Genomic DNA, 57671 nt, shown 5'->3' on the forward strand with positions numbered 1-57671 from the left:
TAGGTGTGTATTTGGTAGTCCAGACGATATTCGCGCGAGAAGAATTCGGTCGTGTAACGATATTCCGGCGGCTCACCGTAGGCGGCCGATTGCTCGTACAGTGCCACCACATCGCCCCCGGCACAGAGGGCTTTATCACCACTGCCATCTATCCATACGGCGGCCACTGCATCGTCATCAGCCCATTGATCTAACTGGACTGAGAGCAGATCAATCATCTGCAGGTTGAGCGCATTGAGCGCCTTAGGCAGGTTGAGGGTCGCGATCGCCAGTGCGCCGCGCCGAGAGAACAACACCGGGGAGTCCTGATCCATTGCTATCTGTCTTATTGCTCTTGTACTAATTAGCGTCGCAGTTAAGCACATATCAGATTCAACGTCAGCCACACGCGAGTACAGCGGCGACAGCCACAGGGGTGCAGTTGCACTTTTTACGCAAACTGATAAGTTGCGCGCAAAATCTGAGCGATTGCAACACCCAGTTACGGAACCCCAAATGGCTGAATACGTATACACCATGAACCGGGTGGGCAAAGTAGTGCCCCCCAAACGCGAAATTCTGAAGGACATCTCCCTTTCCTTCTTCCCCGGCGCCAAAATCGGCGTACTGGGCCTGAACGGTGCCGGTAAATCCACCTTATTGCGCATTATGGCCGGGGTCGACCAGGACTTTAACGGTGAAGCCCGCGCCATGCCGGGCATTAAAGTCGGCTATCTGCCCCAGGAACCGCAACTCGACGCCAGCAAGACCGTGCGCGGCAACGTGGAAGACGGCGTGAGGGAAGCCATCGACGCCCTCGCCGGCCTGGAACAGGTCTATGCCGATTACGCCGAGCCCGACGCAGACTTCGATGCCCTGGCGAAGAAACAGCAGCAATTCGAAGACATCATCCAGGCCTGGGACGCCCACAACCTGGAACACCGCCTGGAAGTCGCCGCAGACGCCCTGCGCCTGCCGCCATGGGACGCCGACGTCAACAATCTGTCCGGTGGTGAAAAACGCCGTGTGGCTCTGTGCCGCCTGCTGCTGTCACGCCCAGATATGCTGCTGCTCGACGAGCCTACCAACCACCTGGATGCGGAATCCGTATTCTGGCTGGAGCGCTTCTTGCACGACTTCACCGGCACCGTAGTGGCCATCACCCACGACCGCTACTTCCTCGACAATGTTGCCGGCTGGATTCTGGAACTAGACCGCGGCCACGGTATCCCCTGGGAAGGCAACTACACCACCTGGCTGGAACAGAAAGAAAAGCGCCTGGAGCAAGAGCAGCGCGGCGAACAGGCCCGCGCCAAAGCTATGCAGAAGGAGCTCGAGTGGGCCCGCCAAAACCCCAAGGGCCGCCAGTCCAAGAACAAAGCGCGCCTGTCCCGTTTGGAAGAAATGCAATCACAGGACTTCCAGGCCCGCAACGAGACCAACGAAATCTACATTCCGCCCGGTGAGCGCCTCGGCGACAATGTGATTGAGTTTAAAGAAGTAAGCAAAGGGTTCGGCGAACGCCTGTTGATCGACAACCTGTCTTTCCGTGTACCTAAGGGCGCGATTGTCGGTATCGTCGGCGGTAACGGTGCCGGTAAGTCCACCCTGTTCCGTATGATCAGCGGCACCGAGCAACCGGACTCCGGTGAAATCAAGATCGGTGAAACCGTCAAGGTCGCCTACGTTGAGCAGGGCCGTGAGAACCTGGATGACAGCAAGACCGTCTGGGAGGCCATTTCAGACGGCCACGATATGCTCAAGATCAACAACTACGAAGTGGGCTCACGCAACTATGTAGGGCGCTTTAACTTCAAGGGCAGTGACCAGCAGAAGCGCGTAGGCGAACTCTCCGGCGGTGAACGCGGACGCCTGCACCTGGCCTACACCCTCAAGCAGGGCGCCAACGTACTGCTGTTGGACGAGCCCTCCAACGACCTGGATATCGAAACCCTGCGCGCCCTGGAAGAAGCCCTGCTCAACTTCCCTGGCTGTGCCCTGGTGATCTCGCACGATCGCTGGTTCCTGGACCGCGTTGCCACTCATATCCTCGCCTATGAGGGTGAGAGTGAAGCGGTCTTCTTCGAGGGCAACTACACCGAGTACCACGAAGACTTCGTTCAGCGCAAAGGCGAAGATGCCGCCCCGCATCGGATGCATTATAAGAAGCTGAAGACCTAAGAATAAAAAAGCCCGCGAAATGCGGGCTTTTTTACTAGTACAAAGCTCGATCGTTGATAGAATCAAATTAGCAAACTACTGATTAATAATAACTAATCTATGTAGCCACTTGAAAAAAGCATTTCCAATTAATGCCTTTAAACAATCATTGCTACCTTCCTATCACACTTACGAACCTTAATTAATCACAAAGAAATTAATCTTCGTCTGGCAATGCGATACCAGCTTCTGGGCCTGCACAAATATCAGTTTCGGTGTTCATTTTGCATCTCCTTTGAAATAATTTGAAAACCGCTCTCAACCAAAAAATAGTTAAGAACATCGTATAGCTTAACCCGCTTTCCACCTTTCACACCATAATTAACCAAAGATTATGGGTGAGCGATCACAAATAAACTATTCGATTTTTTTTGTACACAATGGAACGATTGTCTTAAATTGCCCGGATCCAAGGCCGCAAAACTCTCATCTAGCACTAACAACTCAGCATTCTGCAGAAGTGCTCTAGCAATAAACAAGCGACTCATTTCTCCGTGAGACAATCTCCACCCCATTTCTCCCACTGTTTGTAATATGCCTGCAGGCATTTTTTCAAGTAATGAAGTCAGCCCTAGCTCGTCACAAATTTTATAGGCTCTTCTTATACTTTCAGGCTTAGGAGGCCAGTCATCACCCATCAATAAATTAAATAAGAAAGAATCACCTAGTACGTGATTCTCATGAAATTGAGGTGCCGATGCAACTTGTCTACGCCAATATTGCACGCCCGTGCTGGGTCTATCGTACCCATTAATAAGCAAAAGTCCCTCTCTTTGCTTTTGGATACCTGTTATCACATTCGCGAAAGTAGATTTTCCCGAACCCGAAGCCCCTTGCAATATTATGCGATCGCCTGGATAAATACTTAGATTACAGTTTTTTAAAGCCGCCCTGTCTTGATTAGGGTAGCTAAAACTTAAGTCACTGATATAACATAAAGGTTGCTTAGATCGTTTCATATCCCCTGGCACTTTATCAGCTCCAGGAAGCTTGCAAGCCCCCGATTTTGATGGAGCCTCCAAGGAAAAGAGTTCACAGACTTTTTCCCATGCTACAAGAGCACTGAGCCCACTGGAGAATCCGCTTATACATTTCAGCACTGCACGATAACCGAGTAGCATCCCCCCCAAAGCCGCAGCGATTTGACCACTCTCAGCGTTACCAATGACAAAAATTGGCGCAAGGCCCACTATTCCCAGCAGCAGCCAAATACGTGGCAATACTGCAGTTAGATGAGTCAAATTGCTATCCATAGCATTCGAGCTACGTAAATACTCTTCCAGCTCCTGATCTTCGCCCCGATGCCAATCCACTGGCTCTTGTTGTGCCAATCGGGTTCGGTGGCCAAGCATTTTCTCAATTAGACAGTGAGTCATACTCAAGCGTTGACGGCTCCAATGTCGACGAGCCTGGTATTGGCTACGTCCTAGAGCGAAGGCTATGAGTAAAAAAATGGTCAAAACCCCTAACAATAGCGGGGCTCCGATACTTAGCAGTAGCACTATGGAAGCCATTACCAACTCTACACCGCCAAGAAGTAGCAAAAAACTCGCCTGCAGAGCGTTGGTTTCTATGTTTTCTGCATCGTATACACGCCCAAGTATCTGCCCAGACCCCATATGACGCACCTTGCCTGGATCTATTCGCAAAGCGCTGGCGAGCAAGCGCTGCTTAAGCAGGGCACCGGTTTCCAGCGAGATTGAGCCTTGTAAACGGGCAGTAAAGAGCGAAAGGGGGATCTGTGTTATCAGCAAAAGCACCCAGGCAATTAGCCAACCGCTATCAACATAACCGTCAAGAACAGCACGACCTATCAACCACCAACTGGCAATGAATAAGACCATTTGCAGCGTGTGGCAAGCAATCATGCTTAAAAAGCGCAAATGTTGATGACGCTGGCGTAGCTGCTGCCAGAAAGGACGATGGGCCGGTTGACGCAATAGCCAGCAATCATCAATTTGTAACCCTGCCAAATTTACCAACAATAATGCTTCGACAGCTTTCTCACGCCGTCGCCCAGCTATATTGGTACTATCAAGTAGAGTTGTAATACGCTCGCGCTGGGGTGCCTCCTGTGCGCTTATCAGCGCACTGATTACTTGTCTTGGACGCAGCTTTATAACTTTTTGGGATGGTGAAAGAATATGTAACAAGCGACGATCACTGCCGCATAAAGCAACGAAATATTCATCAGCTCCAAAGCGCAAACGCACCAAGGCCGGTGCAGCCCGCACCAGCATCTGCTCCAACTCGCCATATTTACAACTAACTTGCTCAATTTTTAAATCCAGAGCTTCTGCCTGTAACTGCAGACGGGTATCTATATCTTTATGTACTTCCGTGTTGGAGTAGTAGTCAGTGGCTGCTGGCTCTAGGCCAGTACGCAGAGCCAGGGACTTTAGGGCACTATCTAATTGAGCCGTGGGCCAACAAAGGTGAGGTAGCTTACTAAGGGAACCTTCAGATTTCACAAGCTACCTCTTGAGACCGCGCCATACCACTAATTTGCGACCGCTCTCTTATTTCAGGTTGAACCTCGGTGATTCGCCCTTCCTCCATATAAAGGTGGCGCCAATCTGTGCTCTGCCAACACTCCTGCCAAAGATTCTTTTCCGCGGCAAGAAGTTGGGCATATCTGGACTGAGTTTGCGCTTCCAGGTTTGTGGGTCTGTCATCCTCAATTATTTGCCCATCTTCCACCACTAATACGCGGGGAAAATCTCTAGTTTCAGAGATATCGTGAGTGATACAAATTAGCGTGGTATCTTTCCACAACTGCCGCACGCGATTGAGCAAGCGCTGGCGCTGCCCACGGTCAAGCCCGCGAAATGGCTCATCTAAAATGACACAGATTGGAGACTCTCGACCCAGAGCGCGACCTAACCGCACACGTTGCCCCTCCCCTCCACTGACAAGCGCACCACTTTCCCCTAAGTTGCTCTGTAAGCCATCGGGCAGGGAAGCCACTAAATTCAAAAGATCGGCCTGCTGTAATATTGGGTACAAGGAAGTAGAGGAATTGTTGCCGTAATGTAAGTTATCCAGCAAGCTGCTATTCCAAAGTTGGATCGCAGGGTCAACCCAAGCACAACGTCGGCGAAAGCGGGACTGCAATTCACACTGCAGCTCTTCGCCATTGAGCAAAAGTCTACCAGTCGCGGGTTTATACCAGCCCAACAATAAACCGACCAAGCTCGATTTGCCCGCACCGGATGAGCCAACAATTGCGATATGCTCTCCGGGAGCAATATCCAGATTAATATTCTTGAGAATGCTTTGGCCACTGGCTTTAACGCTGACATCGTCAAAGCGAAAAGACGCAGCTCCTTTTAAGGGCTGCCCCTTTTTATTACTAGACGTCTCTTCACCGTCATCAACTGTGGCCGCCTGAAGCGGCTCCAAAGCCCTCAACAGGGTATTTCGCTGGCGAGGGTAGCTCCGCATTAGTTGCGCGATATCTTCCCCCAGTAGTGGCAGCGCCAGTACCCAGTAAATTAATAGGAGCAGATCGGGGCTTGCCCCGCGGACCCGGACACAATAACTCACCAGCGCACAGGTAAGAATCCCGTTAACAATCAATTGTACGGCTTGACTATTCAGCTGGAATCGCAAAGATGAGTAACCGGCTTTAATCCACTCGGTTAATAAGCTTTCGTGTTCACGACGAACGGATTCCCCAGCACCATGTGTGCGTATTGGAATGACTCCCAGCAGCGCATCCATATAAAACCTAGCCAAGGCGCCAGCGTGAGTTTGCACACGCATGTTATGATCACTGAGTACAGGCAAGAACAGCAGTGGAATAACTACTTGCAACCCAGCCATTAATAACACCAAGGGTGCGGCAGCGGGCGCAATCCAAATAATGCCAGCCGCTGTAGCGAGTAATGACAAGCCCTTGAAGAGTATTCCACCTCCCAGCAATGGTAGTTCTCTTAGAGCAACTATTCGATGACTTCTCTCTGCGGTATCCGAGGTGGGACGGCTTTGAAAAAAATGGTCGGGTATTTTCGGAAGGGAAGAGAGAAAACGTATGCGAAAGCGGTTTTCCAGGTGTCTACCAATCCTTAATTGCAGCTTGGTCATCGGCAATTGCACGAGTATAAGGCTTAACATAAACCCCAATAACAAAATGACCGCACTCAATCTCTGTACCTCGGTGGCCAGTTCCGTGTGAATATCGATCAAACCACGAAACAGTAATGCTTCAACCATCACACCGAGTACTGCGGCCAACATTGCTATTAGAACCATGCTTGGAGCAAGTAGACCATCCTCACGCAAAAACCCCCATAATTGCTGGAATGGGTTTATCGGTTGTGCTTGCAAAGCTTTGCTTAAGGCCTCGGACTTAGGCTTGACTTCAACCTCCTCCCGCAACCCTTTCACGCTGACAATTACGGCTCCACTAAACTCCAACAACTCTGGCTCTAACTCAACTGTATTCGCTTCGTCAGTGCCAGGAGGGCGGGAAGGTTGCACACACCAATAGCTCTGCGGCACCAGGTCATAAGCGTTGCTAAAATCTTCTGTTAGGTTCCCCGTCAGCCTTTGCAATAACGCACTGGTTTCTGCCCCTCGTCGCACCGCACCTGAGTCAACGAGTGCTGCCAACATTCTTACACTGGCATCTAGGAAAGCCAGGGAGAGCCAATCTTCTCCCTTCAGGGCCCGCTCACACGCGGCTTCGCTGATAGATTTTGAAATTCTTAACTGCCCTATCCGCTCTCGCAGGGGATCGATAAAATCTTTTCCGCCAGCCCAACTTCGCCACCCTTGTGGTGGAACGCGCATAGTATGGATATGCAGCTCATCGAGAAAACGTCGTGCACTGGGCCAACGCCTTCCCGAGGCTGGGTCCATAACCTGTATAATTCCACGATGATTGCGCCAAGCCACAACAAAGTGTGTGTTGCCGTTGGGCAATCGCACTACCACCAATCCCGGTAGGTAACCTGCTGAATCTAACAATAAGTGATCTTTGGGCACGACCATCTGTGCCGCATCCAACCCCAGCTCAACCGCAACTTTTTCCAGGGTGTTAATAGATGTGCCGTCCACATCGGTTTGGCAGGCATCACGTAAATGGCCGTAATGCACATTCACCCCAAAGCCTTCAAGCAAGCACTTAAGAGACGCCGGGCCACAATCCATATTGGAAGTTTGCACGACTTCGGGAACCAGCCAGCAGGTTTTTCCCTTCACTTCTGGGTCTCCAACAAATTTGCGCTACTATTTACGCTTCTATCTGCTTGCCCTGATAACAAGTCGCCAGCTCTCTGCAGTAGCAACTGATAGGGTGTCTTTACTCCGGTGGCAATCTCTACCCTTGCTGGTAGGTCATGCAATAGGGGTAATTTTGGGGGGATCTCTCCCTGTAAAGATAACTCAACGAGGATTTTTCCTTTTTGCACCGCGCTGGCCACCCGCTCTACTCGAGCCTGTAACTGGCCATAACGCGCCCAGGAAAACCCATCCAGTTTTACCCGCGCACTCTGTCCCGAACGGATATGTCCAAGAGCGAGAGCGGGAGGGAAAAACGCCTGCACGCTGATATTACCCTCGGCTTGTAATGTGGCAACTTGTTGCCCCGCGAGCAAAACCTCTCCTTCCCGAATATCTGCCAGCGAAGCAAGCTTACCCGAGATAGGCGCTCGCAGACGCTGCTCATCTACAGCCAGAGTGCTCTGCTGCATACGAGTATCCACTTCAGCCAGCTGTCTCTGGGTGTCTGCTCGACGCTGCCCCAATTCACTCACTGATAACTGGTACTCATTAGCCAATTGCTCCTGGCGATCATTGGCTGCACTTATTGCTGCTTCCGATGCTAGGGTGGCCATGGCCATTTGCTGATAGGTACGCTTTGCCGCAAGATAATCAAGCTCAGAGCTTTGCTGTTTTTCCAGTAGACGCTCATAGCGCTCTGCCACATCCGCCTGAATTTGCTGATTACTCATCTGAAGCTTGTGCTGCTCTTGAAGTAGCCTCAGTTGATCCCTTAAAGCTTTATCGTCTTCAGCAAACTTTCTAGCCAGCAAGTCCTCTTCACGATCTAATGCCAGTAACTGATCTGAAAGACGCTGCAATACTCGGCTATCGCCATCCAGATCCAGAGCAAATGCCTTGGTATCCAGCTCTATTATTAAGTCCCCCTGATCTAGGGTATCGCCCAGAGAAGCTGCAATAGCAATGACCCTTCCGGCCCGGTGAGTACTGACATGAACTGTATTCTGTTCTTGCTCAAGCCTGGCCTGGTCACTAATGCTGAAAACCGTGATCTCCTTAAATAGGAACCATATCCCCCAGCCCATCATAAGGAATACACCCAAGGTGCTTATCAACCCAAGAGAGTTGATTGAATCGGATTTAATCGCGCGAGATGTTTGAATAAACGGTGTTGGCAATACAATTCACCCAGTCCGTACCAATTAAGGCGAGTAAAATAATTTATTCTGTTTTTGCGAAGCAAGCATGGGCTATGATCCGCGGGGCCAAATCTAATTCTCTGGTATCGGATAGTCAAATTCGAGAAAATTTTGTTTGCCTGGACGGAGTCACAAACTTCTCAAACACCTCGTATTAACTCAAGTACGCCAGGAAATACTGAACAAAAGCAATTGAGTGAAGGATCAGATCCTCATTAGATAAAGACTGTTCACTTGGAAGTGGGCAGAAACGCTATATTGATAAGAGTCCCTGAAGTTTTCTACGGATCCAGTATGCTTTGCTAGGTATAGAGACAATATGAATACCGTCAAATGACTAAAACGTTTGTCCTTGTACACGGTTTGTTTCATGGCGGCTGGTGCTGGTCGAAGGTCCGACAGAGGCTCATGAGGGCAGGTCACATTGTCTTTAGCCCAACGCAAACAGGCCTGGGAGAACGTCGACACCTTCTTTCCCCAAGAGTGGGCATCGAAACTTTTATTGACGATATAGTCAATTTGATAATATGGGAGGAATTACAAGAAATATCGCTAGTAGGGCACAGTTTTGGTGGTATTACGGTCTCCGCTGTAGCCGATAGATTAAGAGATCGCATTCGGCATCTAGTTTTCCTGGATGCCGCTATCGCTCAGGATGGCCACTGTTTCTATGAGCAGTTACCAGAGCAAAATAGGGCCCAACGTCTGGCTAATAGCCAGCTCGTTAAGGGAACCCGATGCTTTATGCCAACATCCGCCTCAAGTTTTGATATAACTAACCTGAATGACATCGCCTGGGTAGAACGCCACCTTACTCCCCACCCAGTGAAAACCTATTTAGACCCTGTAAAGATGTCAAAGCCTGCAGGAACAGGATTAGACTGCTCCTATATAGTCTGCAGTAAACCGATACATCCCTCATTTTCATTGAGTCGACACTGGGCAAAAACCCAAGAAAAGTGGGAAATTAAATACATAACGACGGGACACAGCGCCCCCATTACTGACCCAGGTATTGTCACTGATATCTTGATAAACCTAGCTTAGCCACTCGCTTCTTAGCAGAACTCAACAACCATGGGAAAGAAATAGGGAAATTGCTTAAATTATTTTGCTATATCTCGCCCTAAACAATGATATTTATCTTTACCACTCCATTAATTTACAAAACCAATACTCATTCTCGGGAAACTATCAACCTATTAACTAACAGCTACACTCTATGTAGACAAGCTGTGTGAAGAAGAAAAAGTTTCTTCTAATAGGTCCACCAGGAATCCCACGTATGTCCAGCTGCAAAATATTTGTAGAGTCTTCAAAACCAGTTCCAGAATCAGCAACAAGAATATTTGGTGAAATATTGACGAACAATTTGGAAACACAAGAAACAAAATTACCAGTTGCTGTAATCGAATCCAAGCAGGTTATACCATCGGGTTGCTATATTGAAATTCTCTGTAGCAAAACACCTCACCGGACCCACAAGATATTGCAAAGTATGGCCATTGAATTGGACGAGACGGCCAGAAGGTTATTTCAAATTGAAGAGCCTGTCGGAGTAAGAATTCAAATGGTAGATGAAGATTTTTTATTAGGTGTGAACTAAGATAGGAAATGGAAATTACTGAAATTAGAAAAAAGGAAGTCCTCTCTTTAGAGAAGACCTCCTGCAATCACATATCAATTTATAATAATTTTTCAGCTAGAACCTTGCACTTGCTCCAAATCGGAAATACCGAGGAGTTTGATACTCTTGATTCACACCCCAACTTGGATCCAATACACCAGGACTTGATTCAGCAAACTCATAAACTTCTGTCTCAGCATCCGCATCAAGAAGGTTAAACACCTCAGCCCTAAGCTCTACATCAGCCAAGCCAATGCGGGTACTATAGACAAGGGATAAATCTATCTGATTGACCCAACTCGTTCGCCCTCTACTGCCACGAGTTGTCTTGATTAGATTTCCATTTGAATCAGTCACATAATAAGTATCTCCATAGGCCGGGGTTCCATTAGGATGACCAGCACCAAAGGAGTTAATTGGACGCCCAGATTGCAAAAGGAAATTTGCCCCCAATAAAAGGTTTTCCATCACCTGATAGTTCCCATAAATCTTTACTTTATGAGTCCGATCATTTGGCAAATATCCGTTGGCTCCATCCATCAACTCGGGGAAATCAAAATCTTGGGTAATCCCAGCATCGTCCTGAGCATTGTCTGACTTAACGTACCCTTCACTATTCCCCTTACTTTGAGACCAGGTATAACTCGCATTTAACCCCCAAATACCATCAAAGGCGCGCTTCGCAGATAACTCTAACTCCCTATAAGTCCTTTTGGCTTCGGGATAATTAAGCAATTCAGCTGAAAATGTGGTCATTTCCAGCTCACCAGTTCCATAGCGATCATAGGGTATAGTGATATCACTTCCTGGATTTGCAAGCACATAACCATGGCCATCACCAGTGTGCTCATATCCCAAAGCATCTACCGCATGGTCAATACTCACATCATCAATATGCGATTTTAAATCACGATAGGTAGCTTTAATTCCTAATGTCCAGTCATCAGCAAAAAGCCTCTCATAACCAAGAATAAACTCATCCTGATACATAGGCTTGAGGTCTTTGTCTGATAGCTGAGCACTATCCGGCACATTACCACCTGAAGTTACCCTTGCAGGTCCAACTTCTTCAGATGTAGGAACCCCATCGGCACCTACATTTGTAGGCGCGTATGTCTTCGGATCGTATCCACCATCAAAAATGAAATATCTTTCAAATCCCAATTCACCGCCAGATAAGCGTACATTGGTATTGGAAGCGATAGGCATAAAGTAACGGCCCCAATTACCAAATACCCTAGACTCGCCATCACCAGCTGGGTCCCAAGAGAAACTTAATCTTGGTGCCCATTGATCATCAATTTCAATAAATGTATCCCCTTCTCCATTAAGATTGGAGAAAGTTTCATTACGAATTCCTGCACTTAAGGTAAGTGTATCGGTAATATCCCAGGTATCTTCGATATAAAAAGCTTTTGACTCAACTTCAAAGTCCCCTTCCACATCGCCAACCCGATAAGAGACTATATGAACAAGAGAGCCATCACCATTTACATCATCAACCACCGTGCCATTGGGGAGCTCTTTACCAGGTTTATATGAATCATAAGTGTAAAACACTCCCCCATCTTCCCTAAAACCTGTTCCAGAATAAGTTTCTTTGGAGGAAGAGGAGTTAGTTTCCTGATCATAGCCGAAGCGTATTGTGTGATCATTAATCACCCACTCAAAATCGATACGATCAGCTACCCTTTCATCACCTCCAGTTTGAACCCTAGAGCTAGCTTGACAACCAGGTCTGTCATCCGTATTTCCAGGTAAGGCACCGGCACTAAAGTCCCTTACGTAAGGGCACTCCATATCTGTCGTACTAATTGTGGTCAATGAATATTCATTCTGGCCATGGAGCATAGACACACTAAAATTATCTGTTATCTGGCCATCATAGCGAACAAGCCAGTTATCTCCGCCACGTTTATCCCACTTAGTGCCCGTATACTCTTTTTTATCTCTATTAAAATAATCGTAATCAAATTGATCATTTTCCCTGGTGCGCTTATCAGAGAATTGCATATAAGAAAGAATATGGTTATCGGTTATGTTCCAGGTTAAATTAGCCCCCCAAAAATCATCATCAATATCTCTCTCATTGTATCTTCCCGGGCTCCCTTTCGTGTTGAATTCCTCGGCTGTTTCCTGCTGTTCGTAAAGGACATAGTAAAATAATTTATCCGGAATGATAGGGCCACTAACATAATAATCAGTTGTATACTTGGACAACTCATTTTCAGAATTTAGGTCGTAGAGAGTTCCATCGGCTGAGAGGGAGTCTGGAGCTTCTGCACGCAGGGCTGCCGGCTCATAATAGGCAACAACACCATACTCAAATTCGTTAGTGCCCTTCTTGGTAACAGCATTGAATACTCCCCCCAAAGAACGGCCAAACTCAGCACTATACCCCCCAGTTTTTATTTGAAACTGATCATAAAATTCAAAGGGAACCGATGACCCACCCAACCCATTGCGGAAATTAGTGACATTGAGACCATCAATGTAATAGGCGTTTTCTCCTACTGAAGCCCCTCCAAATGATATCAACTCTTTCTCTTCGCCAAACCCAGAGTCACCCAAAACGGTACCCGGAGCCAATAAAGCAACCGATTCAATATTACGTGCTACCGGTAACATCTCTATATCTGACAAGCCAATATTCAGTGCCGATTCTGCCGTGCCAGTGCGAATCTGGGGAATGGCCTCCCCCACTACAACTACCTCCTCCAGATCTCCCAATGTCAAAGGTATATCCAACTTAGTGGAGCTACCTATTGAAACCGCAACGGCTTCAACTATCGCTGGCTGGTAGCCATCCTTCTGAACAGTCACTCTGTAAATGCCAGTAGGCAAATTCACTCGGAAGTCACTATCCCCACCTGTGGACATAGTCCTTCTAAAGCCATTTTTTTCGTTTTCTATAATAATTGTAGCGCCGCTCAGATCATTACCACTGCTACTGATAACTGTCCCATCAATCGACCCATTCACGTTACCTGCTGCCAGCGCTTGCCCCCCAATAACCGGCAAGCTTATAGATGCAGCCAGAAGCACCCGCTTGAAGTTCTTCATAAAGCCATCCTTTTGATTATCAATAAATTTATAATTTATTAGTTACAAGCTTTATTAAAACCGATGATCGTCCCCCAGCGACCTCATTATCAACATGAACAAAATAGTGATTCAACCAACTAGAAAAGCCATATTATTCCTCTTCAAACAGCCAACACAACAATCTTGAAACCTCACTCAAGTGGGAAAATAAAAATAACGCCAGAAAATAAATTCCAGCAGCTACAACAAAAAAATAAACCGACAAATTAACAAATGAGCAACCAAAGCGGCGTCAAAAAACATCAAAAAGCTTCCAGAGCCACCAAGACAGGAATAAAGAAATAAAATTGGCGGGCAATAAATTAAAATCCCAAGGACTAGCCAAAAGGCAAAAAGTTTCCATTAAAACTTCAAGAAATATTGCCCATTTATTCTGTCAAATTTAATAATGGAGAAAAAAGAAGTGGAGGAACAAAGGATAAACACTAAAAACCAGGCAACAAGCCAACGGGGCAGCATTAGCTACCCCTTGAAAATTCTATTTACGTAAAAACTCTAACATCCACTTGGCAACCATATTCTCGTGAATATCGTTTTGAAGGGAGGCCTGCCCCTTTTCCACTACATCAGAACCAAACACCTCTCGGCGCAATTCCATCAGGCTATTGGAATAAGGCTTGGTAAATTCAGGGTGGGCCTGGAAGGTGAGCATATGATCATCAACCTGGAGCATCGCCATTGGGCAGAAATCATTAGAAGCCAGCACCCGGCCGCCGGGAGGTAGAGTATCCACTTGGTCCTGATGGGTAACCAGCAGGTTAAAGCTATTCGTAGGCTCCGACATCCAGGAGGGTGTTTCCTGCATTTCATAAGAATGTACCCCCAATCCCCAGCCCTTATCAGATTTGCGGGCCCTTCCACCCAGTGCCTGAGCGATCAACTGGTGGCCAAAGCAGATTCCAATGGTAGGTTTTTTCTGGTCGTGTAGCTTCCGCACGAAGTCCATTAGGGGTGGTATCCACTCCTTATCGTCATAGACACCGGTTTTACTGCCAGTAATCAAATAGGCATCCACTTCATCAATCTGGGCTGGGTACTGTCCGTGCTGTACCTCATAGGTAGAGAACTCCAGTGTGGGGTCCTGGCTGCGCAATAGGTCTGCGAACATCTCCGGGTATTCACCGTATTCGCCCACCAGTTCCTTGCGCACATCGTCGGTTTTTAAAACTCCAATCTTCATTATTTCACCCCTCGGTTGACTGCTGAGTTTTCGGATTATGGCATATTAAGAAATTCTGGGCGGCATGCGTGAGGCTCAAACAGACCACCTAAAACACCACCCCCTGAGTTTCGATTAGTTGTGCAGGGGTATCCCCTCGTTTCAATAGCCTGCCAAGATAACCCTCTTCTAAACAGGGTTTTACCGACCCACTAACCAATATCATTCCAGCGCCGGCATTCTTACCTAAAGGACTTTTGTGTATCATCGCGCCCTTAGCACATTTTTCAGCCAATTATTGGGCTAACGGGTATCCCAGAGGCAATTAGGGCTACTCGCCAACGAAATTGAGGACACACAATGACCACAACGACCTCCCCCAGCAACCAGCAGGAAAGCCCGCCGGGACGCAAAACAGCCTTTACCCGCTTCCTGGATGTGGTGGAGTGGCTAGGCAATCTGCTCCCCCACCCCATCACCCTCTTTGCGCTCTTTGCTGTGGGTGTGGTGATACTTAGCGGTATAGCCTCCTACTTTGGCCTGTCTGTGGCAGACCCACGCCCGGTTGGTGCGGCAGGACGCGATCCCGATGGGGTGATTGAGGTCTTCAACCTAATGAGTGGCGATGGCCTTCGAATGATCGTCACCAGCCTGGTGAAAAACTTTACCGGATTCGCGCCGCTGGGTACCGTTCTCGTAGCCCTGCTTGGGGTAGGTATTGCCGAGCATTCCGGCCTGCTGAGTGCCGCCGTTCGCGGTCTGGTGCTGCAGGCCTCCAAGCGCTCAGTCACCGTGATCGTGGTATTCGCCGGTATCATCTCCAACACCGCCTCTGAACTCGGCTATGTGGTACTGATCCCTCTTGCCGCTATGATCTTCCACTCCCTGGGCCGCCACCCTCTCGCCGGGTTGGCAGCGGCCTTTGCCGGTGTTTCCGGCGGCTACAGTGCCAACTTGCTGCTGGGCACAGTGGACCCGCTCCTATCGGGGATTACTGAATCCGCTGCGCATATGATCGACCCTACCTATAGCGTTGGGCCGGAAGTGAACTGGTTCTTTATGATCGTCAGTACCTTCCTGATCACCATTGTTGGCAGTTGGGTCACCATGGCCATCGTTGAACCCAAGTTGGGTAAGTACGACCCCAATGAGGCCTCCGTCGACCTGAGCCAGGACAAACTTGGTACGCTTACCGACGATGAAAAACGCGGCCTTAAGTACGCTGGCCTTGCGGTTCTGGCGGTATCCGCTGTTTTTGCCCTATCGGTGGTGCCCGAGTGGGGTGTGCTGCGCAACCCAGAAACTGGTCTGGTAGCCGGTTCTCCATTCCTGAAAGGTATTGTGTCTCTAATCCTTGTGTTCTTTGCGATCCCTGGCTTTGTCTACGGCAAGGTGGTGGGCACCATGAAGAATGACCGTGATGTCATTGATGCCATGGCCAAAAGTATGAACAGCATGGGGATGTACATCGTACTGGTGTTTTTCGCTGCGCAGTTCGTCGCCTTCTTCAAGGTGACCAATCTGGGGACTATTTTCGCCGTACTGGGCGCCGATGCCCTGCAGAGTATCGGCCTGACAGGCCCACTGCTGTTCCTGTTCTTTATCATGATGTGCGGGTTTGTGAACCTGATGCTGGGCAGTGCCTCGGCACAGTGGGCCGTTACCGCTCCAATCTTTGTGCCGATGTTGATGCTGCTGGGCTATGCGCCTGAAGTGATCCAGGCCGCTTATCGAATTGGCGACTCAGTGACGAATGTCATTACGCCGATGATGAGCTACTTCGGTCTGATCATCACCTTCGCCGCACGCTATAAGAAAGACCTGGGGATGGGGACATTGATCGCCACAATGATTCCCTACTCCATCTTCTTCTTTGTTGGCTGGACTGCCCTGTTCTATATCTGGGTATTTGCCCTGGGCCTCCCCGTTGGGCCCGGTGCAGCAACCTATTACGGTGGCTAAAGCCCCGATTTTTAAAAAGGCCCGCTTTTAGCGGGCCTTTTTAATTATGAAAGAAATGTGCAAATTAAAGCGCCTCACTGGGAGAGAAAGCTCAACAGCGCTTCAACAAAATCACTATAATCTTGCGCTCAATTGGTACCACCGAGCCAATACCGCATTTTTTTGTCAGTCCTGACTAAAAAACTAATATTCCCGGTGACGCAGTCGTCATAAAACAAAAAGAGCTTAAAAGAAATAAAAGGGGATAAATTACCCCAAAAGGCTCAATAAAAAGATTTATTTTCCGCTAGGCAGTATTCGAGAAGCACCCTGAAGTTATCAATGGCCTTTAAAACATCTAAATAAAACGAGTAACATTACTTCGTAATAACATTTTGCGGAGATCGATACGCGGATTATCGCCAGCATAGACCTGCCCTGATCTAACTATCATTTATTTTTTCCGCTCAGGACGAGCACCGTGGTTGTGCCCTACCTTACCTTCTTTGAGAAGGTAAAGATTGCTATTGCCCTCCATTACAGACATTACAGGACGTCAATTCAGAGCAGGCCCTGGCCGAAGACTGTCCTCTAATTCAGTCGCTATAAAACCCCACTTGATAAATACCATGGGCCGTAAGGCTCTTTTTTATCCCTGGGTTCCGCCCTTATTCGATCTATTCCGACGGATTAACCCCTTCACCCTGGGAAATGTATAACAGCAATTTTTTCCCAGGGAATTCACAGGATTTATAAAAATTGACTCAACAAATAAGAACGACCCTGTTAACAGGCTTTTACGAGTTGGTGAGCCAATTAAAAGCTAGCCCTGAAGCCCTGCTAATCAGCTCACGTATCAACCCCCACCAGGTGGAAAGCCTGGATGGGTATCTGGCGCTTGATCAGGTCGCCGAACTGGTACATAAGACCGCTAGCCAATTGAACTGTGCTGACTTTGGCCTGCGCCTCGCTCACAGCCAAGGTGCCGCCGCACTGGGTTCCCTTGGGGCGGCAGTATTGCAGTCCCTTACCCTCGGAGAGTTTCTGAACGCTGCGATAAAACAGCTGGGTAACTCACCCTATAATCTGCGGGTTGAACTCACCAAAAAAGGCAAGCATACGCACCTGGACTTTCTTTGTGTCGATGACCTCGAAGCCCAGCTCGCCGAGGACTCCCCCCTCGCCCAGCAACAGTGCCGGGAATTTTTGCTCGGCGTATCACTCGTCGCCCTCCAGCACCTGTGCGGCAGCAACTTTCAACTGGAAAGCGTCCATCTAAAAGCCGAGCGGCCGTTACACAGCCATTACGAAAACTTTTTTGGGGTTCCGGTGCGCTTTGGCAAGGAAACAGATGCGTTCATCCTAAATAGTAGCTCCCTGCTACAGCCCACCGAGAAGTGCAATCCAAGCCTGCGCCCACTGTTGAAAACCTACATCGAAGAGCTTCTGCAGCAGGGAGAATCCAGTTTAATAGAGCAGGTGCAGCAGCTAATCTACTGCCTGATGCCATTAAAGCGCTGCAGCCTGCAAGAGGTGGCCAACCAGTTGGGTATGCACAAACGCACCTTACAACGGCGGCTGCGGGACCGTGACTTGGTATTTGAAGATCTGTTAGATCGCATTCGCCGGGAGCGCGCCGAATACTATTTAAGCGGTAAACAGCCGCCCATGTCCCAGATTTCCGATATGCTGGGCTATCGCGAACAGAGCTCTTTCAACCGCGCCTGTTATCGTTGGTTTGGCACCACTCCGATGCGCGTCAGACGCCAGCTAATGGCGCAACTGGCTGCCCGAGAAGCGGCACAAGAGTTGGCGGAAGTCGAATAAGTAGAGCCACTATGGAGCTTTGGCTGTATATACTCTGAGACAGCCAAAGCCTTTATCCAGCATCTCTACTCACCATCACCTTTTTTACTAACCATCACCTGTCCACCGGCTCCATCCTATCCAACCCAGCCTAGCCCGTCATAGTCACGACTTTGATTATGGTTATTGCGAAGGCAAATTCACCACTCTATGCCCCTGCGGGCGGCAACTCCGGTATTGAACGCGTGTTTTTCCGCACGCATTTCACTCACAGTATCGGCAATATCTTTCAGGTACTGTTTGGCCCCTCGCCCGGTAATAATGACCGATTGCTCCCTGGGACGCTGTTGTATCGCCTGTAACACTTCTTCTTTGTCCAACCAACGGTAATTCAGGGCGTAGGTAAGTTCATCCAAAACCACCAGATAAACCCGTTCATCCCGCAACGCTTCCCGCGCCTTCTCCCAAAGTGCCATCGCCGCGGCTTTATCGGCCTCAAAGTCCTGAGTTTCCCAGGTAAAATCCGTACCCATTTGGTGCCATTGCAGCGGGTGGGCAGCCCCCATTAGCAGGTTCTTTTCTCCACACTCCCAGGTCCCCTTAATGAACTGAGTCACCACGGTGGAATAGCCAAAGCCCAGGGCTCGAGTGACGGTACCCATAGCCGCAGTAGTTTTCCCCTTGCCATCTCCGGTATAGAGAATCACGATACCGCGCTCATCCAGGGCTTTGGAAACTGCCTCATCCACAATTTTTTTACGGTTCTGCATTCGCGCCTTATGGCGACTATTTTTATCTTGTGATTCTGAGCTCATAAAAACCATCGAATACTAAAATAATAGGAAGGGAACTGATAAAGCCACTTACATTCATTTTTAATCAGCCAGTGCCAAAAATTCAGAAATAAAATTCCAAATCAGGTCGTCCTGCCAAAGGACATTATGACCACCGGAAAAAACAGCCAAACGTGCATTGGGTATCTGCTGGAATAGGGCCTGCTGATTTTTAAAAGGAGCAACACTATCATAGCGTCCCGCGCAGATCAGTGTCTCCACTTCCAATTCCGGTAAGCGCGAGAAGGTATCATGACCCTTTCTCGCTTGGAGTTGTCGCGAACGGCATAGGACACCCTCAGGCTTCTTCGCGGCCAGTTCACAGACTTGTCGATAATAACGGCTTAAAGAAGCATGAAGCGCGGATTCTGAGTTTATTCCGCCGGCAGTTTGTAAACGCCGGTCCCCTGCTGTCACCCACAAATTTACTTTTTCCTCGAGGCTCATTGCCTCGATATCGTAATTATGAAATGGAAATGAAGCGCCTCCATGACCTCCAGAGCTGGTGACCAATAAAATAAGTTTTTCCACCATCTGTGGATACTGTAAGGCAAACTCCTGGGCAACCATACCGCCAAATGACTCACCCAATAAAAAAGCCTCCCTCCAGCCGAGATGATCCATCAGGCGTTTAAGGTCCAGAGCATAATCGGCCATATTGGGGGAGTCGAGCGGCGAATTAGACTGGCCGATGCCACGGGGGTCGAAGGTTAGTATTTCAAACTGGTTTGCCAGCGGGGAATCAAAAATCGTCGGAGCTACTCTGAGGTCACTGAGAGTGCCGGGGTGAAATACCAGACGGGGACCATTTCCGCGAATTTCGAAATGCAATTCCACGCCATTATTACTAAATACCGCCACAAAATAGCTCCCAGAAAAAACCAGACGCTGCAATAGTAGCTGCCGGGAAGAGAAACACCGGAATTGAGTCGTTGAATTGTCAAAAGAGAGTGAACAGAGAGATAGCCCAAAGGGCCATCTCTCGAAAGGTTTTTACAGGCTAAATTCTATACCCGCATAAACTGCCGCGCCTGCAGTGTAATAACCCGCAACTTCGCGATAGTTCCGGTCCAGCACATTTTCACCGCGTAGATTAACCCGCATATTGGGGGAGACCCGATAGACAGCATTAAGATCAACCTTGCTGTAGTTTTCCAAGGCAATCCTGGTATAACCATCAATACGATCCTCAACCCGCTGCCAGTTACCACTCAGAGTCAACTTATCTCCCAGCCATTGTTGGCTTAGGCCGAAGTTAAATACTCTCTGAGGAACTCCGCCACGCTGAGCGCCCGTGAAGTCCTCTGAGTTCAGCCAAGTGCCAGTTATAGACCAATCCAGGCTGCCATTAAGGTTGCCACCCAAGGACAGCTCCACCCCCTCAGATTGACTCTCACCGTTATCCTGTTCAAAAGACCAGGTTATGTAATTATAAAAAATAGCATCGTTGATCTCCTGGTCGAAGTAGGTCAGTTCAGCCTGTAATAATTGTGCCCACTGGTATTCCAGGCCCAACTCATAACCACGACTGGTTTCAGCTCCCAAAGAAGCGTTCGTAGTATATTCGTACGGACTCGGAGCACGGTAACCAGTTCCAAAATTCGCGCGATATTTAAGCTGATGATCTTCACCTAGAGAAACCGGTAGGGCTGCAGAGACACGCCAGCTATTGTGGTTCTCAACCTCCAAACTATCCCGGCGATACCCCAATGTATAAAATACCTTTTCAGCAAAGTCACTGTGCCATTCAGTAAATAAACCTGTGCTTTCCAGCACCTCATCACCTGAAGTGACTCCAGCAAACTGTGTAGCATATTTCTGCTGTTCATACTCTCCGCCCCACAGCAGTTTTCCGCTGCTCAAAGTATGGCTGCCGATATAATTTGCCTCACGAATTTCACCGCTAGTTATAAAGGGAAAGGCCCCAGGGCTGAGTCCCTCTTCTCGATCAATCTCCTGCTGAGAAAGGCTTACTCTATGATTCCAGTTAGCAAACTGGTAATTACTACTAAAGATGTAAAATTCCTGGTCGAAACGACTCAGGCAATCATTAGGAAAATCCGAAAAACAGTTGTCATACTCGGTCTCAGTATCCACCTTGCGGTACTGACCCTCGAGAGATAGGTTCTCATTGACTTGGTAACCAAGGCGTGCACTGGCGGTAAGATTATCGTAACCATCTTCCTCACCAGAAGTATCATTTTCGGTCGCATTAAAACCATCGGTGGAATAGTCAGAAACATTCAAGTCATAGTACCAGGACTCAATGCTTCCCCCCAGATTCGCATTGGCGCTCTGGCTTCCGTAACGGCCCGCCTCTACAGAGGCGCTGGCGTTAACGCTCTCAGTGGACCTCTTGCTGATAATATTAATCACGCCACCGGCGCCAGCACCGTAAAGCATGCCCTGGGGACCACGCAGGACTTCGATACGCTCAATATCGCTGGCCTGCAAGTGCTGCAATTGGGTACTTACCTGCAAACCCGTCGGGTCGGCAATATTCACCCCATCCAGTAACACCAGGGTGCGGAAGTTACTTTCACCGCGGATAAATAAGGAACTGACCTTGCCAGCACCGCCGCTATTGCTGACAGCCACACCCGGCAGAGTGCGCATCACATCCAATAGGCTGGTGTAACCCAAGCGCTCGATATCGGCAGCATTAAGAATTGAAACAGAGACGCCCAGCTGGCTCTTGGGCAGATCCAGGCGGCTGGCGGTCACGGTGATTTCTTCCAGGTCCGCAGCCACAGACAATAGCGGTTGCGCCGCAGCAAAGACGGCAGCGGCTAATAAAGTTTTTTTCATTGTGGTTCCCCAATCTCGAACAGAAAAACGGATTGAGGGAGGGTGAGTACAATCGGTGCGCAACCCAGGCGGGCACACTGACCAGACAAAGCCCTCCGCTTTATCCTCGAGGCCGGATATAAAAACTCCGGCTTAGTGCCGAGGGCCGGTATCGGGCTTGTCATTTTTCAACGAAAAATGATTTACCGTTGCGGGGGCAGCGCCGGACTCTGTGTACACATCACCGGACTTCCCGTTTACCCCAGCCAAGTGACATTGCACTGCTGGGCACCCAAAGCGGCGGCAAGTATAACAGCGTGGCCGACGCTTCCCCAGCGAAAGTAAGACGTTATATCCACGGGATAATTTTCAATAAAAATCTGTTTTTCAAACGCCTCTCAGCCTCTTGCTCGCTTGCACACTTCTTTACCAAAAATCCACATTGCTTACGCATTCCTGAACTATGTTGGCTTGCAAGTGCTGGTTAAAAAATATCCCTGAGAAAGGAGTACCGGCCACCGGTGTCACCACAATCTGCACATTTGGGTGCAGGCAAACCCCATCCGCCCCCAAGGAGCACACCATGCATAAAGTCATTTTACCTATCGCCCTATTGGCCTTGATTTCCACCGCTACGGCACAACCGCGCAAACCCCCTCAGGAGGCTTTTGATGCCTGTAACGGCAAGTCTGAGGGTGATGCCTGCACTGTGGAAACCCCGCGCGGTACTTTAGAGGGAACTTGCCGTAAACCCCCTCAGGAAGAACAAATACTGTGTGTACCGACAAAAATGGAAGGCCGTGGACCTCGCAAAGATAAAGAAAAGGATTCGCAGTAAATTTTGCGGCCTCCCGGGGGCCGCGCAGTTTGGAAATGTCGTATGAAGAAGTGGTTTTTATTCAGCCTCGCCTGTGTTGCCCCCGCGGCCCTGGGCCATCTGCCACAAACTGCCGTTGAGGCCTGCCAGGGCCTCTCTACTGGCAGCAGTTGCACCATCAATCACAGCGCAGGACAGTGCTTCAGCTTATCTGAACAGCAAAGCCTGGTCTGTGTGCCAGACCAATTAGATATTGCCAGGGCCCCTATTCAGGATCGCGCTAATGGCAGACCACCGGCGCGCAAGCACCGGGTGGTACAGTCAGAAGGACTGCAATATAAAGTCCCCGCCGACCGTGACCCGATCACCTCGAGCCGTATTAAAGTCACTATTGAGGGCCCTTGGCGGGTGATTGAGGCCAACGGTATTTCCATACACAAAACCGGCGCCTTCCCCAACTCCGGTAATCCCCACGAAATAGAGATCCAGCGTTACAAATACCGAGTGCCTGCAAACCCCAAAGTGGCAAAAAAATCCACGCCGGTAACTCTGCAAAATTTTGGCATTGGCATTAACGGCGTGCCTTTTGATCCCAGCGCGGCGGAATGGTATTTGGGCAACCGCGGTATCTGGCGCTACGAGGCACTCTCCGGTGCCGTGCCTCTGGGTGTGGACGACAATTATGCCCATGTTCAACCGAACGGCGCCTACCACTACCACGGCCTGCCCACTGGACTGCTAACACGATTGCATGTAACGCCACAGCAGCATTCACCATTGATTGGTTGGGCCGCAGATGGTTTTCCCATTTACGCATTGTATGGCTATGAAGATGGCATGAGTGGGGAATCTAGTATCGTAAAAATGCATTCCAGCTATCGGGTAAAATCTGGACCTCGACCAAAAGGCAGTAAGCAACCTGGCGGCTATTACGACGGCACCTTTGTGGCGGACTACGAATATGTTGAAGGGGCGGGCTCCCTCGATGAGTGCAATGGCCGCTTTGTGCGCACCCCGGAATTCCCCCAGGGCACCTATGCCTATTTCCTCACCGAAGAGTGGCCAATAATTCCGCGCTGCTACAAAGGCACACCGTCCGAAGACTTCCGCCGCGGACCCGCAATGGGGCGGCCGCAGCCCCCGCGCCGGCGATTTGGTTGAGATGAATAACTCTAGCCGCTGGATTTCCGCAACAAATCCAGCGGCACAAAATCGGCGATACCATCGCGCCAGCGGAATTCGCAACTCACTCCGTAAGCTTCGCCAATCAGCGCCGGGGTCAGCACCTCCTGCGGTATTCCCTGTGCCAGCATTTCACCATCCAGCATCAAGAGAATCCGATCACAAAATCGTGCCGCCAGGCTGAGATCGTGCAGTGCCAACACCACGGTTTTGCCACTGTCGGCCAGACTGCGGAAGTTCTGCATCAGCTGAAGCTGATGACGAATATCCAGCGCCGCGGTGGGCTCATCGGCAATCAGCAACGGCGCCCGCCCCACTAACAGGCGGGCCAATTGCACACGGCGCAGCTCGCCACCGGATAATTGAGTGACCGGGCGCTGGGCAAATTCCTGCGCATCCACCAATAACAACGCCTGTTGAATTCTCTGCTCGCGATCCGGCAGACGCCCCCAAGGTAGTAATCCCAGCGCCACCATATCCGCCGCACTGAGAGACCAGGCCGGAGTTTCCGACTGCGGCAGGAAAGCCCCCAGCCGCGCGCGCTGGGCCGCCTTCATCTGCCCAGAGGCCAGACCATTTAACTCTACGCGCCCGCTACTGGGATTTTGAACTCCTGACAGACACTGCAACAGACTGCTCTTACCAGCCCCATTGGGCCCCACCACAGCGGTTAGCTCAAAGGGCTTAAATGCACAATGGATTCCACGCAGGACACTCTTGCGCCCACGCTCTAGCCCCAGCTCAATGCAAGCGGCCTCGATCGTTTGCTCAGCCGCAATACTCACAACCACTGCCCCCTACGCGCCGTCAGAATTAGCCAAAAGAAAAAAGGTGCACCGATAAAGGCGGTGACCGCACCAATGCGCAGCTCCTGAGCGCCGACAAAATTAATCACCAGGATATCTGCCAGCAGCAACAGCAACGCCCCAGCTAAAGCACTGATCCAAAGTAAGCGGGCGGGGTCCTGGCGCACCAGAGGGCGCACCAGGTGCGGCACCACCAATCCGACAAAACCGATGGTGCCAGCTACTGCCACAGCACCACCCACGGCACTGGCAATACCCAGCAGAATAAGAAAGGGATAGGCACGACTCTGGAAACCCAAGGAAGCTGCGCTGTCTTCACCCAAGGCCAGCGCGCGCAAATAATTGCGTGTGAAAAACAGGCACAGCACCCCCACCGCCAAAAAGGGCAATGCCAAAAACAGCTGGTCCCAGCCGCGATTGGCCAGCGAGCCCATCAACCAGAACACCACTTCCTGCATGGCGAACATGCTCGGCGCATAGTTAAGCGCCAGCGCAATCAGTGCCGATAGGAAAGCGTTAATAGCCACACCCGCCAACACCAGCCGCCCGGCACTGGCGCCCCGCCCCGCCAACAGCCACACCGCCGCCGCCGCGCTAAAAGCACCGCCGATAGCCAGAGCCTGCAGCAGCCAACCGGACTTCCAGGCGGCGCCATAATAGAGAAACAGTACCGCCGCCAAAGCCGCACCGCTGGAAACACCGAGCAGCGCCGGCTCCGCCAGGGGATTGCGCAACATCCCCTGCATGGCCGCGCCGCCCATTCCCAGGGCAGCGCCCACCAATATCGCCAACAGGGCGCGGGGCAGCCGCAACTGCCACAGGATCACCGCATCGCTGCTCTGGCCACTCCAGCCCTCGGCCAGCGCACTGGAAAGATCCACCGAAACCGGGCCGCTGCCCAGTGCCCCGAGCAGGGCCAGCGGCAGAGCCGCCAGCAATAGAAAAACCGCGTTTTTATTGTGCTTTAACAAGGGCTTCCCTCTTATCCATCAGCTGTTGCAGCGTATCCACTATTGCCAATACTGGGCACAGGCTCAGTTGTTTCGGTAGGGTATAGGTGCGACCGCTATCGATATAGCGCTGTAGTACCGGATGGCGCGCCGCCAGGTAAGCCAGGGCAAAATGCTGTTCACTGCCATAGAAGACCAGCAGGTCCGGTTGCAGGGCGATTACTTCTTCCAGACTGATACGAGCCAGCCCCTGAGCGCTGGCGAGATTGTCAAAACCCGCGCGCTGCAGCAGCTGATGCTCCAGCATGCCGCTGCCATAAGTGATGTTATTGGCGGAGAGAATCACCGCGCTGGCGCGCTGTTTTGCGGCGGGCTGATCGAGTAGTTGCGCCAGCGCGCGTTTTTGCTGTTGCAGCGGAGAGAGCGGACCCAGTACGGCTTCTAAAGCATCGAGCTGTTGTTGCAGCTGCTCCAGGTTGTAGGCATCGGGAATGGTTACCACATTCACACCCAGAGACTGCAGCCGCTCCGCCGCACGCTGGGCACCGTACTGCCCGGCGAGCACCAGATCCGGCTTTAATGGCAGCAGCTCCTCGGCGCGGGCGCGGTTAAGTTGTACGTGTTCGGGAATCGGCAGGGAGCGATACTGTTCGGCAGCGGAGAGCCAAGTCAGGGAGGCAATATCCGCAGGTTGTGCCCAGTTCAGCAGCACCTGATCCAGACACAGGTTCAACGAAGCAATGCGCTCATAGGCCTGGACTTTCGCGGCCAGAATGAACACTGCACCGAGTAATAGTTGCCAGCAGAGAAGATGACGCCTGGACGTACGGGTACTCATCCGACTCAGCTCATGTCGATCACGGCAAGGGCTTCCGCCAGGGTTTTTACCGAGTGCATTTCCATACCCTCGATATCGTTTTTCAAGCGGTTGGCGGCGGGCACTATCGCCTTGCGGAAACCGTGCTTGGCCGCTTCGCGCAGGCGCTCCTGGCCCGAGGGCACCGGGCGGATCTCACCGGAAAGTCCCACCTCACCGAATACCACCAGATCCCGCGGCAACACCCGATTGCGAAAGCTGGAAACAACCGCCAGTAAAAGGGTCAGGTCGGCACTGGTTTCCATTACTTTGACGCCGCCCACCACATTGATAAACACATCCTGGTCGCCGACCAAGACGCCGCCATGGCGGTGCAACACCGCCAGCAGCATATTCAGGCGGTTCTGATCGAGGCCCACCGCCACCCGGCGCGGATTACCGAGGCTGCTGTCATCCACTAGAGCCTGCAGTTCGACCAGCAGCGGCCGGGTGCCCTCCCACACGGAAGTCACCACTGATCCCGCAGCGATCTCTTCAGCACGCTGCAGGAAAATAGCGGAGGGGTTGGAGACTTCTTTCAGGCCCTGCTCGGTCATGGCAAACACCCCCAGTTCATTGACCGCTCCAAAGCGGTTTTTATGGGCGCGCAGGGTGCGGAAGCGGGAGTCGTGAGTACCTTCAAGCAGAATGGAGCAGTCAATAATATGTTCCAGCACCTTGGGGCCGGCCAAACTGCCGTCTTTGGTGACATGGCCCACCAAAATCAGCGCAGTACCAGTCTGCTTGGCAAAGCGGGTCAGGTAAGCAGCACTCTCACGCACCTGGGCCACGGAGCCCGGAGCGGACTGCACATCGCTCATATGCATCACCTGGATGGAGTCCACTACCATCACGCGTGGATTCACCTCTTTAGCCGCCAGGCAGATGCGCTCTACATCGGTTTCACTGAGGAGCTGCAGGGAATCGGTGGGTAGGCCCAGGCGTTTGGCGCGCATAGCCACCTGCTGCAGGGATTCCTCACCGGTGATATACAGCGCTGGCATGGTAGTAGCCAGGTGGCACAGAGTCTGTAGCAATACCGTGGATTTACCGGCCCCAGGATGACCGCCGATCAACACCACCGAGCCCGGCACCAAGCCGCCCCCCAGCACCCGGTCGAGTTCCGAGGCGGAAGTGGGAATACGTGGCAGCTCGCTCAGGTCGATTTCCGAGAGCTTCTGCACCTTGCCAGCACCGGCGGCGCCGGCATAGCCACTCTGGGCATCGGTGAAATTGGCCGCGCGGCTGTCTTTGTGCTCCGGCCCCAAACGCACTTCAGAGAGACTGTTCCAAGCACCGCAAGCACTGCACTGCCCCGCCCACTTTGTGTAGTCAGCGCCACATTCATTACATACATAGGCAGTTTTGCGTTTAGCAGCCAAGGTTATTCCCCCAAAGCGTCACCCAGTCAAATTGGCGCACAGTTTACCCCTTATCTCCCTTCAGCGGGCAGCGCTTAACAGACAGATATGACTCTCCTTTACCCAAGTGGTGTATTGGCACTTTTTCCCACTTTCTCCGGGGTCTGCGCGATTGATCTAGATCAATTCTCCGTATTTTCACCGGGCTACTATCCGGCGCGTCTCGCCTCCTCCTAGGGGCAGAGTCACTACAACATCACTGACTACTCAAAACAGGAAGTAAATATGTCGTCTATTTCTCTTCGCGGTGCGCTTCTCGCACTCGTCATGGCCTCGACGTCCGCCCTGGCTGCAGATCACGAAGTTAAGATGCTGAACCAGGGCAAGGACGGCATGATGACTTTCGAACCCGCGTTCCTGAACGTTGCAGTGGGCGATACTGTCACCTTCCTGCCCACCGATATGGCTCACAACAGCCGCTCCGTACTCTCCCCGGCCGATGGCGACAGCTGGAATGGCAGCATGGGCGAGAAAGTCAGCGTGACCTTGAATAAGGAAGGCGTTTACCTGTACCAGTGCGATCCGCACCTGCCCTTGGGCATGGTCGGTGTCATTCAGGTGGGCCAGGCCGGCAATCTGGAAGATGCCAAGAAACACGCTCAAGGAATGAGTGAACGTATCGCCGTCAACAAGGAGCGCCTCAGCCAGTACCTTGACCTAATTAAATAAGAGGGGCCGCGGCGTGGACATTTTATTTGAGCAAGGCCCTCACCTGGTTGCGCGTTTCTGCGATCTGGTAAAAGAACAGAATGGCAGCGATGGAGTGCAGGCCAACCAGTTTGTGATTCGCCGCGGCACCCAGGGTGCGCTGATTGATCCCGGCGGTGATCTCACCTACACCCCCCTAACCATCGAACTCAGCCGCCACCTAAACCTGAACGATCTGGAATATATCCTGGCCTCGCACCAGGACCCGGACATCATTGCCTCACTGCCGCGCTGGATGCTGCACTCGCGCTGCAAGGTGGCAGTATCCAAACTGTGGTCGCGCTTCCTGCCCCACCTGGTCTCCGGCTTTGTCGCCTCGCGCGCCGGTAGTGAACGTTGGCAGGACCGTATTATTCCCATCAGTGACAAGGGCGCGGTGCTGCCTTTTGCCGACAGCGAAATCTGGGCCCTGCCTGCACACTTTATGCACTCCTGCGGCAATTTCAGTTTCTACGACCCGGTTAGCCGCATTCTGTTTTCCGGTGACGTGGGCGCTTCTCTCGGTGGTGAAGAGGGCGAAGTCAACGACTTCGATTCCCATATTCCATCCATGGAAGGTTTCCACCAGCGCTATATGGGGGGCAACTGGGCCTGTCGCCTGTGGGTGAAAATGGTGCGAGAACTAAATCCGGCCATGATTGTGCCCCAGCACGGCGGTTTTTTTGCCTCTGAGAAAGTTAAAGAAGGCTTCCTGAGCTGGTTGGAGAGGTTGGAGTGTGGACCCGATCTGCTGCGACATCAGGACTATCGCTTGCCGCTGAGGAAACCCTAAAGACCTGTCTAAAGGGCAGTTTTTAGAAACGATAACCCTATAGGCTCCGAGTCAATACCGGCGTAAAACCAACGGAGAGCGGGACGCTCTCCATCACCCTCCTCCAACCTCTCGCGGTGCTTGCGCCCCCTGCTGCCCACACATACACTGACCGACACACTGCTCCAGGCCTACTTTATGTACACCGCCTACCTTCGCACCTTATTGCTGATACTGCTGCTGGCCTTTGCCGGCCTGGCATCGGCCGTGCCCTGTGCGGAACCTGCAGATATGCTGAGCCTGGAGAGCAGCGAACAAGGTCACTGCGACGCGGATAAGGCCGATGATTGCCACAGTGAACACCGCGGCGACTGTGGTATCGAATGCGGTTGCTGCCCGGGATTGAGCAATAGCCTCGCCCTAATCTCCGCCAATATCCCGAGTTTTTCGCGGCCTATTTCCCTGGCAACTACTTACTCAATATTTAAACCTTCCCCCGACCCGGAAAGCGCCCTGCGGCCTCCTATTGCCATCTGAGCCTCGGCTCCAGCAGTAAATTTCGCCAATAAATCTTTTTTGCCCACCACTAGCTGCACCTATGCTGCGCTGGCGATGTGGTGGATCAGTTGATATGAATGACAGGAGTAATTCCATGTACCGATCTTTTTTAATCGCGATTGCCGCGCTTATTACCACATTAGCCCTCAGTGCCTGCGCCGAACCCACCGAGCCCAAAGAATCTCAAGCGCAGCACCTGACTACCTATAAATCCGCTACCTGTGGTTGCTGCAAAGTTTGGGTGGACCACGCTCGGAGCAGCGGCTTCGAAGTAGTGGCAAAGGATGTCGATGACCTCAACGGCGTCAAAAAACAGCACGGAATCGAACCCCGCTACCAGTCTTGCCACACCAGTGTGTCCAGGGAAGGCTATGTTTTCGAAGGGCATGTACCAGCCAAGCTGATTCAGCAATTTTTGCAAAGTCCGCCTAAAGGTGCGCTGGGGCTGGCTGTACCCGGTATGCCTCTAGGAAGCCCTGGCATGGAGATGGGCGATCGCTTTACCCCCTACCAGGTAATGCAGTTAAACAAGGACGGCAGCAGTGTGGTTTATGCAGAAATCAACGCAGCCGGAGAACAGTTCTGAGGACTGTCGATGACAAAACCTCCGCGGTGCGGCTCGGTTTCGCGCCGCACCTTTGTAACCGGAATCGGCGCCGGCATGGCCCTGCTGGGCCTGCCCGGCTTCCCTAACCCCGCCAGGGCGCGAGTACCCCCTCCCACGACTTTAACTGGCGAGAATTTCTCCCTGCAGGTAGACCAAAGGGCAGTTAACCTAACCGGGCAACCTCGCAACGCAATTTCAGTTAACGGCTCTATTCCCGGCCCAATCCTGCACTGGCGCGAGGGGCAAACAGTCACTCTCAACGTTCTCAATCAGTTAGATAAAAACACTTCGATTCACTGGTATGGCATCAGGGTGCCCAACCCGATGAATGGTGTACCAGGGCTCAATTTCTCCGGTATTAGGCCCGGGGAAAATTTTCGATACCGCTTTAAAGTCAAACAAAGCGGAACTTACTGGTATCACAGTCACTCCGGCTTCCAGAGGCAGCAGGGACTCTACGGAGCTATCGTCATCGATCCCGCTGGGGGGGACCCGGTGACCTATGACCGGGACTATGTAGTGTTGCTCTCCGATTGGAGCGATGAATCTCCCCAGCAGATTTATTCAAACCTTAAGAAAGATGGCCACTATTACAATCGGCGCCGCCACCGCACCACCACAGATCTCTGGCGGGATGTACGCGCAAAAGGCATAGAGCAAACCTGGCGTGAACGACACCCATGGAACTTCGCAGGCATGTCTGATCGAGATGTGTCTGATGTCACAGGCTACACCTACAGCTACCTGATCAATGGACAAACTCCGGAAGACAATTGGACTGCCCTTTTTGCCCCCGGTGAGATAGTACGGCTGCGTTTTATCAACGCCTCTGCCATGACAATCTTCGACCTACGCATTCCCGATCTGGATATGACCGTGGTGAGTGCTGACGGCCAGAATATTCAGCCGGTGAGAGTGGATGAATTCCGCCTAGGTACTGGGGAAACCTACGATGTGGTGGTTAAGCCCAGTGGGGACAGAGCCTACACCCTTTTTGCCCAGGCGATTGATCGCGGCGGTTACGCTCGCGGTACCTTAACGCCCGCTCAGAATCTCTCTGCCGAAGTTCCCCCCATGGACCCAATCCCAATACTCGATAAACGCGATATGGGATTCATTCGTGCCGGTGGTGCTAGAGCTGCTGATAGACAGCCCACTGCAGAAGAACAAAATGCCAAACTGGCCCCCGCCGGCCTGGGGAGCAATAGCCCCATCGTCCACCAGCCAACAGAAAAAGGCCATGGCGTAGCCCTACGCGCGCGCGCGCCTCAAAATGGAGTGGATGACCCCGGTGTTGGACTGCGTGAACATCAGCAACGCCACAACCGCCGCATCCTAACCTACAAGGATCTTCGCAGCCTCACACCATCATTAGATCGGCGCCAACCGCAGCGAGAACTACAACTACATCTCACCGGTAATCCAGCTCGTTACCTATGGTCCATTGACGGTGTTAAATATAAAAACGCCACACCAATATTATTGGCTTATGGCGAGCGTCTACGAATCACTCTGGTGAACGACACCCTACTCACCCAGCCCATGCACCTGCACGGTTTATGGAGTGAGCTGGAAACTGGTGACGGGGAGTATCTGCCACGCAAGCACACGGTAATGGTACAGCCCGGTGCCAAAATCAGTTACTTGGTAAATGCCGATAACCGGGGGCGCTGGGCATTACACTGCCAAATGCTTTATCGCACATACGGTATTTTCCGTGAGGTGCGCGTGGTATGAAGCGCACTCCCCATACCAAAGCGACAGTAATAATCGTTGTTACCCTGTGCTTGCAACTGGGTGTTCAAGCAGCTAAAGCGCAAAATCAGCAAGACCAGCATCACAGCTTCCAATCCCGCTCAGAAGGCTCAGTCGCTGGAGAGGACCATGGTATGGTCGGGGAAGGGGACAAGCCAGTAGCCAAACTCAGCCTTGATCAATTCGAACGACGCGGCATGAACGGCGCGGCAATCGAAGGTGATTTCAGTTATGGAGATGACGTCAATAAAGTAGTGCTGGAAGTAGACTTTGAGCGGGGAGGCGGAGAAACAGAAAAAAATGAGCGATGGCTGGTCTACAGCCGATCCATTTCCAAAGATTGGAATTTCCTCGCCGGCTTCCGACACGACCTGCAGCGGGAAACGACCAGCCGCAATTGGCTGGCGATTGGGCTGGCTGGAGAAACCCCTTATTCATTAGAAATGGATGCAGTGCTATTTCTGGCAAGGAACGGCAGTACAGCTTTTCGCCTGGAAGGGGAATATGATGCAAAGCTCGCAGAAAAAGTGAGCCTTGTTCCGCGGCTGGAGCTGAATTTCTTTGGCCAAAATGATGAAATCGCTGGCAGTGGCAGTGGTTTGTCTCAAATAGAAACAGGCTTGCGGCTACTCTATGAAATTCACCCAAAATTCTCCCCCTATATTGGCGTTCACCATGAACGAGTCGTGGGCAATGCCGCAGATTTTGCCCGCGAAGAAGGGGAAAAGGTCTATAGCACCGTGTGGGTGATTGGTTTTCGCGTCTGGTTTTAGCCGCCTACGCTATAAAAAGATCTGTTTATAACTGACTAACCGTCAAGTAGATGCAGCAGGAAACCAGGATTCACTTGGCTTACAGTTGTAATTCATACTTTTTTATAGAATTTATGAAAAGAGGGACTTTATCGATATTTAAAGGTTAGAAAGGCAATGTATTTATACTGGAATATATTACTTACAAAAACAAACTCTTAGCTTGATAAAATGGCGTAATACAGAGACAGCCTCTCATAAACGTATGAAATTATTACATCAGAGAAACAGGGCCTAAAAAGGACAAAAGGTGTCTTATATAAACCCTATAGTTCTACTCAACATACACTCACTATATCTACAGAAAGATTTCTATTCATTGAACATCATAGGTTTTACCAAGCCGATATGGGATAAGCGGGAATCCAGACGAGAGGCAAGTAAAATTCTTCTGCGTAAAGTTTTGATAGCTCCAGCGATGATGTTTTCCCTACTTATCGGGATGCTGGCTATAGAAGGACAATCCCAGGAGGATTTACATCATGGCCTTCAGTATCACTCCACATCTGGAGTTAATAATGATGCAACCCTAATAGAAGACAAACCCATCGCCAAGCTCAGCCTTGATCAATTTGAGTTACAAGGTAATAACGGAGCCACCATTGAGGGGGACATCAGCTATGGTACAGACAAAAGCAAACTATCCGCAGAAGTAGACTACGAGCGCTCCAACGGAGAGACAGAGGAGAATGAACTATGGGGCATTTACAGCCACTCAGTTTCTGCTAATTGGAATATTCTCGCAGGAATTCGTCATGATTTTTACCTGGAGAATACCAGCCGCAATTGGTTTGCAATTGGTATTATTGGCGAGACCCCCTATTCATTTGAGATGGACGCGGTATTTTTCCTTGGCAGAAGCGGCAGCACTGCCCTTCGTATAGAAGGGGTTTATACATTTAAACTCTCAGAAAAATTCAGTTTAGCGCCTCGTGCGGAATTTGATTTCTTTGGGCAAAATGACAGAAGCGCAGACGGAGGATCTGGTCTATCTGAAATAGAAATTGGCATACGTTTACGATATGAACTTCATCCGAAATTCTCTCCTTATATTGGCATACATCAATATCGCAATATCGGAAAAACTGCAGACTTTGAACGCGAAGAGGGAGAAAAAGTATACGATACCGTGTGGGTTCTGGGATTTCGAGCTTGGTTATAAACCAAAGATAATTACCCCTTAGCTAACATTGGTACTATTAAAATAGCGGCACCTCTGAAAATTTACCATTTTCATCCTCTGAATCTTAAATATTTATGTTCCCAACATCAAACAGAGTGGCAAGAATAATTCGCAGAGGTGCAAAAAAGGTCAGTCAAGCAGCTAAAACGTTAATCTTCTTTAAATATTTTCCTAATTCCGAAATTATAACCAACCACTGGAACCGTTAGGTGATTCTCTCCCTTAAATACCTTTTTCGACAATTTAAGGCTAGGATAATTGCGCGACTCCAACCTGCGCACAAGTTGTTTCATGTCCTTCACCATAAACCCCTCTTCCTTACCGACAAACATGAATATATGCTTATTCATATCTGCATTATATTCCGCATAATGTCGTTCCTTGGCAAGAATTACTTTATCATCCCACCAGACACTAGGGCTTGCTATGATGTAACGATGAAAACTATCTGGCTGAGTAAACAAAGTATGAAGAGCAAACAATCCCCCTAAAGAATGTCCCATAAAGGTCTGATCCTGTTGATCTGCAGGGAACGTATTGTTAATAAAGGGCTTTAACTCTTCGTTAATAAACTCAAGAAACTGATTCGCACCACCCCCCTGAATTTCCCCATCCATCTCCACAGCAGTTGGCGTCAAATCGAGACGCCGCAACTTCCCCAAACTATCATCAACATAATCGATACCGACAAAAATAAAAGCCGGAATCTTTCCTGTTGCACTCTGCTTGAAGAAATTTGGAGCCATCATTGGAAAATCGAGATAACCATCCAGCATATAAACAACTGGATATTGAACGGTATCGTTCTTGGGATCGTACTCTTTAGGCAATAGCACATCAATTTGGTATTGACGCGCCAAGAGGTCTGACTGGTAATAAAAAGACAATATTTCGCCACGAGTAAAAGAGACTGGCTCAGCAGTCCCTGCAGACACCGACCCCACGGAAACGACAAGCACAAAAAAAATCGTTGACAATAATAATCGCATAAACTTTCCCTAGCTGAATAAAATTACTATCACCAATGCAATCAGTGACACCCCACTTTTAATTCAACGCAAACCATAATGTCAACTCAGACACGAAAACTAATAGCCAAGCAAAAAAATAAGTAAAGAAGCGTATTTATTTAAAAATAAAAATCTCCACGAGAGTAGCTTTTCATAGCTTTAAGCAAAGCCAAACCAACACAAAATCCTGCAATCTTGCAAAAAAAGACAGAACCCCACCTTTTAAGACAACTTACTTAGGATCCACTCTAATCTTTACCCTATGCGTTGAATATGACGACAGGCTCGCCCCCTAAATAGCCTAAATCCAACTTTCAAAGTGACTGTTATTAGCCGCAATAAAATATTGAGCGATCATTTTAAACCTGGGTATTTAGACAACCTTTACTAACTAAAACGTAGAAATACCATTCAAAGGTATACCAGTATTCTGCTCCCCCAGAGTCAGCAGGAATATATTCCTCCCAGATTATCAATATGGGCCACAGCAGGGTCCAAGTGGATAATTCAGCTCTAGTAAAATAGCGAAATTTTATGTCTTTTCATTACTTACAATACGCTTAAATACTTTCCCCGATAGACGCAGCAGTTGCGCTCGACTCAGAAGTCGAGAAAGTAAAACCAGTGCCCACTTTTGCTTACCTGACAATACATAACTTTTTTGAGACAAGAATCCTTCTAACCCTACTTGAGCGACATACTCGGCAGTTTCGTAGATACTTTCATCCACCATGACTTGATTATTCGCCACCTCGGCAAAATTTGTCTTGGTCCCACCGGGGCAAAGGCAGGTTACTGTTACACCGGTTCCTTGTAGTTCATTGTGCAGAGCTTCCGAAAAATTCAGTACGTAACTTTTGGATGCAGAGTAGACTCCAGCATAAGGTACCGGCATCAGGGCTGCTCCAGAGGCAACATTAATGATACCTCCTGTTTTTTTGAGCCTCATCTCTGGTAGATATAAGTAACACAGCTCTGTAAGGGTATTAATATTGAGTTGCAACATATCCCTATAGGTGTCAAGGGTGAAGCTTTCAAAGCTTCCCCACTTGCCAAAACCTGCGTTATTAATGAGAATGTCAACTTCAACACCCATCTCTTTAGTTTTATCAAAGAGCTTTTGCGCAGATCCTTCCACGCTTAAATCCATAGGAATAGAGCTTGTATCTACTGGGTATATTTCATTAATTTTTGTTGCGATATTCGATAAAGAGTCTTCAGATCGAGCAACCAAAATTAGGTTTGCACCCCTTTTAGCACATTCATACGCAAATGCTTCCCCGATTCCCGAAGAAGCTCCCGTAACTAATACAGTTTTTGATTTCATTTACTACTATCCCAATACAACTCAAATCCTATTTATTTAGGTCGCCCATTCGATCCCAACATCGGGCAGGTGTGTAGACAATAAATCCTTTATAGCCAGTGCTCAGGCAGAGCCCTTGCCCATAACCCACGAAGCTCCGGTTATCAATATAAATTGTTTATCCATCAGCATTTCCCTCGAAAGATACTCAACTGAATTGGCAAGACCGTCTTTATGGTTGAGTAGCCAGCTCAACCTGTCCCTCTACAGTAAACTTCCTCCACCAGGCCTGTGTCGGGGCGGGCGTACGCACATTCACCGGAGCACCGATAACAGGTGAAAGAACTGTTGCCCCATGAGCTTCTGCGGCCACTAACGCGCGCTCTAGAGGTTCAAACCAGTCGTGCAGGGCAAGATCAAAAGTACTGTTGTGGATAGGAACCATGGCACGGCCACGCAAATCCAAATGAGCCTGCACACTCTCCTCCGGTAACATATGGACTTCACTCCACAGATCATTGTAAGCACCGGTTTCTATCAGGGTCAGATCAAAGGGTCCGAAGCGCTCACCAATTTCCCGAAAGCCACCGAAATAACCACTATCACCGCTAAAGAAGATTCGTGCCTCGCGTCCTGTAATTACCCAGCTGGCCCACAAGGTTCTATCCCTATCAGTAAGGCCGCGCCCGGAAAAGTGTTGCGCCGGAGTGGCCGTCAATTGCAGACTGCCTAGTGAAAAGGACTGCCACCAGGCCAATTCGATAATCTTGCTTGAAGCGACTCCCCACTTCCGCAAGTAATCGCCCACCCCTGTAGGGACAACAAAGCGTTCAACTTTCTTATCCAGGGTGCGCACGCTGGTTTTATCCAGGTGATCGTAGTGATCATGACTGATTACTACGGCTTTTAACGCCGGCAGATCTTGCAGAGACAAAGGTAGCTGGTGGAAACGTTTCGGCCCAATCCACTGTACTGGTGAAGCCCTTACGCTGAACACTGGGTCAGTAAGTACATACTCTCCATCAAGATGGATCAAAACGGATGAGTGCCCCAGGCGATAGATCGTGGGCTGACCCTCATTGCTTGTGAGTACTTCCTTTGTGATCGACTGCAGCGGAAGAGGTGCTCTTGGTACCGGTGCCACTCTCTCAGCACGAGCATAGGCAGCAATGATGTCCACCATCTTACCCAGCCCCGCTCTATAGTCGATCTCCGTGTTTTGAAACTTTTGCGGCTGTGTAGCACAGCTATTAAACAGACCAACGGACATAACTATCACTCCTAGTAATAACCACCAGCGCTTCTTCATAGATGCCACCAAGTAAACTATACAGTGCAGTTTAATTACGGAAGAGACAGAAGTAAACCAACTAGTGTAAAATTAATCGAAAAGTGTAATTCCCCGCCAGGCAGATCTACTGGTGCAAACAGAGATACCGAGAGTCACATGAGTGGAAAGAAGCCGACTAGAAGCGAACTAAAGCGCCAGGCTATTATTGATGCCGCTAAACAGGCCTTTCAGGAACTCGGCGTTCAGGGGACCAGCATGGATGAACTGGCAGCCCGAGCCCAAGTGTCCAAGCGCACGGTATATAACCACTTTGCCAGTAAAGAAGCGCTGGTGATGTTTTTGATTGGCGAGCTCTGGCAGCAGGCAACCCAGTCTCCCGGCTGTGATTACAACCCCGACAGCGACCTGCATGCGCAGCTTCTCACGCTATTGGAGCTGGAAATTAAAACCATCTGTAACCCGCAGTATATTGAACTAAATCGCATGGCCTTCGACTACTTCTTCCACCAGCCGGAAGCCCTGCGTCAGGAAATGGAAAAATACAAAGCCCATGAAACCGGTGTACAGCGCTGGATTAAAGCTGCCGCAGCCGATGGCCGGCTGAAGCCACTGGACCCAGAAATCGCCAGTGGGCAGATACACAATTTAATTAAGGGAAGCTGTTTTTGGCCACAGATGTTGCAACTTTCCGACCCGCCTAGCTCAACCGAACAAGCCGCACTGGCGGAGCGTACTGCGGGGATGTTTTTGAGTCATTATCAGGTTTAATACCCTGATTGGCAGCTCTAAATAGCAATCAGGATTCCTTAGGAAACTCAACTGCAAAAGTGAATCAGGCATGTCAATATCGTATCAATGTTCCTTTAGGCTATTAAGCCTTGGCTTAATGGCTCAGGATATATACTGACAATGATTAGAAGCTACACCCCAAACGACATAGAGACCATACTAAATATTTGGCTAAACGCCTCCGTTAAGGCGCATAATTTTATCGCAGCTGACTTCTGGGATTCTCAAATAGATAATATGCGCAATATCTATATACCAAACTCAGAAACCTATATCTATGAAATACAATCAAAAATAACTGGCTTTTATTCTCTAGTTGACAATACTTTAGCCGCGCTCTTTGTAGATCCAGAATTTCAAGGCCAAGGTATTGGGAAACAGCTTTTAGAACACGCAAAATCACAGAGAAGCCCGTTAAATCTAACGGTTTACAAAGAGAATGTTAGCAGTTATCAGTTTTACCTATCTCAAGGCTTTCACCTACTGAAAGAGCAATCAGATAACCATACAGGACATATTGAGTGCTTGATGAGCACAAATATAAAAAACACTCATCCACATCCCTAAAATATAACTATAAGTAGGAAACAATGCTCCTCGCTAAGATCTATTTGATCGACAAATCAAAAGAGTTGGTTGAAGCTTGGCACCAGGTTTTTGGTGATATCGAGATTTTTGAAATTATTGAGGGCGATTTTTTCTCAAAACCTGCTGATGCAATGGTCAGCCCAGCAAACAGTTTTGGCATTATGGATGGGGGCCTCGACCTGCCGATTAGGAATGAATTAGGATTTGAGGTGGAAGATCGGTTACAAGAACGAATTAAATCTGATTTTCATGGTGAGCTACCCATTGGATCAGCAATAGTGATTCCGACCTCAAATTCCAGGTGGCCCTACCTGATTTCCGCACCCACAATGCGTATTCCTGAAGATATATCAAATACTATGAATGCCTACCATGCTTTTAGGGCCATTTTAAACTCAGTGCGACTATTTAATGAATCAACTCCCACACAGAGGATAAACTCAATAGTTTGCCCAGGCTTGGGCACTGGCATTGGAAACTTACCGGCAAGGCGTTGTGCTGGCCATATGCGAGCGGCCTATAATTACTTATCCAAGCCTCCTAGAATCCCTAGCTATAAAGAAATTCATGAGACCCACAGAAAACTGCAAATCACATATTAAATAGGGCCAAAGCCCAATTGAAATAGCTCAACAGAAATAAAGCACAGCGTAAAATACAAAAAGGCCCCTGGTGGGGCCTTGTTTGGTTAGTTGAATTTATAATTTTTCCCAAGCCATATCCCAGTTTCGACCTCTACCTGGCTCATACTGGTTTGCACTTCTGCTCCACTGGACACAGTAGCCAGAGTTAGGGAAGGGCTTACACTGATAAATATTTCCATCCCGAGCCAAAACTTTAGTACCTGCGGTATAGCGTCTCAGGCCGCGAGGGAAAACATAATCGTAGTCATCTTCATCTATAGTCTGCCCGTCATCTCCGTTGTTTTGATCATCATCACCTGAGTTGTGATCGTCATCTCCACTATCATCACCACCGACCAGATAGAAGTTTAGAGTGTTCTGTTCAATCAGATTACCTTCAAAGTCTTTTACAACTACCACTAACATGTGATGCCCAGCTTCAGATTTGGACAGAGCAAGTGTGGTATTAACACTTTCACCATCTCGTATATTGCTGGCATAGTTGGCCAGCGTCTCCTGATCGTGGTTAACAACTTTTAATTCAGCTCTGATGTCACCAACCGCTGTTAGCGAAAGATCCAGAGCTGTTTGATCGCCGCTAATCGTATATTCATTCTCCAGACCGGATACGTTTAGCTCATAGTCAGGGATTTGGGTATTGATTTCATAACTGATTTCAACACGTTCCAGGCCGCTATCATTTTGCAAGTAGATCGGATTGGAACCGTAGGTGGGGTTGAAGCTATCTTGCCCATCGTACTCACCGGCACGGATCAAGGTTTGCTCCTGATTAATTTTCTCAGCCAGGTCGTGTGTCCAGTTGGTGGCCATACCCTGATCAGCAGAGGTGATATCCAGTACTGTGGAATAGGCTTCATTCTCACCGCCATTGCCAAACACACGAGTGTAAACTTTGTCACCCACACTCAAGTCTTGAGTGGGGATAATAGTTCCGCCCTGACTCCAGTTAGAGTTGTTGTCATCATTACCGTTATTTCCACTGAACTCCACATCAATCACATTGTAGAAAGCGTTAACAGTGTCACCAACATCCCATACCGCCAAAATAACTTGGTAACCTTCTCGTTCAGGTACAACACACTCGTGATAAACATCGTAGGGAGGTTGCTGGAAGTTTCCATCAACTTCACAAAACGGGTTGAGATCGAAAGAATCGCGAGTTAGTGGTTGGTTTGGATTCCAATCCGCCTTTGTAATATAGTATTTCCAGTCGCGGGTAACATGATTCGCAGTAAAGTGCCATTTAAATGTTTGCGTACCGGCACTGATAGGATTTTTTATCCAACGATCGGAAGTTTGTTCATTGAGTGTGGACCAGGAGCTATTGCCACCACTAGCAATTTGTCCATCAGCGGGACCACTCTCCGGAAACCCTTCGGGCCCTTCAATACTCTGTGGTTCCCACTGAACAGAGCCACAGTTAACATTCTTTTCTCCAGTAGTGGATTGGGCATATTTACATAGGGTTCCCCGCGCAGAGGCAACACCACCGTCTAATTCTTCGACATAGCCATGGCTCATTACATTTGAACTGACGCCAGCCAAAATCATCGCCAATAGCGTTTTATTTAATGCAGGTTTCTTCAGTGAAGAAACTGCTTTTTTCACTCGTAAAGTCATATCAACTGCCATTATTTATGCATGTACGATTTCCTTCCTGGGTTGATTCACTTCCTTATTTTGCCCGACCAAGTAAACATCGCTTTATTTAAAAAATACTTGTAAGGCGTTATTGTCAGGTTAATGGACTACGCTCTATAAATACGGTTCCGAGAATTTTCGCTATTGCGCTAACAAATTAAGATATTGTCACCAAAATACAAACTGCTCTTAGCAAGAGAAAATATCAGAAAATTTTTGGGAATTTCTATTTAGACTTCTTGTCTGGAGGAGAGAAAGTATAAATCGACTACAAATACATAGAGAGTTCTAGGCAAATAAACAACGGGAAGCAACCATCTAAAAATCCAAAAAGTTTTTTACTGAATATATGACCAAAAATTAGAATCTGAACTAAAAAAACAATTAAGGATAGAAGGCCAGTAAACACCTTATCTCCACTAAGCAGTCATATGGCAACACATCCCTGTGTTGCCTAGACCTATTAAGGGGATATCAAAAGGAAGATAAAACTCCAAATCCCAACTGCATAGGGACTGTTTTCCTCCCCAAAACCCAAACAGACTAATGATTACGCCATAGCAGCACAGATTTGGCGCAAACCTGTCACTCACCTGTAGCTGGGCAGTCTTGGCGCTTACGGATATCAATCATTATTAGTAGGTTGGCGATAAACCAAAGGTCTTTAATGATAAATATGCCACTTGAGGCCAGAATTCCTGGGCTCTGCCAGCTTCCGGGATAGCTGAATAGAAAGGTCTGAGTGGTCACAAAGACCGCTCCACAGAGTAGCACCCCCGGCCAAAACACAGGCCGCATGACAATGCCTATAGCCAGAATGATCAGGGCGACCAAGTCATAGATGCCAATCAGATTGGAGGCCTGTTGTATATTGAAGAAATGATAGAGCCATGCCATCAAGGGTGAACTACGCACCAGACCCTCAATGCCCTGGGCTTCTATTGCGGTGAATTTCATCCCGCCAATCCACAGCAAGACCAACCCCACCGGTAAATAGTTCAGCCAGATATAGCGCTGTGACTGGCAGGCACTGCGGCTCAACAGTGTCAGGCCAACCGCTGTGAGGGCAAAGTACTTGATCACGCCCTGCCCGGAGCCAATAGCGGGAAATCCACCGAGGCTATCGATCCAATGTGCACTTCCGAGGAGGCTCAGTAATGGGACCAAAGATATAAATATAATCAGTAGTGCCAGAGGGCGAATATATTGTTGTTTTAACAGCGATAACAGGGCTAGCACGGCAGCTGCCGCAAAGACTAGCGCTACGACAATTCTTACGGTGTGCAAGCCTGCCTCACTATCCACACCATAATCCACACCATAAAATCCGAAAATGGAGGCCAAGCCCCCACTCTGGCCAAGAAACAAAGCGGCAGCAATCAATGCAAATGAAAGGCCCAGTAGGGCCCTAGAGGTTTTTTGTAAAAAGGTATTCATCATTCAGGGACCAAATCGTAAATAGCACTTGCGGAAAACCTAGTGGCTTCCCCTCTCACTCTTCTTACAGCACTTCCCAAGACCAAATGACCCATCAAGTATTCTAGGTCGGGTTAGCTGTGAAAGTGCCTGAAGGCCTATTAACGTTGTCGGTCCTGACTGTAAAAAATTACACCTTAATTAACTTATTAACTGAAAATAGACTGGCCTCTGCTGGTCGTGTTCACTTTATTCCAAAGTAAGCGTCCCGCGGTACATCTGCATCTGGCAGCTAAAGGGGTATTTTCCCGGTTTGGCCGCGGGGATTTCTACCGTGGTTTCTTTATTGAGCGCTAGTTCAGCACTGATTTCGAGATCCGGGAAGATCACCCATTCGGAGCAGGGGCTGGGATCTTCCCGTAAAAAATGCAGGGTAGCAGCATGGCCCGCAGGCAGGCGAATATGATCCGGCTCATAGACACCATTTTTGACCAGAATTTTTAATTGTTCACTGGCCGCCACTGTCTTTGCCACACCTCGCCTTGGGCCCAGCCAGAACCACCAAATGATGGCAATAATCAGCAGCACTCCGATGGTATTTACCAGGATCGCATTCATTAGTGCACCTCCGAAGGCTTAAAAAAGCGCAGGCGGTTGGCATTGCTCACCACGGTCAGTGAGGAAAGTGCCATAGCGGCGCCGGCCACAATCGGGCTCAGCAACATGCCGGTGAGCGGATATAGCACCCCTGCGGCGATGGGTATACCTAAAGTGTTGTAAATAAAGGCTCCAAAAAGGTTCTGTTTAATATTGCCGAGAGTGGCCCGCGATAATTCCACCGCGTTGGCTACTCCATGTAGGGAGGAACGCATCAAGGTGACATCCGCACTTTCGATGGCGACATCGGTACCGGCGCCGATGGCAAAGCCCACATCGGCGCGGGCCAGTGCCGGGGCATCGTTGATACCATCCCCCACCATACCCACGCGCGCACCGCCTTTTTGCAATTCCGCGACTATGCGCTCTTTATCTTCCGGCAATAGCTCCGCATGCACTTTATCGATTTTCAGCTGACGGGCGACAGCCTCGGCACTGGCTTGGTTATCACCGGTTAGCATCTCCAAACGCAGGCCCAATTTACGTAAACGAGCGATGGCCGCTGCGGCATCGTCACGAATGGGATCGGCCACGGCGATAATTCCCTGCAGCACACCATCCACCGCGCCGTACATCACTGTACGGCCCTGTTCTGCCAGATTGTTGGCGCGGGCCTGCCAGTCACCCAGGGCAATATTTTCCCGCTGCATTAACTTACTGTTGCCCAGCAGTACCTTTTTACCGGAAATAACTCCCATCACCCCATGTGCGGTAATGGCTTCGAAATCAGTGGGCTTTTGTAGATCGAGCTTCTTCTCATGGGCTGCAATCACCACCGCCTCAGCCAGCGGATGCTCCGAGCCCTGTTCCAGGCTCGCCAATAAACGCAGTAATTCATCGCTATCGCCTTCGCTTTCGATATCGGTGAGACGCGGTGAGCCCTCGGTGAGCGTGCCGGTCTTATCCACAACCAGCACATCCAGATTGCAGGACTGCTGCAACGCCTTGCCATTGCGCACCAGTACACCGTATTCCGCACCCTTGCCCACGCCCACCATCACCGACATAGGCGTGGCAAGCCCCAGGGCGCAGGGGCAGGCAATAATCAGCACCGAGGTGAGTACCACCAGCATATGGGCGGCGCGTGGGTCCGGACCCAGGTTGAACCAGACCAGTGCCGCCACCACAGCGATGATCATCACTACTGGCACAAAAATGGCCGAGATTTTGTCCGCCAAGCGTGCAATGGGTACCCGTGAGCCCTGGGCGTTTTTGACCATCTCGATAATCTGCGCCAGACGGGTGTCCGCCCCTACTTTTTCCGCACGGAACAACAGGCTGCCGTTCTTATTCAGGGTACCGGCAGCCAGACTGTCTCCCTCGCCCTTCTTCACCGGCACCGGCTCGCCGGTGAGCATGGATTCATCCACCAGGCTGCCGCCCTCCAGCACTACCCCATCCACCGGGATCTTTTCACCGGGGCGCACGCGCAACTGGTCGCCGGCCTGAACCTGCTCGATCGGCAGGTCCACTTCTTTGCCATCGCGCAGAACCCGCGCCGAAGTGTCCTGTAGCTCCAGCAGTTTCTCCACCGCCGCACTGGTGCGCCCACGGGCGCGCACTTCCAACGCCTGACCCAGGCTGATCAAGCCAATAATCATGGCGCTGGCCTCGAAGTACACATGGCGCGCGGATTCCGGCAGCAAATGGGGCACCAGCACCACCAACATAGAGAAAAGCCAAGCCGTGCCGGTACCCAGGGCCACCAGGGTATCCATAGTAGCGCTGTGGTGGCGCAGCGCCTTCCAGGCCCCGCTGAAGAATTGGCCACCACAGAACACCAGAATCGCGAGGGTAATAAGCCCCATGGCGCCCCAGGCCAGCTGGTCGGCGAAACTGTTGACGGACATCTTGTCGGTGATCAGGCCCCAGGCCATCAGCGGCAGCCCCACACCCAGGGCGATAGCCGAGCGCAACAGAAGCTGGTGATAGTGGCGCTCTTCCTGGGCGCGCTGCTCTTCGCGCCGCTGGCGCTCGCTACTCTTGGCCACCTCGGCGTCATAACCCGCCTGACGCACAGCCTCGATACAGGCCTGCGGCGCCGCCGCGCCCTGCACCTTAAGAGTTTTATCGGCCAGGTTTACGCGGGCATCCTCCACCCCCGCAACCCCCTGTACAGCGCTCTCAATCTTATTCACACAGCCGGCACAGCTCACGCCACTGAGGCGGAATAGTGTCTGCGCTGATTGCTGCTCTTTCGCCATAATGCTCTCCCGCAATACCGTTTCTGGCGACAAAGTTACAACCTTACCCCTAGGGTAAGGCAACGGGTTACAGCCACAATTTTCCCTGCCCTATTCCCGGGCCGCCAATATCTAGCTTAGCGGCTGGACTGGCGCACCCTGCTCTGGCCAAAGCACGTAATAAAGAGCCACTGTAAAGGCCGCGCAAGCCCTACGTCGGAATGTTATTATCGCGCCATGAAACACCCCCTGCTTCCCGAAAGACCCCTGAGTATCTCCCCGACTCTGGCCGCGACTGTTGGCCTGGAGGAAGCGGTATTGCTCACCGCCCTGGGCGACCTGACACCTTTCCTGCCCGCGGAACCCTACGCCGGGCGGAACTGGTTTACCGCCACCGGCGAGCAGCTCTACCTACTGTTGCCCTTCTGGCAGGCGGCAGATATCCAGCGGGTAGCCACCAGCCTGCGCAATCAGGGTGCCCTGATGCTCGGCGCGGCTCCTTTCGGTAGCAGTGAGGTCCTCAAGTTCACCCTGCCCAGTGAACATCGCCGCCCAACAGCCCAGGCTCAACCCCCAGAATCGAGCCGCGCTCCGGCGCCAACCAGCCGCAGCGCTAACACCATTGCCCCCAGCTGGCAGCCGGATGCCGAAACCATGGCGCGCATCAGCCAGCTGGGCATCCCGGAACACTTTGTGCGGGAGCAGCTACCGGAGTTTGTCACCTACTGGCGCGAACGGGCCGAGCCGCGTCACTCCTTCGGTTCCCTGTTCCTGCGCCAGGTAAAGAGTAAGTGGGAGGCCTTTCGCGCAACCGCCCAGCGCAAGCAGGCCCTGCCGGATAACTGGCAGCCGAACAACGATACCCTGCGCAAACTGGCCGACGAGGGGGTACCCAGTACCTTTGTCAGCCGCGGCCTGCAGCGCTTTCTGGACTACCACCGCTCCAGCGGCAAGCAATCCATTTCCTGGGACCTGGAATTCAATGACTGGATCATGGAAGACTGGGAAAAACAGGAAACCCCATTTATTGAAAAGCGCAAACCCACCGCCATGACCCGCGACTGGCAACCCAGCGAACACACCTGGGAGCAGCTGCAGCGCCTGGCAATCAACCCGCGCTTTGCCGCTGAACTGCTGCCAGAATTTATTTATAAATGGACAGAGCGCGGTGGCCACAGCGCGCGTTGGGGCGAACTGTTTATTGAATACGCCCGCGAGGAATGGGCCTACTACTGCCAGGGTATTGAGAAAAACCCGGTAGCCAAACCCATAGCGCGCAACTGGCAGCCCGGCGGCGACTGCCTGAGCCACCTGGTGAACCAGTGCGAGATAGACCGCGACTTCGCCCTGTCACTGGTACCGGAATTTATTATTTACTGGCGCGGCCAAAACGCCGCGCGCAAAAGCTGGGACGCCGTATTTGTGCGTCACGCTCGCCACCAATGGGCTGAGCGCAACAAGTTGGCAATAGGAAACTCTTATGGCAATCCACAAGACGCCCACAACAACGCAAACCAACGCACCCGCGACCGCTCAATCGGCGACATACTCACAGACACAAACTGGTAATGCGCAAAATCAGGAACAGCTGAACGAAAAAAAACGCGCGATTAACGAAGTATTCGCGTTGTTTAAACTGAATTACCACAACCAGTTCAGTGCCGCATTTCCGGATACCGAAACCCTGCACCACGCAAAACGCCTGTGGCTTGAAGCGCTGGCCGCTTTTGAAGCGCAGGATATTATGCAGGGCGCAAAGCGCGCGATACTGCAGAGCGAATACCTGCCCACAGTACACAAGATGCTGCTGCTCTGCGCCGCCGGCGAAAACGGCCTACCGGAAGCCCGCGCCGCCTACCGCGAAGCCTGTAATGCCCCCAGCCCCAAAACCAACCACAAATGGAGCCACCCAGCGGTTTACCACGCCGGGCGTGAATCCAACTGGTATTTTCTCGCCAACAACCCAGAATCCATCGCCTACCCGGTATTTGCAGAGCACTACCGGAAACTTTGTGCGCGCGTACTGGAAGGAGAAAAACTCAGTGCCCCGGAACAATTAAAGCTGGAAGAAAACCCCGGCACCCCGCTTTCCAAAGAAGAGAATGCGCAAAAAATGGCAGCCTTGAGGGCTGAGTTAGGTATTTAAATCTTCTTCGTCCGGCGCTAGGGAATACCCTTAGCGTCCCCCCCTCCAACACTTATATTTCCCCACATACTCCCAAAAAATATGACCGGATCTACAGAAAGATTTAGGTCACTTTGATCACTCTTTTTATCGACCCATCGCAAAAAGATAGAACCCCTCTTAAGCTCGAAGAATTGTAGGTATTTTGTTCTAACAGTTAGCAATCCGTAACTCCCACTACTCAGATGTGCACTATAGAACCATTTAGGGATGGCAGATTGATTTGCTGTTTTTTTAGATAAATTAGTGCAAAATTCCTCCTGCAATGATGACCGGGAGGCTATCAGTCTGGTTGATCACTGTATAAAGATAATCGGAGTGGATGCCTTATAATTTACCCGAATTGCAAAAAATACTTAGTTACATGTACAAGCTATTTCAAGGATCCGATTAGTAGACTCATTCGCTAAATAAGTCTTCACTAAATGTATATTTTCTAAGCACTATTAGTTCATTCATTTTTAGCTTCAAAAAAAACATTAATAAAGAGGGGGAAAATGCAGTTTTTTAATGCATTTCAATATAAGAAATGGGCAAATGAAGAATTACTTCAGTTTGGGGAACGGCAGCTTTCAAAACTTCCTGAAAAGGAAGCTATATTCTTCATCAGGATTTTAAACCATACAACAGTCGTTGACAGTCTCTTTATCAGTCGAATTTTGGGAGAACCAGAAAAGTATAGTGCAGATAACACCCTAGAAACCCCAACGATATCAGAATTGCGCAGTACAATGAGCAAAAATGACTCTTGGTTAGTTCAATATGCAGAATCAATATCAGAGAAAGAACTAAAAAAGATTATTTCATTTAGATTTGTTGATGGCGATACAGGGCAACTTTCCGTAGAAGAGACCCTGATCCATTTATTAACTCATGGTAGCAATCACAGAGGTATGGCATCTAGAGTGCTGGCAGAAAACAAACTTGAACGCCCAAGAGATACTTTCACTCGATATTTACATCAAATTGAGCCATCGAGAAGAACTTTTGACTAGCACTTAACAAACTATTTAAGAGCGATTCGAAAACTATAGAATTTTTCAAATACGCTTTATTTCGTATTTAATGTTGGATACAGAAGACTATGTATTGCACTGCTCGCAACAACCAGGAATATTTCACCAGGAAGGATATAGATGAGATTAACTCTAGCTGTTATTTGGATTTTTATTATATCGTATCCGCTTGACGTTAAAGCTGACATCTGGGGGCGTGATTATTACACCAAACCCTTTCAACCTGCGTTCATATTTATTGCCATCTTTGGTGCCGAGAACTCAGAATTAAAACTGTCGGAAGTTGATCATAATATCGACCAAATACCAGAAGGGGTCGATATCGCATTCTACAACAAGTCTATCCCAGAACAAAAAGACTATATCGAAGGCTTTCTGACAGGAACAATGGGGCAATTACTAAAAACGCAATCACCGGAGTTATATCAAAAAACAATACAAACTAACAGCATAGCCATAGTGTCAGGTGAATTTAAGGACGTAAAATCACTTACATATCTCAAAAATACCATTGGTATTATTAAAGCCATTACAGAAGAGGGGGCAGTTTCTGTAATAGACTTTCAAATCGCTAGGCTCTACACGCCTGATCAGTGGTCAGATACTTTTTTTGAACCACGGAGACCTTCCCCACAGAAACATGTTTTTCTAATGTACTCTCCGGAGAAAGATGGAATTTGGTTACATTCAAGGGGAATGCGAACATTTGGAATGCCCGACATTAGCCTGGTGGGTTGGCCGGAAAAGCATCTCCATGATGGGCATAAGTTGGCAAGAAGATTTATAGAAATCTATGCAAAGGGTAAATTCCCGGAGTCTGGTATTGAGATCAAAGTTGAGGGGTTGCCAAGAGGTATGTATACACAGCTCAAAGGTGGGTACGACAATCTTGACTTTAATAACTTTTACATTGAAATCCAATGGCCTAAATAATTTAGAGAAAGAAAAAAGTAATCTATTTTGTTCCACCTTAGCGGAGCTTCTCTGGATTTACGGAGCCTAGAACTTTAGCCGAGAAGCTCAGGATTATATGATCTAAGGAAAGATTAATGAGAGTGAGTCGAAAGGAAATTGATGGGGTAAGAATCCAAACTAAACATAGGGCTTTATGCCACTGCTGCTCCGTAGAAATAGAGCTGCATTTACCAGAAGGGCTTGTCGATCTTCGGCGCTGTGATTGTTCCATATGCCGTAGGAGGGGAGCAATCGTCGCGTCGGTCCCCCTAGAGAATATTAATATCTTGAAAGGGAGAGAGTATTTAAAACTCTATCAGTTTAACACCAAAACGGCGAAACACTATTTTTGTGGAATCTGCGGTATATATACGCATCACCAAAGACGATCTAACCCCAGTCAATTTGCTTTCAATGTGGCGTGCTTGGAAGGTATAAATCCTCTAAAATTAGAGAACATACCAACCTATGATGGCGTAAACCACCCAGCGGACCAATAAAAATTCCTACAGAAAGCTATGTATTATGCAATAAACAAGAACCAACTTGATTGGTCTTCAGAGTGAACCTAGCCTTTTATCAAATGACTATTAAATGAAGAGGTAAAATTGAACATCAATTGGAAACCAAAAGCATGGATAGCCATACTCTTAGGAGTATTTCTACAAGCATTCACATTTCTCTACTTAAATAGACCCAAATTATTTTGGCTCTACTTCCTACTTTCAGTCACTGCTTCAATAGTTGACTGGAAGTATCAAACACTATTTTCATCCGCATTTTCAATAATATGTCCCGTACATGCGTTTTTTATAGTAAAGAATTATGAGTATTCTATTGAACGGACTTGGTATTCCAAATGGTGGGGTATTCCTGCCATTTATATCTCTTTTTTTACAACGGTATTTCTGACTCGATCTTTTTTATACGAACCGTTCTTATTTCCTTCAGCATCAATGCAACCAACAATACACCCAGGAAATCATATCATTATTCAGAAACTTGGTTACGGAACCTATGGAACATACGGATTTTCATTAGCCAGCAAGGAGATTACCTCACCTGAAGGAATGCAAAGAGGAAAATTGTATGCATTTTACCCACCTCATAAGGATATTATTTTTGTTAAGAGATTAATTGCGCTCCCGGGAGATACTGTATCTGTTAAAGGCAACAACATCACTATTAATGGATCTCTACTTATTACGGATAAAATATATGAAACAGAGAAAATGACAGCCTATGAACAACAATTAAGCGGCATTACTTACCGAATTCAACGAATGAATCTACTACCATCTAAGGATATGAAAGAGACGGTTGTACCTGAAAAAAGCTATTTCTTTATGGGTGACAATAGAGATAACTCATTAGATAGTAGATACTGGGGCTATGTTTCCAGTGATCGTATCGTTGGTGAGGTCATCCATATCTTTGAATAAAGATCTAGTAAAACATTCCAGTGGGTCAAAATACTGTGAATTTTGCTCACTGGTTAAGTGTTGAGTATCACCCTATGATTCGAGCTTTTTTCTCATTGACTCTTGTTCTACTAATACTCTTTGCAATGAAGCAATGGATAGATACCTCAAAGAAAGCGGCTGTTATCAATAGGCTCTCAGAGATTAAAACCGCAGAATCATGTGATTCTGCCGGGGGTGAGCTTCGCCAGGTTTGTATGAACGGCGCCCAAATGTGTATTGTGCAATACAATGATGCTGGAAAACCGTGTATTAGTGGGGTTCAATGCGAGGGGGAATGCCGAGCACCATACAATCATCAGGGTAGTATGTTTACAGTTGGTAGTTGCTCCACTTCGAATAATCCCTGTGGATGCTGGGCAAATGTAGAATTTGGTTTGATTCAGAAGAGAATTTGTAGGGATTAGCCCCTTCAAAAAACCTTGATAATACCTTTTCCATAGCCTGCACAATCCACCGGCTATAGTTTTGCCTCAAGTCTCAAGGCAAACTGTTGTTGAGCATATTTAAGTAATTTAGGAAAACCACAAAATGTTTGGCTTCTGGGCAGGAACTCCAACAACGATTTCCAATAATAGTTTTGGCATCTGCTGTAAAAAAGCATTAGAGTAGAAATTAAATCTATCATTTAACGATACTCAGCAAGAGCCTTACTGATTATATCATTGCTCATGGCATAGCTTAGGGAAACCTTAAAATCTATCAAACCCGATATTGGATGAAATAAGAACTAAAATAGATGAGTATTTCGAGAATTCTATTCCAATGAAAATTGATTTTCTTAGTGAAAAGAGTCACTGGCCAACACTTTCAAACACAGATGGTTCTGAATTGCGTATTTTAAGACGTAATGAATCACTTTTTTATGATGATTGCGAACTTTATACTTATTTTGAATTATTGGCAGCTACAAAAGTGGCAAGCATGCATGAATTACCACTGTGGGTTAGTTAAGTGGATATCATTTCAATTATCTCAGAAAGCACCGTTTTTGTATTTAGAAGGGATGTCACACAATGACTAACCGTCGTAATTTTGTTAAGGCACTAGGTGCCTTAACTGCAGCCTCTCTACTGAGTGGCACAAAGGAGTCATTTGCAGTAATGAATAGTAAAAGTACCTGGTACATGCCCGATGAGGGCGAGCCTCACCTGCGTACTTGGATGGCCTTTGGTGCAAGCCGAAAAATTTGGGGGCGGACACTCTTACGGGAAGTCCAGCGCAACCTGGCGACAATTGCCCTGACGATTGCGGAGTACGAACCCGTCTCAATGCTGGTACGCAAAGCCGACCTGCCGATAGCCCGTCGGTTAATGGGGGATAAAGTTGAGCTAATTGCCTGTCCACTGGATGACTTGTGGATGCGTGATATAGGCCCTGTTTTTATTATTAATGATAACGGCGATAAAGCAGCAATTGACTTCAACTTCAATGGCTGGGGTGAAAAGCAGCAGTCTGACAATGACGCAAAGGTCGCTGCTTTCACGGCTCAGTACGCTGGAGTACCTAGTATCCAGACTAACCTGATTCTCGAAGGTGGTGGAATTGAGGTGGACGGGTATGGCACCGCCATCATAACCGAGAGCTGTGTACTCAACGATAACCGCAATCCTGGTGTTAGCAAGCAACAATGCGAGCATGAGCTAAAACGGCTTCTTGGCCTAGAGAAAATTATCTGGCTACCCGGTATTAAAGGCATGGATATCACCGATGGACATACAGATTTTTATGCCCGTTTCGTGCGCCCGGGTGTGGTTGTTGCGGGCTATGATCCCGATCCAAACTCTTTCGATCATGCCGTAACAAAACAGCATCTGAGAATTCTGCGCTCGGCGACGGATGCCAGTGGTCGAGAACTAGAGATTGTTGTACTTGAGGCACCATCAATCGTTAGAGAGCGGTTTGACAATGCAGATTTCGCCGCTGGCTACATTAACTTTTATGTCTGCAATGGGGCAGTTATTGTTCCTGAGTTCGGAGATCCTAATGCAGATACAGCAGCCCAGCGAAAATTGCAAAGGATATTTCCGGATCGCGATATTGTACAGGTCAATATTGACGGTATTGCAGCTGGTGGCGGAGGTATCCATTGTACAACTCAGCAGGAACCGGAAATTTAACTGATCTTGATTTTAATTAATAAAGAATTTTCTCCTTTAAATTCTTGCCAGCCTAGATATTCGCCATAAAGGAGTGTGTATTTATCTTGAATTTATTTATTCCGCACATGATTTAATCGACAAATATGTTGACTTTACAACCACCTAAAGAAAATAAAAACTCCAACTAATTACACATCCACAATAAAACCCCTGTCTTTCAGAAATCTATGGCAAGATGACAGCCTTGCCATAACGTTGATCATATATTTTTTAAAAAGAGATTATTCATCTATAAAGATCCCCATAGATTGAAAATAATAAGGATATACTGTTTATGACTTACACGCCTCGATTACTAATTAGAATACGCTCAACAATTCTAGCTGTTATTATGTTATCCCTCAGCTTTCCAACATATGCAGACTCTGTGGATAAACTTATCAGAGGCATTATGGATAAGCGCCAGATCCCTGGCCTCCAATTAGCCATTGTTAAAAACGGTGAAATCATCAAGCTGGGAAATTATGGATTATCTAATTTACAAGATAATGTGCCGGTAAGATCCAACACCGTATTTCCAATTAACTCAATGACTAAGGCGTTCACGGGTGTTGCACTAGTGCAGCTTGCAGAGGAAGGGCGCCTTTCCTTAGATGATGAAATTGGCAAACACCTTACTGACTTACCTGCCAACTGGAAGTCAATAAAGATAAAACATCTAATGGCACATACTTCTGGGCTGCCCAATATTTTAAGTGGTTACCTTGTTGACTTGGTTGTTCGTGGCAATCCAGAGGCTACCTGGAACAAAGTAAAGGAGTTACCTTTAAAGTCTGAGATAAACACACAATTTAGTTATAATCAGACGGGTTATGTTATTATCGGTAAAATAATCGATAAATACATACAAGGTGGCTTCCCTAAATTCATTACCTACAATCAGCTTAAAATCGCTAATATGCAATTAACAGCTGATGCCGGCTTTGAACACATGAAGCGCCCTATAGCCAACCATGCAAGGCAATATCTCTACGATTCCGATAAGGGCCAGCACAAAAATAACTACGTTGAATTCCCTTACATTTTACAAACCGCAGCTGGCATGAATTCAACAGCAACAGAAATTGCGCAATATCTTATTGCCTTGCAGCCAAAAAAGCTGGTCAAAAACCTAAATTCACTCTGGACACCAATCACTTTAAAGAATGACCAAACTGCTGGGTTTAATCCCGTAGAGAATGGTTATGCTATAGGGTGGCAAGTTATCGATCGAGAACATCACAGTGCAGTGAGTGCGAGCGGTGGAAATGCGGCAACTATGATTCACTACCCCGATGACAATCTATCCATTGTTGTTCTTACAAACTTAATTGGCGGATTGCCAATACAGTTTGTAGACAAAATTGCCGCTGAGTATATTCCTGAATTTAAGCTATAAAATAGCAGGGGACAGTTTGTGGCAGGTCTTTTTAAGAGTTAGTTAATGAGCAAACAGGATCATCTATACAAGACCCGCCTCAATAATTAATCCATTAATGGGAAAAACTAATTATTGGAGATACAGGGTAGACTCTGAATAATTCCGGAATACCTCTGCGGACTTTAAGCGTTGCAGAGGTTAGGCGCAGCTCGCCGAGAATAGCCCTATCCCTTTACAAGAGCAGCAACGTAGCTGATAGGACCTGCGCTTTTCTGGACTTTCATAGCGATTCACACTCAGTATTTCGACCTTTAGAAAGGGCTAGATATCCCTGCGAAGCAGCGCCTTGATTGTGAACCACCCTAAAAAGCAGAAGAATCACGGAGCCCTTCAGATATTCCCCAGGTTTTACAATCCATCAAGATTTTTTTGATTAAGCTGAAGATTTAAAAAAATCACTACAACCAACAACACTAGCTCATATCTTGAGATAACAAACATCAAAAATATTTTTTATTGTGAAATCTAGCTCACAACAAAGACGAACCTCAATTTTTCACCAAGCCCCCCAAAAAAATTCCTTCAAGTTTGCGCCATAAGAAATTTAAATGACTAATTTTTGACAAATACAGACAAGCCCAGCGCTTCACTCACCGTATACCAATCAATCAATTTGAAATTCTGCTTGGCATTGGGCAGACGATTTCTGCCATCTTGGACAACCAGTAGCCCCATTGGATATTCCGGCCCAAGATTCAAGCTGGTAACAGCCAACCCATCGGTTTCAGAACTTCCATCAATACCTAATCTCATATTCACTGTTACCCTAAAATGACCAACAAAGTTATTACCATCACGTGTGAATAACGCATAACTGTCATTACCCTGGCTGGAGGCAATCAGGTAACCGCTATCTTCTGTCAGGTAGAGGGCGAGCCCTTCCACATCATCTACAAGGGTTTTCCCATCTACTTCGGCAACCAATCTTGGCTGGGATTCACCACTCCGCTGCTTTACAAGATCCAATGACCAGATTCCCAGATCTTCCTCAGCGAAGAAGAGAGTCTGGCGCTCATCATCCACTACACAGCCCTCAACTTGGCTATTCACAGCCACTTCTGCCTGTGCTTTTAAGCTAAATTCACTGGGAATCTCTCCAAGTTCAATAGCAAACTGATGCAAGGCCGCCTCTTTATCCGATACCCAGGCGAAAATCCGGTTATCGGTTTTTTGTAGGCACAAGCCATAGGGATCTTGTAAATCAATTGACCGCAGACCCAGGTGCTCAATTCGTCCCTCAAGGGTGATGGCGAATAGATTCACACCTGGGATAGAACGATTGGAGGCTGCCGCTACTGCACTATAAAGCGGGTGATCAATACTACGAATATCTACATTGTTCACACGTCCCACAGGGATGTGCTCAAGCAGCTTTCCTGATAAGTCGTAGACATTCAGACCACTTTTCTTATCAGTTGCCAAAATTAAACTATTTTGCGGCCGGGATTTGTTTACCCAAATTGCTGGATCATCGGCGGCATCTCCCAATGATTGCACAGGCTCTGTCTGATTACGGGCGAAGATACTAACGATTGAACTATCACTCTCTGTCGCAGTTACCGAAGGATCATGGGGCAAGGAATCTGACTCTACCTGATCAAAGATCAGCAGCTGGTCTCTGCCATCATCCAGGGCGAAGAGTTGGCCGTTTAATAACACTGGGGAGTTTACCGTGTGGCTTTCATCAATATGGAGGTGCCAATCCGGCTCCTCTTTCAGAGAGCTCAAGCTGTAGCGACGTACCTGATCGTCGGCAGTCAACCATAAGCTCTCGCTTTGGGTATCGATCCACAGATTGCCGAAGTCTTCACCAATCCATTGGCCACTTAGGACCAATTCACGTTGCTCATCTTTTTCCGCACTGGCATTTAAACTCAGGATGCCGATAGGCGGTTGGGAGACTAACAGATGTTGTGTCTTCGAATTCACTGCACAAGCATTGACCTGTTCACCAAAATAGAGCGGACGCATTTCTTGCAGCCGCCACTGCTGCTGGGCCGGTAAAAGTAAATATTCGTAGCCAATGCCTTCCTCGCCGATAGTAAATAAGTGCGTTCGCTCCTCTTGATGGGAAAAGCACAGGGCACTTTGCGGAGTACGCATTTTTTGGCCACCCAGTAGCCTAAAATCCAGTTTCCGTTCACCTTCGGTGGGTCTAATTTCATGTAAATTTAATTGCGCTTGGCCCTCGTCATAAGAGGCTACCAATAAATTTTTATTAGACAGAGCCTGTACTGCCAAGCGCTCTACCCGCCCCTCTTGAGCGGCGATTATTTCTCCAAAGGGATTAATTAAAATCAAACCGCGGCGTTCACTGGCAAGCAGTAAATAATCCTCACCACCCACTTGCACCGGCAGCATCTGCTCGGCTTCTATTGCCCCAAGTGAGATGACCTGTTGGGGCAGTGCTTTTTTTATACGTAAAACAGAATCCACTTCATGACCACAGCCATAAATGAGAGTGATGCAGAGGGTGAGTAAAAAAATAAAACGCAGCTTGTTCATGGGTGGCAGTTACATTCCAGAGAATAGACCCCGCCTGTGCGGGGTTCGGTAAATTGCGCATGCAACTGCGCTATTATTTTCAAAAAGACTTTAGAAGTGGCCTCATTAGAAAGTGCTGTAACTCAGCCCTAAGGC

Annotated in this window: 48 protein-coding genes and 1 riboswitch (2 of these 49 running past the window's edge); of the genes, 26 read left to right on the forward strand and 22 right to left on the reverse strand. The window is 48.8% G+C overall.

Annotated features, from left to right (window positions below):
• Positions 1-314 carry the 5' end (the start) of an enoyl-CoA hydratase/isomerase family protein gene (locus tag FIU95_RS17195; RefSeq protein WP_152454925.1) on the reverse strand. It extends 793 nt beyond the left edge of the window, so only the first 314 of its 1107 coding nucleotides appear in the window; its start codon is at positions 312-314; the stop codon falls past the left edge of the window.
• Positions 315-495: 181 nt separating this feature from the next.
• On the opposite strand from FIU95_RS17195, the gene ettA reads away from it, so the two are divergent.
• Positions 496-2160, forward strand: coding sequence for an energy-dependent translational throttle protein EttA (ettA, locus tag FIU95_RS17200; protein ID WP_152454926.1), 1665 nt, complete (start codon positions 496-498; stop codon positions 2158-2160).
• A gap of 371 nt (positions 2161-2531) precedes the next feature.
• Here the strand turns inward: ettA and FIU95_RS17205 are convergent, their stop codons facing one another.
• The 3 genes from FIU95_RS17205 to FIU95_RS17215 are packed head-to-tail and all read right to left on the reverse strand — an operon-like array spanning position 2532 to position 8513.
• Positions 2532-4670 carry an ABC transporter ATP-binding protein gene (locus FIU95_RS17205; protein WP_152454927.1) on the reverse strand — a complete coding sequence of 713 codons (2139 nt, stop codon included), beginning with the start codon at positions 4668-4670 and terminating at the stop codon, positions 2532-2534.
• On the reverse strand, positions 4660-7404 hold the full coding sequence (locus tag FIU95_RS17210; RefSeq protein ID WP_152454928.1) for an ATP-binding cassette domain-containing protein: 2745 nt from the start codon (positions 7402-7404) through the stop codon (positions 4660-4662). Before FIU95_RS17210 ends, FIU95_RS17205 begins: the two co-directional genes overlap by 11 nt.
• The gene (locus FIU95_RS17215; RefSeq protein ID WP_152454929.1) at positions 7401-8513 is read right to left on the reverse strand and encodes an HlyD family secretion protein; all 1113 of its coding nucleotides are present in this window, start codon (positions 8511-8513) and stop codon (positions 7401-7403) included. Before FIU95_RS17215 ends, FIU95_RS17210 begins: the two co-directional genes overlap by 4 nt.
• A gap of 444 nt (positions 8514-8957) precedes the next feature.
• Between FIU95_RS17215 and FIU95_RS21830 the strand changes: the two genes are divergently transcribed.
• Together FIU95_RS21830 and FIU95_RS17225 are read left to right on the forward strand one after the other, a co-directional pair.
• Complete coding sequence (locus FIU95_RS21830; RefSeq protein ID WP_152454930.1) at positions 8958-9671, forward strand: alpha/beta fold hydrolase; 714 nt, start codon at positions 8958-8960, stop codon at positions 9669-9671.
• Between the two features lie 238 nt (positions 9672-9909).
• Complete coding sequence (locus FIU95_RS17225; RefSeq protein ID WP_152454931.1) at positions 9910-10230, forward strand: hypothetical protein; 321 nt, start codon at positions 9910-9912, stop codon at positions 10228-10230.
• 96 nt (positions 10231-10326) lie between these two features.
• Here the strand turns inward: FIU95_RS17225 and FIU95_RS17230 are convergent, their stop codons facing one another.
• Both FIU95_RS17230 and FIU95_RS17235 read right to left on the reverse strand, forming a co-directional pair.
• On the reverse strand, positions 10327-13314 hold the full coding sequence (locus tag FIU95_RS17230; RefSeq protein WP_152454932.1) for a TonB-dependent receptor: 2988 nt from the start codon (positions 13312-13314) through the stop codon (positions 10327-10329).
• A 520-nt stretch (positions 13315-13834) separates the two neighbouring features.
• Complete coding sequence (locus FIU95_RS17235) at positions 13835-14536, reverse strand: gamma-glutamyl-gamma-aminobutyrate hydrolase family protein (RefSeq protein ID WP_152454933.1); 702 nt, start codon at positions 14534-14536, stop codon at positions 13835-13837.
• Between the two features lie 339 nt (positions 14537-14875).
• On the opposite strand from FIU95_RS17235, the gene FIU95_RS17240 reads away from it, so the two are divergent.
• The gene (locus FIU95_RS17240; protein WP_152454934.1) at positions 14876-16477 is read left to right on the forward strand and encodes an AbgT family transporter; all 1602 of its coding nucleotides are present in this window, start codon (positions 14876-14878) and stop codon (positions 16475-16477) included.
• Positions 16478-17215: 738 nt separating this feature from the next.
• Positions 17216-18283: an AraC family transcriptional regulator gene (locus FIU95_RS17245; protein ID WP_152454935.1), complete on the forward strand. Its 1068-nt coding sequence runs from the start codon at positions 17216-17218 to the stop codon at positions 18281-18283.
• 179 nt (positions 18284-18462) lie between these two features.
• Here FIU95_RS17245 and cobO read toward each other — a convergent pair whose 3' ends face one another.
• The 3 genes from cobO to FIU95_RS17260 form a co-directional block, all read right to left on the reverse strand.
• Positions 18463-19086, reverse strand: a complete 624-nt coding sequence (cobO, locus tag FIU95_RS17250) for a cob(I)yrinic acid a,c-diamide adenosyltransferase (RefSeq protein ID WP_371416940.1) — start codon at positions 19084-19086, stop codon at positions 18463-18465.
• A 51-nt stretch (positions 19087-19137) separates the two neighbouring features.
• On the reverse strand, positions 19138-19956 hold the full coding sequence (locus FIU95_RS17255; RefSeq protein ID WP_172975444.1) for an alpha/beta fold hydrolase: 819 nt from the start codon (positions 19954-19956) through the stop codon (positions 19138-19140).
• Between the two features lie 132 nt (positions 19957-20088).
• A complete protein-coding gene (locus tag FIU95_RS17260; RefSeq protein ID WP_152454938.1) occupies positions 20089-21903 on the reverse strand; it encodes a TonB-dependent siderophore receptor in 1815 nt (604 codons plus the stop codon).
• A gap of 125 nt (positions 21904-22028) precedes the next feature.
• Positions 22029-22193, reverse strand: a riboswitch (cobalamin riboswitch).
• A 272-nt stretch (positions 22194-22465) separates the two neighbouring features.
• Between FIU95_RS17260 and FIU95_RS17265 the strand changes: the two genes are divergently transcribed.
• Both FIU95_RS17265 and FIU95_RS17270 read left to right on the forward strand, forming a co-directional pair.
• The gene (locus FIU95_RS17265) at positions 22466-22720 is read left to right on the forward strand and encodes a hypothetical protein (RefSeq protein ID WP_152454939.1); all 255 of its coding nucleotides are present in this window, start codon (positions 22466-22468) and stop codon (positions 22718-22720) included.
• 42 nt (positions 22721-22762) lie between these two features.
• On the forward strand, positions 22763-23860 hold the full coding sequence (locus FIU95_RS17270; protein ID WP_152454940.1) for a YHYH protein: 1098 nt from the start codon (positions 22763-22765) through the stop codon (positions 23858-23860).
• Positions 23861-23871: 11 nt separating this feature from the next.
• Here FIU95_RS17270 and FIU95_RS17275 read toward each other — a convergent pair whose 3' ends face one another.
• From FIU95_RS17275 to radA, 4 genes are read right to left on the reverse strand one after another with little or no spacing between them, the layout of a single operon-like run.
• Entirely contained in the window at positions 23872-24666 is a 795-nt protein-coding gene (locus tag FIU95_RS17275; RefSeq protein WP_172975445.1) for an ABC transporter ATP-binding protein, read from the reverse strand.
• Positions 24663-25658, reverse strand: coding sequence for an iron ABC transporter permease (locus FIU95_RS17280; protein ID WP_152454942.1), 996 nt, complete (start codon positions 25656-25658; stop codon positions 24663-24665). The genes FIU95_RS17275 and FIU95_RS17280 overlap by 4 nt, the downstream gene beginning before the upstream one ends.
• Positions 25642-26475, reverse strand: a complete 834-nt coding sequence (locus tag FIU95_RS17285) for an ABC transporter substrate-binding protein (RefSeq protein WP_152454943.1) — start codon at positions 26473-26475, stop codon at positions 25642-25644. The genes FIU95_RS17280 and FIU95_RS17285 overlap by 17 nt, the downstream gene beginning before the upstream one ends.
• Positions 26476-26480: 5 nt before the next feature.
• The gene (gene radA, locus FIU95_RS17290; protein ID WP_152454944.1) at positions 26481-27875 is read right to left on the reverse strand and encodes a DNA repair protein RadA; all 1395 of its coding nucleotides are present in this window, start codon (positions 27873-27875) and stop codon (positions 26481-26483) included.
• 306 nt (positions 27876-28181) lie between these two features.
• Between radA and FIU95_RS17295 the strand changes: the two genes are divergently transcribed.
• The 7 genes from FIU95_RS17295 (at position 28182) to FIU95_RS17325 (ending at position 34267) form a co-directional block, all read left to right on the forward strand.
• On the forward strand, positions 28182-28583 hold the full coding sequence (locus FIU95_RS17295; protein ID WP_253868716.1) for a pseudoazurin: 402 nt from the start codon (positions 28182-28184) through the stop codon (positions 28581-28583).
• 13 nt (positions 28584-28596) lie between these two features.
• Positions 28597-29394 (forward strand): MBL fold metallo-hydrolase, encoded by a 798-nt coding sequence (locus FIU95_RS17300; RefSeq protein ID WP_152454946.1) that lies wholly within the window; start codon positions 28597-28599, stop codon positions 29392-29394.
• 177 nt (positions 29395-29571) lie between these two features.
• Positions 29572-29910, forward strand: a complete 339-nt coding sequence (locus FIU95_RS17305; RefSeq protein WP_152454947.1) for a hypothetical protein — start codon at positions 29572-29574, stop codon at positions 29908-29910.
• Between the two features lie 115 nt (positions 29911-30025).
• Positions 30026-30517 (forward strand): DUF411 domain-containing protein, encoded by a 492-nt coding sequence (locus FIU95_RS17310; RefSeq protein WP_152454948.1) that lies wholly within the window; start codon positions 30026-30028, stop codon positions 30515-30517.
• A 9-nt stretch (positions 30518-30526) separates the two neighbouring features.
• Positions 30527-32275 (forward strand): copper resistance system multicopper oxidase, encoded by a 1749-nt coding sequence (locus FIU95_RS17315; RefSeq protein ID WP_152454949.1) that lies wholly within the window; start codon positions 30527-30529, stop codon positions 32273-32275.
• Positions 32272-33066, forward strand: a complete 795-nt coding sequence (locus FIU95_RS17320) for a copper resistance protein B (protein ID WP_152454950.1) — start codon at positions 32272-32274, stop codon at positions 33064-33066. The genes FIU95_RS17315 and FIU95_RS17320 overlap by 4 nt, the downstream gene beginning before the upstream one ends.
• 358 nt (positions 33067-33424) lie before the next feature.
• The gene (locus tag FIU95_RS17325) at positions 33425-34267 is read left to right on the forward strand and encodes a copper resistance protein B (protein WP_253868718.1); all 843 of its coding nucleotides are present in this window, start codon (positions 33425-33427) and stop codon (positions 34265-34267) included.
• A 170-nt stretch (positions 34268-34437) separates the two neighbouring features.
• On the opposite strand, the gene FIU95_RS17330 is transcribed toward FIU95_RS17325, so the two are convergent.
• From FIU95_RS17330 to FIU95_RS17340, 3 genes are all read right to left on the reverse strand, one after another.
• Positions 34438-35277, reverse strand: a complete 840-nt coding sequence (locus tag FIU95_RS17330; protein ID WP_152454951.1) for an alpha/beta hydrolase — start codon at positions 35275-35277, stop codon at positions 34438-34440.
• Positions 35278-35830: 553 nt separating this feature from the next.
• A complete protein-coding gene (locus tag FIU95_RS17335) occupies positions 35831-36625 on the reverse strand; it encodes an SDR family oxidoreductase (RefSeq protein ID WP_152454952.1) in 795 nt (264 codons plus the stop codon).
• Positions 36626-36836: 211 nt separating this feature from the next.
• Positions 36837-37874, reverse strand: a complete 1038-nt coding sequence (locus FIU95_RS17340) for an MBL fold metallo-hydrolase (protein ID WP_216646268.1) — start codon at positions 37872-37874, stop codon at positions 36837-36839.
• A gap of 177 nt (positions 37875-38051) precedes the next feature.
• On the opposite strand from FIU95_RS17340, the gene FIU95_RS17345 reads away from it, so the two are divergent.
• From FIU95_RS17345 to FIU95_RS17355, 3 genes are all read left to right on the forward strand, one after another.
• Complete coding sequence (locus FIU95_RS17345; RefSeq protein ID WP_152454954.1) at positions 38052-38663, forward strand: TetR/AcrR family transcriptional regulator; 612 nt, start codon at positions 38052-38054, stop codon at positions 38661-38663.
• 141 nt (positions 38664-38804) lie between these two features.
• Positions 38805-39251 (forward strand): N-acetyltransferase, encoded by a 447-nt coding sequence (locus tag FIU95_RS17350; RefSeq protein ID WP_152454955.1) that lies wholly within the window; start codon positions 38805-38807, stop codon positions 39249-39251.
• Between the two features lie 23 nt (positions 39252-39274).
• Entirely contained in the window at positions 39275-39874 is a 600-nt protein-coding gene (locus tag FIU95_RS17355; RefSeq protein WP_152454956.1) for a macro domain-containing protein, read from the forward strand.
• A 96-nt stretch (positions 39875-39970) separates the two neighbouring features.
• On the opposite strand, the gene gbpA is transcribed toward FIU95_RS17355, so the two are convergent.
• The 4 genes from gbpA to FIU95_RS17375 form a co-directional block, all read right to left on the reverse strand.
• A complete protein-coding gene (gbpA, locus tag FIU95_RS17360) occupies positions 39971-41548 on the reverse strand; it encodes an N-acetylglucosamine-binding protein GbpA (RefSeq protein ID WP_216646269.1) in 1578 nt (525 codons plus the stop codon).
• A gap of 594 nt (positions 41549-42142) precedes the next feature.
• Complete coding sequence (locus tag FIU95_RS17365; RefSeq protein ID WP_152454957.1) at positions 42143-42997, reverse strand: DUF417 family protein; 855 nt, start codon at positions 42995-42997, stop codon at positions 42143-42145.
• A 225-nt stretch (positions 42998-43222) separates the two neighbouring features.
• On the reverse strand, positions 43223-43591 hold the full coding sequence (locus FIU95_RS17370; RefSeq protein WP_152454958.1) for a cupredoxin domain-containing protein: 369 nt from the start codon (positions 43589-43591) through the stop codon (positions 43223-43225).
• The gene (locus FIU95_RS17375; protein ID WP_152454959.1) at positions 43591-45834 is read right to left on the reverse strand and encodes a heavy metal translocating P-type ATPase; all 2244 of its coding nucleotides are present in this window, start codon (positions 45832-45834) and stop codon (positions 43591-43593) included. Before FIU95_RS17375 ends, FIU95_RS17370 begins: the two co-directional genes overlap by 1 nt.
• A gap of 216 nt (positions 45835-46050) precedes the next feature.
• Here FIU95_RS17375 and FIU95_RS17380 point away from each other — a divergent pair, with 216 nt between their 5' ends.
• From FIU95_RS17380 to FIU95_RS17420, 9 genes are all read left to right on the forward strand, one after another.
• A complete protein-coding gene (locus tag FIU95_RS17380) occupies positions 46051-47382 on the forward strand; it encodes a DnaT-like ssDNA-binding domain-containing protein (protein ID WP_152454960.1) in 1332 nt (443 codons plus the stop codon).
• A complete protein-coding gene (locus tag FIU95_RS17385) occupies positions 47294-47959 on the forward strand; it encodes a replication protein P (protein WP_152454961.1) in 666 nt (221 codons plus the stop codon). The genes FIU95_RS17380 and FIU95_RS17385 overlap by 89 nt, the downstream gene beginning before the upstream one ends.
• 536 nt (positions 47960-48495) lie before the next feature.
• Positions 48496-48993, forward strand: coding sequence for a DinB family protein (locus FIU95_RS17390; protein WP_152454962.1), 498 nt, complete (start codon positions 48496-48498; stop codon positions 48991-48993).
• A 141-nt stretch (positions 48994-49134) separates the two neighbouring features.
• Positions 49135-49947: a hypothetical protein gene (locus FIU95_RS17395; protein WP_152454963.1), complete on the forward strand. Its 813-nt coding sequence runs from the start codon at positions 49135-49137 to the stop codon at positions 49945-49947.
• 116 nt (positions 49948-50063) lie between these two features.
• Positions 50064-50468 (forward strand): GFA family protein, encoded by a 405-nt coding sequence (locus FIU95_RS17400; protein WP_152454964.1) that lies wholly within the window; start codon positions 50064-50066, stop codon positions 50466-50468.
• Between the two features lie 108 nt (positions 50469-50576).
• Positions 50577-51410 carry a signal peptidase I gene (gene lepB, locus FIU95_RS17405; RefSeq protein WP_152454965.1) on the forward strand — a complete coding sequence of 278 codons (834 nt, stop codon included), beginning with the start codon at positions 50577-50579 and terminating at the stop codon, positions 51408-51410.
• An 804-nt stretch (positions 51411-52214) separates the two neighbouring features.
• Positions 52215-52403, forward strand: coding sequence for a hypothetical protein (locus tag FIU95_RS17410; RefSeq protein ID WP_152454966.1), 189 nt, complete (start codon positions 52215-52217; stop codon positions 52401-52403).
• Between the two features lie 62 nt (positions 52404-52465).
• On the forward strand, positions 52466-53569 hold the full coding sequence (locus FIU95_RS17415) for an agmatine deiminase family protein (RefSeq protein ID WP_152454967.1): 1104 nt from the start codon (positions 52466-52468) through the stop codon (positions 53567-53569).
• Between the two features lie 373 nt (positions 53570-53942).
• Positions 53943-54989, forward strand: coding sequence for a serine hydrolase (locus FIU95_RS17420; protein ID WP_256366428.1), 1047 nt, complete (start codon positions 53943-53945; stop codon positions 54987-54989).
• Between the two features lie 594 nt (positions 54990-55583).
• Here the strand turns inward: FIU95_RS17420 and FIU95_RS17425 are convergent.
• Positions 55584-57536: a phytase gene (locus FIU95_RS17425; RefSeq protein ID WP_152454969.1), complete on the reverse strand. Its 1953-nt coding sequence runs from the start codon at positions 57534-57536 to the stop codon at positions 55584-55586.
• Positions 57537-57641: 105 nt separating this feature from the next.
• On the reverse strand, positions 57642-57671 hold the 3' portion of the coding sequence (locus FIU95_RS17430; protein ID WP_152454971.1) for a TonB-dependent receptor. 2601 nt of this gene lie beyond the right edge of the window; only the last 30 of its 2631 coding nucleotides appear in the window; its start codon lies off the right edge, out of view; it ends in the stop codon at positions 57642-57644.

Origin of the sequence: Microbulbifer sp. THAF38 (assembly GCF_009363535.1) — a bacterium.
Taxonomy (GTDB): Bacteria; Pseudomonadota; Gammaproteobacteria; order Pseudomonadales; family Cellvibrionaceae; genus Microbulbifer.

Bases quoted from the DNA above. Each gene is read 5' to 3' on its own strand.
- ettA (WP_152454926.1), top strand. From the start codon at position 496: ATGGCTGAATACGTATACACCATGAACCGGGTGGGCAAAGTAGTGCCC.
- FIU95_RS17215 (WP_152454929.1), bottom strand. From the start codon at position 8,513: ATGATGGGCTGGGGGATATGGTTCCTATTTAAGGAGATCACGGTTTTC.
- FIU95_RS21830 (WP_152454930.1), top strand. From the start codon at position 8,958: ATGACTAAAACGTTTGTCCTTGTACACGGTTTGTTTCATGGCGGCTGG.
- FIU95_RS17225 (WP_152454931.1), top strand. From the start codon at position 9,910: ATGTCCAGCTGCAAAATATTTGTAGAGTCTTCAAAACCAGTTCCAGAA.
- FIU95_RS17230 (WP_152454932.1), bottom strand. From the start codon at position 13,314: ATGAAGAACTTCAAGCGGGTGCTTCTGGCTGCATCTATAAGCTTGCCG.
- FIU95_RS17235 (WP_152454933.1), bottom strand. From the start codon at position 14,536: ATGAAGATTGGAGTTTTAAAAACCGACGATGTGCGCAAGGAACTGGTG.
- FIU95_RS17240 (WP_152454934.1), top strand. From the start codon at position 14,876: ATGACCACAACGACCTCCCCCAGCAACCAGCAGGAAAGCCCGCCGGGA.
- cobO (WP_371416940.1), bottom strand. From the start codon at position 19,086: ATGGTTTTTATGAGCTCAGAATCACAAGATAAAAATAGTCGCCATAAG.
- FIU95_RS17260 (WP_152454938.1), bottom strand. From the start codon at position 21,903: ATGAAAAAAACTTTATTAGCCGCTGCCGTCTTTGCTGCGGCGCAACCG.
- FIU95_RS17265 (WP_152454939.1), top strand. From the start codon at position 22,466: ATGCATAAAGTCATTTTACCTATCGCCCTATTGGCCTTGATTTCCACC.
- FIU95_RS17270 (WP_152454940.1), top strand. From the start codon at position 22,763: ATGAAGAAGTGGTTTTTATTCAGCCTCGCCTGTGTTGCCCCCGCGGCC.
- FIU95_RS17285 (WP_152454943.1), bottom strand. From the start codon at position 26,475: ATGAGTACCCGTACGTCCAGGCGTCATCTTCTCTGCTGGCAACTATTA.
- FIU95_RS17295 (WP_253868716.1), top strand. From the start codon at position 28,182: ATGGCCTCGACGTCCGCCCTGGCTGCAGATCACGAAGTTAAGATGCTG.
- FIU95_RS17305 (WP_152454947.1), top strand. From the start codon at position 29,572: ATGTACACCGCCTACCTTCGCACCTTATTGCTGATACTGCTGCTGGCC.
- FIU95_RS17310 (WP_152454948.1), top strand. From the start codon at position 30,026: ATGTACCGATCTTTTTTAATCGCGATTGCCGCGCTTATTACCACATTA.
- FIU95_RS17315 (WP_152454949.1), top strand. From the start codon at position 30,527: ATGACAAAACCTCCGCGGTGCGGCTCGGTTTCGCGCCGCACCTTTGTA.
- FIU95_RS17320 (WP_152454950.1), top strand. From the start codon at position 32,272: ATGAAGCGCACTCCCCATACCAAAGCGACAGTAATAATCGTTGTTACC.
- FIU95_RS17330 (WP_152454951.1), bottom strand. From the start codon at position 35,277: ATGCGATTATTATTGTCAACGATTTTTTTTGTGCTTGTCGTTTCCGTG.
- FIU95_RS17335 (WP_152454952.1), bottom strand. From the start codon at position 36,625: ATGAAATCAAAAACTGTATTAGTTACGGGAGCTTCTTCGGGAATCGGG.
- FIU95_RS17340 (WP_216646268.1), bottom strand. From the start codon at position 37,874: ATGTCCGTTGGTCTGTTTAATAGCTGTGCTACACAGCCGCAAAAGTTT.
- FIU95_RS17345 (WP_152454954.1), top strand. From the start codon at position 38,052: ATGAGTGGAAAGAAGCCGACTAGAAGCGAACTAAAGCGCCAGGCTATT.
- FIU95_RS17350 (WP_152454955.1), top strand. From the start codon at position 38,805: ATGATTAGAAGCTACACCCCAAACGACATAGAGACCATACTAAATATT.
- FIU95_RS17355 (WP_152454956.1), top strand. From the start codon at position 39,275: ATGCTCCTCGCTAAGATCTATTTGATCGACAAATCAAAAGAGTTGGTT.
- gbpA (WP_216646269.1), bottom strand. From the start codon at position 41,548: ATGGCAGTTGATATGACTTTACGAGTGAAAAAAGCAGTTTCTTCACTG.
- FIU95_RS17365 (WP_152454957.1), bottom strand. From the start codon at position 42,997: ATGATGAATACCTTTTTACAAAAAACCTCTAGGGCCCTACTGGGCCTT.
- FIU95_RS17370 (WP_152454958.1), bottom strand. From the start codon at position 43,591: ATGAATGCGATCCTGGTAAATACCATCGGAGTGCTGCTGATTATTGCC.
- FIU95_RS17375 (WP_152454959.1), bottom strand. From the start codon at position 45,834: ATGGCGAAAGAGCAGCAATCAGCGCAGACACTATTCCGCCTCAGTGGC.
- FIU95_RS17380 (WP_152454960.1), top strand. From the start codon at position 46,051: ATGAAACACCCCCTGCTTCCCGAAAGACCCCTGAGTATCTCCCCGACT.
- FIU95_RS17385 (WP_152454961.1), top strand. From the start codon at position 47,294: ATGGCAATCCACAAGACGCCCACAACAACGCAAACCAACGCACCCGCG.
- FIU95_RS17390 (WP_152454962.1), top strand. From the start codon at position 48,496: ATGCAGTTTTTTAATGCATTTCAATATAAGAAATGGGCAAATGAAGAA.
- FIU95_RS17395 (WP_152454963.1), top strand. From the start codon at position 49,135: ATGAGATTAACTCTAGCTGTTATTTGGATTTTTATTATATCGTATCCG.
- FIU95_RS17400 (WP_152454964.1), top strand. From the start codon at position 50,064: ATGAGAGTGAGTCGAAAGGAAATTGATGGGGTAAGAATCCAAACTAAA.
- FIU95_RS17410 (WP_152454966.1), top strand. From the start codon at position 52,215: ATGAAAATTGATTTTCTTAGTGAAAAGAGTCACTGGCCAACACTTTCA.
- FIU95_RS17415 (WP_152454967.1), top strand. From the start codon at position 52,466: ATGACTAACCGTCGTAATTTTGTTAAGGCACTAGGTGCCTTAACTGCA.
- FIU95_RS17420 (WP_256366428.1), top strand. From the start codon at position 53,943: ATGTTATCCCTCAGCTTTCCAACATATGCAGACTCTGTGGATAAACTT.
- FIU95_RS17425 (WP_152454969.1), bottom strand. From the start codon at position 57,536: ATGAACAAGCTGCGTTTTATTTTTTTACTCACCCTCTGCATCACTCTC.